Below are 57671 nucleotides of genomic sequence, written 5' to 3' on the forward strand. Positions count from 1 at the left end.
ATCGAAAAGACCACCCTCCATGGAGAACAACCTCTCCCATAGCGCTCCCTCCCAGATCTTGGTTGCTGACCCCTTCGAATCCAGTAGCAATGAAAAATCCCTGGAGGAGCGCAAGGACAATAGTGGCATACCGTGTATATTGATTGATTTTTCGATAGCCTTGTTCTCCTTCTTTACGAAGGTCATCCAAGGGCTTGAACACCATTGTAAAAAGCTGAAAAACAATACTAGCTGTCACATAGGGCATAATTCCAAGAGCAAAGATGGAAAGATTTCCCAATCCACCTCCGCTAAACATATTAAAAAGCCCTAAAAGCCCTCCTCCTTGCTTCGAGATGACGGCTTTCATCACTTCTCGGTCAACACCAGGGATAGTTACAAAAATACCCACCCTATAGACCGCAAGCATCCCAAGGGTAAAGAGAAACCTCTGCCGAAGCTCCGGAATACGACCAATATTTGCAAACCCTGCGAGGGTGATCATAAGAAAACTAGCCGCCCTGGACTGGGGTCGTCCCCTTATCCCTCAGGACGATTTCACCCCCCGCCTCGCGAATCTTTTGAGCAGCACTGGCAGAAAATGCATGAGCAACAACTGTCAACTTCTTGGACAAGTTACCACTGCCAAGAATTTTAATACAATCACAGTTCGATTTAACGAACCGCTTCTTTTTTAAAAGAACTTCATCAACCGTCATGCCTGCTGGAAATTGTTCCAACACACCGAGATTGACAATAGCAACCTTCTCTTTGGATCGCACAAGTGGGCTAAAGCCCCTCTTAGGCAACCTGCGTTGGAGAGGAGTCTGTCCTCCCTCAAAGTGAACTTTAAATCCTCCTGAACGGGCGAATTGACCTTTCTGACCGCGCCCAGCAGTCTTTCCAAGACCTGAACCAATCCCTCGACCCACTCTTTTTTTGACCTCAGACGAACCTACCGGTTTGACAAGGCAACTGAGAACATCAGCCATCGACTTCCTCCACCGTTACGAGATGCAGCACCTTTTTAATAGCACCCCGAAAGGAAGGGGTATTGTCTACTATGACATGACTCCTTAGGCCTTTAAGACCAAGACCTTTGACAATAAGACGAGCATGATGGGGCTGCCCTATCACGCTTCGCTTTTGTTCAACATATAATTTTGGCTTCATAAGGAGGAACCTACCAACAAAGTTTTCTGTTTCTTATAAGTGCCTTCATCTTCGAAAATGATTTCAGAGACTTGTTTTTGCCTCTTATCAGCGATCTCTTGAACGGTCTGCAGATTTTTAAGAGCACCGATCACAGCGCGAACCACATTGTGAGGGTTCTTCGACTTACCAAAACATTTCGTCAAAATGTCATAGATACCCACACTCTCCATGATTGCACGAATCGGACCACTGGCAATAACTCCCGTTCCAGGAGAAGCTGGTTTGAGATATACTCTTGCGGATCCAAAATGCCCTTTGATCTCATGAGGGATGGTCACACCATTCAACGATATCTTGCACATGTTCTTTCGAGCCCGATCGCCGCCTTTCCGGATCGCCTCAGGCACTTCATTAGCCTTACCTAGACCCACTCCAACATGGCCTGCCTCATCTCCAACGACAAGAAGCGCAGAAAAAGAAAACCGGCGGCCACCTTTGACTACCTTAGCAACCCGATTGATGTGGATCACACGCTCTTTGAGCCTCTCTTCTTCGATCTGTTCAAGCGACATCTATCTTTTCTCACTTCCTATGAGTCTAACATGCATTGTGATATTTGTTTCACTAAAAACAGAGCCCTGCTTCTCGAGTAGCATCAGCCACCGTCTTAATGCGACCATGGTAAAGGTATCCATTGCGGTCAAAAACTACATGCTGAATCCCTTTTTCAAGAAGACATTTCGCCATAGCACCACCTACTTTATGGGCAGCTTCCATCTTTTTGACTCCATCTACCTCTTTTCTAATACCTGAGGAGAGAGTTGAAGCGCACCCAACCGTCTTTCCCGTCATATCATCAATAGCTTGAAGATAAATGTGCTTAGCACTTCGAAATACAGTCAAACGCGGCCTTTCTGAAGTTCCAAAAACCTTCTTACGAATTCGCAGCTTACGTTTTTCTCTTCCACTCAACTTTTGCACCATTCTTTTGCACTCCTTCCAATCATACCATAGATACTTTACTCTAAAAGCGAATCCCAATACTCATCACTTCTGAGTAAAGCTTATTTGCCCCCTTTACCTGCCTTCTCTCTCACTTTTTCACCTTGAAAGCGAACTCCTTTTCCTCCATAAGGGCTAGGCTCTCGGAAAGAGCGAACTTGAGCTGCAGCTTGACCCACTTTTTCCTTATCACATCCGCTTAAGATAATCATCGTGCCCTTTGAATCAGCAGGTATCTCTGCTTTAACATCCGCAGGAAGAGAGAAATCAATAGGATGACAATATCCCAAGGAAAGATTTAAGCGGGTGCCTTTTAGCTCTGCACGATAGCCGGTCCCTATAATTTGAAGAACCTTTGTATATCCGGTTGTAACCCCCATAACCATCGTATTGATCAGAGCTCTCGCAAGTCCCTGACAGCGAGCCCCATCACGCCCTTCCGCAGCCGGCTTGACCGAAACAGATCCCTGTCCAACCTCGACGACTACGTGATCAGGGACAGGGCGCTTTAGCTCCCCTTTAGGTCCCTTGACTTCAATTAATCCCCCTTTAACAGCAACAGAAACTCCTTTAGGAAGAAAAACAGGTTTCTTCCCAACTCGAGACTGACGCACATTTTGAGAGCAAGACTGAAGTTCCATGGAATCACCATATCTCACAGAGAAGCTCGCCACCTATATGTAGTCTTCTCGCTTCTTTATCTGACATCACACCACGACTTGTACTCAGCACTGAAATTCCCATTCCTGAACAAACCTTAGGGATCGATTTGCAAGGAAGGTAGACACGCCTTCCCAAAGTAGAAACGCGCCTCGAGCCATCAATCGCACTTCTATTTTTGGCATCATAACGAAGAACAACCACCAACACCTTCCTGGGCTTTGACTTTTTCTGTTCTTGCTCAGACGCATATACATCTTCAATGAAGCCTTCTCCCTTTAACACCTTACATATATTTTCTTTAAGATGGGAATAAGGCAATTTCACCAGTATATGGCGAGCACTGGCGCCATTACGGATTCTTGTCAACATATCAGCAATTGGATCGGTCATCATGGTATCACCAACTTGCCTTTATAATTCCAGGGATTTCCCCTCGGAGAGCAAAAAGACGCAAGCAAATTCTGCACAGTTCAAACTTGCGATAATATCCCCTAGCTCGACCACATACTTTACACCGATTTCGATAGCGCACTGCAAATTTAGGGAGAGTACGAATTTTTGCAAACTGACAGGCACGCGCCATTCCTAACCTCTATTTTCGTTTACCTAATTAAACCTACATTGCATTCACTACTACATTTATCAAACCGTGCCTAGGCAGCTCGAAAAGGCATACCCAAATGCTGAAGGAGAGCTCTGCCCTCTTCATCATTTTTTGCCGTTGTGACAAAAGTAATATTCATACCTTTAATACTTTCAATCCGATCATAATTGATTTCGGGAAAGATAATCTGTTCTTTGATACCTAATGTATAATTCCCTTTTCCATCAAATGCTTTTCTAGAAACACCTCTAAAATCACGGGTTCTCGGAAGAGCAAGAGCAATCAGGCGATCCAAAAATTCCCACATGCGGCTCTGGCGTAGGGTAACCATTACACCAATAGGAACGCCCACCCGAAGCTTGAAATTCGCAATCGCTTTCTTTGCCCGAGCTACCACGGGCCGCTGCCCTGTAATCAATAACATCTCTTCAATAGCAGCTTCAATCACCTTCGGATTGGAAACTGCATTTCCAAGCCCCATATTGATTACAATCTTTTGCAACCGAGGAACTCTCATAACATTCTTATAGCCGAACTCTTTGGTCAAATGAGCAATGATCTCTTCCTTATATTTCAACTTCAGACGAGGAATCATTTCCTCATGTGCACCTGCTGATTTTGAAGAAGCCCGCTGCGCATGCAATTCAATTTTCTGCTTAGATCTTTCTAAGCCTGCAGCCGTGCTAACACTCTTCTTTTGTGGAGCAGAGTGCTCTCTTTTTTTTTCCGTCTTTATCGTAGCCATGGTTACCTCAAATCACCCTGTGCAGGTGTAGCCACCAATGGCTCGCCACTGCGCACCGCAATACGAATCTTTTTCCCATCTTCGTTGGTACTAAAGCGCACGCGGGTTCCTTGTCCTGTCTTAGGATCGATAGGCATCACCTTGCTCACATGAATGGGAGCTTCTTTTCGGAAGATCCCACCTTGAGGATACTGAACAGAAGGACGGATATGGCGTTTAACGAGATTGATACCGCCCACAATCACCTTATCCTCATTAGGGATTACTTTTACGATGAACCCTCTTCTACCTTTATCCTTCCCACTCCTGAGAATTACATGATCCCCCTTTCTAAGACGCGCTGCCATTATAGTACCTCAGGGGCAAGAGAAAGAATTTTCATAAATTTTTTTGAACGGAGCTCACGAGCTACGGAACCAAAAATACGTGTTCCTATAGGCTCACCTTCCTTATTGATCAGTACAGCACTGTTTCGATTGAAGCGAATACAGCTACCATCAGGGCGAGTCACTTGATCCTTCGTACGAACCACTACAGCACGAGCGATATCCCCTTTTTTAATCTTGGTACCAGGTAAAGCCTCTTTAACCGCTACAATAATGGTATCGCCAATTCCAGCATATCGCCTGCGCGATCCACCCAATACTTTAATACACTGGACCTGCTTAGCTCCTGAGTTATCTGCAACTTCAAGCTTGGTTCGCATCTGGATCATTGCTCATTCCTTAACAAATTTTTTGACCAGTCGAGTCACCATAAACCTCTTCGTTTTTGAAAGAGGACGATGCTCTTGGATTTCCACTTCATCCCCTATTTGATATGCATTATGTTCATCATGCGCATGATAACGTTTTCGGGTCTTAATGTATTTTCCATATAAACCATGACTACGATAGCTAACGCATTCAACAACGACAGATTTGTCCATCTTGTTTTTGGTGACCCTACCCACCATCTTTCGACGGAACCCATGAGTCTTTCGTTGTGCTTGGATCTGTTCTTGCTGTTCCATCATCACCATTTAGCTTCACCCTTCAGTTGTTCATTCAGTGGAAGCGAGGACTTCTCTCTTTCCTTCAAAATGGTTTTTACTCGCGCCAAATCTTTTCTCGATTTTCGCAGCTGGCTTGTATCTTCTAATTGTCCCATGCTGTTTTTAAAACGAGCCTGCACCAAACTGCAGATAATCTTCTTCTCAAGCCCAATCAACTCTTCCTGAGAATGCCCCCTCAACTCGTGAGATTTCATCCAATCACTCCACGACGAATAAATTTACATGCAACTGACAGCTTGTGCCCAGCCAGACGAAATGCTTCCCTCGCAAGTTTCTCATCCACTCCAGAAAGCTCATACAGAACTTTTCCAGGAAGGACATCAGCTGCCCAGAACTCCACTCCGCCTTTACCACCTCCCATGCGGACTTCAAGCGGTTTTTTAGTGACAGGACGGTGTGGAAACACACGAATCCACAATTTACCAACCCTCTTTACATGACGAGTGATCGCCATACGAGCAGCCTCAATTTGACGTGCAGTAATTCGACCTGGCTCGATAGCCTGCACTCCAAAATCGCCAAAAGCAACATTTGATCCTCGGTAAGAGATACCTCGGTTATTCCCTTTCTGCATTTTTCGGAATTTAGTCCGCTTTGGAGATAACATTGCCTTAATTCCACCTATCTAGCTTGCGCTCGCGATTTCATTTCTTCGGGTGCGCCTCTGGAGCACTTCCCCTTTAAAAATCCAGACTTTTACCCCGATGATTCCATATTTGGTTCTAGCTTCTGCCGTCCCAAATTCGATATCTGCTCGAAACGTATGAAGAGGGACCCTACCTTCTCGATAAGATTCCACACGACTCATCTCGCTCCCTCCGAGACGACCAGAACATCGAACACGAATCCCTTTTGCACCACATTTGATGGCAGTGCTCACGCTTTTCTTCATCGCGCGACGAAAAGCAACTCGACGCTCAAGCTGGACAGCGAGATTCTCTGCAACCAACTGCGCAGAGGTTTCCGGCCTACGGATCTCCTGCACGTCAATAAAAACTTCGTTTTTGGTAAAGGATTGGATCCCTTCAAAAGGCCTCCCTCCCTTTGGAGTCGACTTAAGATTGCCAACTTTAAGGGTTCCAATTCCCTTGCCCCCTTTTTCAATAACCATACCGGGACGGCCTGTATAAACAATAACCTTACACTTATTCGCAGCACGCTCCACTTCTACGGAAGCGATACTTGCATTCATCAAATAACTCTTAACTGCTCGACGAATACGAATATCCTCATGGAGCCAACGCGCATACATTTTATTCTCAAACCACTTTGAATTCCAGGCCTTAATAAAACCGAGGCGGAACCCGTAAGGGTGAACTTTCTGACCCATCTCTTCTCCCTAAACCTCTTGAGGACCTCAACGTACGCCGAGAGTGACAGTGATATGACTCATTCCTTTTTGAATTCGAGTAGCCCTCCCCATAGCACGGGGACGCCACCGACGCATATGCCGATTAGGAGCTTTATCCACGAAAGCAGTTTGAATAAACAATTTATCTACGTTCAATTCAGCTCTACTTGAACAAGCGTTTGCAACAGCGCTTTCTATCAGTTTCTTAACGACAGGAGCAGCCACCTTCTTCGTAAACCGAAGTAGCTGAAGCGCCTCACTAGCTTGCTTTCCTCGGATTAGATTGACAACTACCCGAGCTTTACGCGGACTTAACCGGGTAAAACGGGCTATTGCTTTGCTGACCATAATGGAAAAAATCCTTTCGACGTCTTGATTTTTCTACAAGAAATCAACTGTACACAAGCGCCTAAAAAACAAAAATCACTATTACTTTCGCTTTTAACTTCTGGTTTGACATTGCATCGGATATCAAATGATAGAAACTATCGGCAGCATTAAGAGGCATAAAATAGCAAATTTAATCTAAAATGCAAACGATTTTTTATCAAATCACCATTTGTTTACTTTTTATGCCCCCCACTTGCCAAAGCACCACTCCCCTTTACCTTTGCTTTTCGATCCCCAGAATGCCCATGAAAAGTACGGGTAGGAGCAAACTCGCCCAACTTATGACCCACCATATTTTCCGAAACAAATACTGGAACAAATTTTCTTCCATTGTGGACTGCAAAAGTCAAACTGACTGCCTCTGGAGTAATTGTACTGCGGCGTGACCACGTTTTAATCACTTTTCTGCTTTGCGCAGCCTGAGCTGCTGCTATTTTTTCTTGAAGATGCCCATCCACAAAAGGCCCTTTTTTAACAGAGCGTGGCATTTTTTTCTCCTGCTTTATTGAACTTATTCCTGTTCTTAATCGCTTTTTATGGTTAGTCCTTACCTCGGCGCTTGATAATCATAGCATCCGTGCGCTTGTTTTTTCTGGTCTTCAATCCCTTAGCCAATTGTCCCCAAGGAGAACAAGGGTGCCTTCCTCCTGAAGTACGACCTTCTCCTCCTCCCATCGGATGATCGACAGGATTCATAGTCACTCCTCGATTATGAGGACGCCGACCTAACCAACGGGATCGACCTGCCTTCCCTATTGAAATATTAGCATGATCCGCGTTAGCAACCTCTCCAACAGTAGCGCGGCACTCAAGATGCACCTTACGAACTTCACCGGAAGGGAGACGAACTTGAGCATACTCCTTCTCTTTGGCCATCAGTACTGCAGAAGTACCTGCAGCACGAACCAATTGAGCACCTTTCCCTTTGCGCAATTCAATATTATGAATCACTGTACCAAGTGGAATAGAGCGCAGCGGCAAGGAGTTTCCCGGTTTAATATCAGCATTTCGGCTCGATATAACCCGGTCTCCTACCTTCACTTTGTCAGGAGCAATCACATAGCGCTTATCTCCATCTTGATAATGCAGCAGCATAATACGCGCCGTACGATTAGGGTCGTATTCAACTGTAACCACCTTGGCTTCAACCCCTATTTTTCTGCGATCCCACTCCAAAACACGGTATCTCTTTTTATGAGCGCCTCCACGAAAACGACTGGTAATTCGACCGGTTGAATTGCGTCCCCCCGTACTCTTCTTAGCTTCGAGAAGACTGCGTAAAGGCTTCACGCCTTTAGTCAATTCCTTAAAGTCAGATCCTGAGTAAAATCGACGAGCAGGAGATGTTGGCCTATAAAACTTAAGACTCATCACTAATCCTAATTTAACATTGCCTTAACATTTGATGATTCGAATCGATACAAATATTATGAAGAAGATCCATCGAATTCATTCCGGAAAAAATCGAGAGAAACACCTGGTCCTAAAGTAACTATGGCTTTTTTCCAATTCTTCATCTTACCATAGCCACGCCCCATCCTACGTTCTTTCCCCCGCATGATAAGCGTATTAACCTGTTCTACTTTTACACTAAAAAGACGCTCAATAGCACGTTTGATTTGCATCTTATTTGCCAGGCGATGCACTTCAAAAACCACCTGGTGCAGCGAACGAAGCTGCATAGCTTTTTCTGTTAATCCAATAGGGCGACAAACAATTTGATCGATTCTCATGCGGTCCGCTCCTTTTTATCCCGAAGACATCGAGCTTCTAACGCCTTAATGGCTGCTCTAGAAAGAATCAGGGTATCATGTCGCAGAAGATCAAACACATTAACTCCTTCTGGAGGAAGAAATTGATGTTCCTTACAGTTTCGAACCGCAAGCTTGAGATGCTGATTCAAAGCATGATCTACTATAAGCGTTCTCTTCCCAGCTTGGAATCGGGAAATGATTTCCAAAAAGGCTTTGGTTTTAATCTCTGGAAGTTGGAAGCAATCCACAACCCTACACTTCCCTTCCTTAACAAACTGAGAAAGTGCACATTTAAGGGCCTGAACTCTCACCTTCCGAGGCGGACGGTAGCTCCAATCACGTGGAACAGGGGGATGGGCACGTCCTCCCCCCACAAAGATAGGGGCACGGATTGAGCCATGACGAGCCCGCCCTGTACCCTTTTGTTTATAAATCTTTTTCGTGCTTCCACTGACAGCGGCACGCTCTTTAGCAGCTGCCGTCCCCTGTCTTCGGCTCGCCAACTGCGCCTTTACAACCTCATAAAACAGGTGAGGCTTCACCTCAGCTGAAAATACTTCATCTGACAGATCAAGCATTTCGACCTGCTTATAAGTTAAATCATATACAGGAACAGTAGCCATAAAATACCTCTACGACTTAATTTCAACATCGATGCCAGGACTTAAGTCTAGTTTCATAAGCGCATCGAGCGTTTGTTGAGTTGGGTCTAAAATATCAAGCAATCTTCTATGTACTCGGCTTTCAAATTGCTCACGAGCTTTTTTATCAGTATGAGGTCCTCGAAGCACGGTATAGCGGCAAATTTTTGTGGGTAGGGGAATAGGACCAGCCACAGAAGCCCCTGTCCGCTTTGCCGTCTCAGCAATATCAGCCACTGATTTATCGAGCAGCTGATGCTCGAAGGCTTGAAGACCTATCCTTATTTTCGTCGTAGTTGACATAAAAAACCCCTTGGTGATTATTGCAAGATTTTGGTGATGATCCCCGCTCCAACTGTCCGTCCACCTTCCCGTACCGCAAACCGCATTTTCTCTTCCAATCCTACAGGCGTTATCAACTCGATCGTCATCGTCACATTGTCCCCAGGCATCACCATCTTCNTTCGTCTCATCCCTTACTGTACCCCCCTTCGCTATATCCTGATAGCTCATCGCCTTCGCCATCCCCACCTTCGACTGCCGCTTCACCAACGCCGCCGTCAACGTCGTCTTCCCATGGTCTATATGTCCTATCGTCCCCACATTCACATGTGGCTTCTTCCTCACATATCGCTCTTTAGACATTCTTTTTATCTCCAGCAGTCAGGTTAGAAATGATTAATCACTCATAAATCAAATTAGGTTATTTGACAATAAGGCTTACTACCTCTAGGTCCCTTTGATACGGGCAACAATCTCTGTTTGCACTGTAGAGGGAACAGGAAGGTAGTGAGCAAATTGAAGGGAAGAGGTTGCTCTTCCCTGAGTCATCGATCGCAGGTCAGTAACGTATCCAAACATCGTCGCAAGTGGAATTTCCGCTTTAATCACTTGGGCATTTCCGCGCTGGGTCATCCCAAGAATACGACCACGTCTTGAGCTCAGATCCCCGATCACATCCCCCATGTACTGTTCGGGGACAACCACTTCATTCTTCATGATGGGCTCGAGCAGAGTAAGACCAGCTCGTTTCGCTCCATCCTGAAAACAAATAGAGGCAGCAATTTCAAACGCCTGGGCACTTGAATCGACCTCATGGTAGGTCCCATCATAGAGGCGGCACTGAACGTCCACGAGAGGAAAACCAACCAGCACCCCCCGTGCCATCGCATCCCGAACCCCTTTTTCAATAGAAGGAATATATTCCTTCGGGATTACTCCCCCCACAATATCATTAACGAACAGAAATCCAGCACCACGCTCAGCAGGCTCAATTTCCATCAGTACATGCCCATACTGACCACGTCCCCCCGATTGTTTGGCATACTTATATTCGCAAGCCACCTTCTTGGTGATCGTCTCTCGGTAGGCCACTTCAGGCTTCCCCACATTTGATTCGACTTTAAATTCCCTCTTAAGTCGGTCGACGATAATGTCGAGATGGAGTTCACCCATTCCGCTAATAATAGTCTGACCGCTCTCTTCATCCGTATGCGTCCTAAAAGAAGGATCTTCTTGTGCAAGCTTCTGCAAAGCAATCGCTAACTTTTCAATATCACCTTTGGTTTTCGGTTCAATAGCAATCGAAATAACAGGCTCAGGGAAAACTATTTTTTCAAGAATAATCGGATGCTTCTCATCGCACAGGGTATCACCCGTTCGAGCATCTTTCAGCCCAACGACCGCATAAATATTCCCTGCATCCGCCTCTACGATATCCTCTCGCTTATTTGCATGAATGCGAAGGATACGACCGATTCGCTCCCGCTTACCGCGGGTTGAGTTGAGCACCATCGTCCCGCTTGCGATCTTGCCGGAATAGACACGGAAAAAAGTTAAGTTACCATGAGGATCATTGACAATTTTGAAAGCGAGTGCAGAAAACGGTTCCTGATCATCCGCTTTTCTGAAAATGGGAGGATCGTTGGGCCGATCTGGATGCTCCCCTTGCACAGGAGGGATATCAAGAGGAGAAGGGAGAAAATTCACAACTGCATCCAAAAGCATTTGGATGCCTTTGTTTTTAAACGCAGAACCACACAAAACAGGAACCATCTTGAAAGACAAAGTCCCTGCTCTCAGAGCGCGATACAGATCTGCTGGCGTGATAACCTCCAGATTGCCATCAAGATATTCCTGCATGATCTGCTCATCGACATCCGCACACGATTCGATCAGCCTATCTCTCCAGTGCTGACAGGTTGCCCGAAGATCCTCTGGAATTGCGATCCACTCGTACTTCTGACCGCGAGACTCCCCATCAAAGACTGCAGCCTTCATCTGTACCAGGTCGATAATACCTTTATGTTGGTCTTCTTCACCCAAAGGCCATTGAATAGGAACCGGATTAGCTCCAAGCCTCTGCTTAATCGAATCAACGCACATCTGAAAATCAGCCCCCACCTTATCCATCTTATTGACGAAGGCAATACGGGGAACCTTATATTTATCCGCTTGACGCCACACTGTCTCTGATTGAGGCTCAACTCCGTTCCCCCCATCAAACACAGCAACAGCACCGTCCAAAACACGCAAGGAACGCTCCACTTCGATCGTAAAATCGACGTGGCCAGGCGTGTCGATCACATTAACGCGATGACGGACTCCCGCATGGGGACCTTGAGCAGGTTGCCAGAAAAGGTTGGTCGCAGCCGATTGGATAGTGATACCGCGCTCCTGCTCTTGGACCATGTAGTCCATGGTAGCAGCGCCCTCGTGCACTTCGCCTATCTTATAGTTAACACCCGCGTAGTACAAAATACGCTCAGTAGCTGTAGTCTTTCCTGCATCAATATGAGCCATGATGCCGATATTGCGCGTTCTATCGAGCGAATATTCACGAGCCACTACTTACTCTCCTTGAACCCACTTATTACTTCACTTCATCAACTTATTGATAAAGCAGGGAATCCCCTAAGAACCATACAAAAGCCAATCCAACTGACCTACTCACAATAAAAAAGCAAGACCTATTCCACACTAGCCAAACCACCCTATTACTGCACTTTACAAAAAACCGTCGTTTTTCCATCACCAAACCTTAGGATTTCACTTTTGACTTCTTCAAAACGACGCAATCACTGCACAAAAAGAATAACCATCAGCAGCGATAGTGAGCATACGGCTTATTAGCTTCTGCCATCTTATGGGTATCTTCTTTCTTCTTCACTGCATTCCCGCGACCGTTCACGGCATCCCTTAACTCACCAGCCAGTCGCTCATACATCGTCTTCTCTCCTCGCTCACGCGAATACTGTACAATCCAACGCATAGCAAGAGCCACGCGCCTCTCAGGACGCACCTCAACTGGAACTTGATAGGTTGCTCCACCAACCCGTTTACCCTTCACTTCCAATTTAGGCTTGGTGTTATCAAGAGCTTTACGAAAAGTCTCCATGGGATCTTCCTCAAATCGCTCCTTGATATAAGTGAAGGCCTTGTACAAAATACATTCAGCGGTTGACTTTTTACCGCTTTTCATCAATATATTGATAAGCTTAGATACAAGCTTATCGTTGTATTTTGGATCCGAGACAATAAGACGCTTTGAAACTTCACGACGACGCGACATTTAAATCAACTCCCAAATCAACAAGGGTTATCCCTTTGGCTTCTTGACGCCATATTTTGATCGTTTGTGTGCGCGATTCGACTTATTAGTAGAGGAGGGACCGATCGCTCCTGAAGCATCGAGCGCGCCGCGAACCACGTGATAACGAACTCCAGGCAAGTCTTTCACACGACCACCGCGGATGAGGACTACGGAGTGTTCCTGTAGGTTATGCCCTTCCCCAGGAATATAGGAGGTCACTTCCATACCATTGGTAAGCCTAACGCGGCATACCTTGCGCAAAGCTGAATTCGGTTTTTTTGGAGTTGTTGTATAAACACGAACGCATACTCCTCGCTTCTGAGGACATAGCTTCAAAGCAGGAGAGGATGTCTTTGTTCGTACAATGGATCTTCCATGGAGGATTAATTGATTAATTGTTGGCATTCAGCTATTTTCCCAAGCATTTCATTCAGAAGCCTCATAGATAACCTCACTTCTCTCACAGCGAATGATCAAAGGGAGAAGCAACGCACTTTAGAGAGGATCTCAAGCTTGTCAAGGCATTTTATCTTTTTCTTTTATTTAATTTTAATTACGCCACCCACCTCCTTTCTTCTTCTATGTTAGTACCTTCATTCATTCATGACTTTGATTCACCCATTGGAGAGAATCAACGGAAACCGTACGCAATCTCCTTGCCTCATTGCGCAACGACCTATCGATCGCACTACTCAATTGTTAGAATCCTTTCCGAGCGGCGGCCATCATTCGAGTCGCTTACAGTTTTTTAGCACGAGAGATCATCTTAGATTGGTCATAAATCTTATTACGCAAAGGCCTCCATAAGAATGCAAAAATACGAAACCATCATTCTCCTACTACGTGAAGAAGATAACTTCTAGACACACTTCCAAGGGCACCCCGTTTGGGTAGTCGAAAAGGATGCTGCCAACTAATCGCTCTCCACGATCGAACAGTATCCAAAGAATGTCGTTTTTCTGTTTGGGAATGAACGAACAAGACTTCCCGCTTCCTGCCTCAAGAAGGCTGACCACACGATTGGAATCCCAATATACAGCGTCAATCACTCGTTTCCTGTAACCGCAACAGTAGGAATCATTCTTTATGATTGGGCACGCCGCCATGATGAAAGCCATCAGGCTATTCTGATACCGCTCTATATGGCTGAGAGGAGCCCCCTATCATCAGGCAGGAGAGGCTACCCCAGAAGTGAGAGCGGATACAGCTTTTCTCTCCTCCTCCCCTTCGAGATGAGAAACCACCTTGAGGCTCTTGTAAGCGGGGATACCTGTTCCACCAGGAATGAGCTTACCCATAATCACATTTTCCTTTAGGCCTCGCAAAAAGTCGATCTTCCCTCCAACCGCCGCCTCAGTCAGGACTTTGGTCGTTTCCTGGAACGAAGAGGCGGAGATAAACGACTCTGTGGAGAGAGAAGCCTTCGTGATCCCTAAGAGAAGAGATTCCGCCGTCGCGGGCTGCATTCCCTTCTTAAGGACACGCTGGTTTTCCTCCGCAAAAACATACTTTTCAACTTGCTCATCCACTAAGAAGCTTGTGTCACCCACATCTTTAATGCGGACGCGTCGAAGCATCTGACGGACAATTACTTCGATGTGCTTATCGTTATTGGGAGCCCCTTGCAAACGATACACTTGCTGGATCTCGTTAACCAAATACGCCGCCAGCGCCTTCTCATCTTTAATTCTCAAGATATCATGAGGATTGACAGGACCATCCATGAGACGCTCTCCTGCCCGAACGCGATCGCCCGGTTGGACCTGAATATGCTTTCCTTTGGCAATCAAGTACTCCCGCGCATAACCCGTTAGCAACTCTCCATCTGGACCGACCGGGGTAATGACAACCTTACGCTTTCCTTTGGTATCTTTGCCAAACGAGACCTCACCATCGATTTCAGCAATAATTGCATAGTCCTTCGGCTTTCGAGCTTCGAAGAGCTCTGCAACTCTCGGCAACCCTCCTGTGATATCCTGGGTTTTGGTAGTCTCTCTTGGGATCTTGGCCAAAACCTCGCCTGCATCCACAAGATCCCCATCCTGCACGACGATATTCGCTCCCACCGGTAATAGATAGCGAGCTTCAAGCGTTGAGTGAGGAAGCTTCAGGACTTCACCTGTATTCGGATCCTTAATGGAAATGCGAGGGCGTAGATCAGCCGCACGAGACTCGATCACAACTTTACGAGAAAGCCCGGTGACTTCATCAAGCTTTTCAATCATCGTGACCCCTTCCACGATATCTCCAAACTCAACTACTCCGGAAGTCTCCGTGAGAATGGGAACAGCGAATGCGTCCCACTCTGCGAGGAGATCACCGGCTTTCACCTTATCCCCTTCGTTCACCTTAAGGATAGCTCCGTACACAAGGCGATGATGCTCACGCTCGCGCCCTGTTTCGTCGACCACAACAATTTCTCCGTGACGATTCATCACACTGACAGAACCATCTCGCTTCTTTGCCAGGTTGGCATTCCGAATGTTGATAAGCCCTTCACTTCGGGCTTCGAGAGAACTCTGTTGGATCTTCCCACGCGCAGCCGCTCCTCCGATGTGGAATGTACGCATGGTCAACTGGGTTCCAGGCTCACCTATCGATTGAGCCGCGATGATACCAACCGCTTCACCGATATTGACTTTATGCCCGCGTGCTAAATCGCGACCATAGCATTCAGCGCAAATGCCACGCTTAGTCTGACAGGTAAGCGGAGAACGGATCACCACTTCCTCAATACCAGCTTCCTCAATGACATGAATCAACTTCTCATCGAGTTCTGTATTCCGCGGGACGAGAACCTCTTCAGTCAGCGGATCGATGATATCCTCTAGCACCACGCGACCGAGAATGCGTTCTCCCAACGGTTGGATAACTTCTCCTGCATCCTCCAATTTAGAGACGGAAATTCCATCCAGCGTTCCACAATCAAATTCAGCAATAATCGCATCTTGTGCGACGTCGACAAGACGTCGTGTGAGATATCCTGAGTTGGCTGTCTTAAGCGCTGTATCTGCAAGCCCCTTACGCGCTCCGTGCGTTGAAATAAAGTATTCAAGCACGGTAAGTCCCTCTCTAAAATTCGCCGTGATCGGAGTTTCGATGATCTCTCCCGAGGGCTTCGCCATCAAACCGCGCATAGCAGCCAACTGACGGATCTGGGGCACAGAACCACGCGCTCCTGAATCCGCCATGATATAAATCGGATTAAAACTCGGTTCAATGGCAGTCTCTCCTGTCTCGGTATCGATCATCTTTTCTTTACCGATAACCTGCATCATCTCCTGGGTCACTTCATCCGCCACTTCTGCCCAGATATCAACGATCTTATTGTATCGCTCTCCATCTGTAATCAGACCTTCCTGATACTGCTCAATCACGCGCTCCACCTCTTGCTGCGCATTCTTGAGGAGGATAGGCTTGGTCGATGGGATAACCATATGATCCATGCAGATGGAAACACCCGCCTTAGTAGCATATCCGAATCCAAGAGAGCGTAGTCGATCTGCGAGAAGCACTGTCTCTTTATTGCGGTGCTTGCGGTAACAGGCATCGATGAGCGCAGAAAGAGCCTTTTTATCAAGAGTTTTATTAATGAGACTGAATGGGAGACCTGGAGGGAGCACTTCTGAAACGAGACAGCGCCCCACGGTAGTGGCCACAATCGTCTTCTTTCCGGTATCTGAATCGGTGACTCGAACCCGAATCCCAGCGTGCAGAGCTACCTCTCCATTATCATAAGCCATATGCACTTCTTCCGGAGACGCGTAAACTCCGCGCAAAAAACCTTCCGGATTCCCTTCTCCATCGAGCTTCAGGCTATCCTTCCGGTAACAACCCTTTTCAAATTTTCTCTCTCTCGTTGCATAGTAAAGGCCCAAGACGATATCTTGCGTCGGATTGATGATAGGTTTCCCATTCGCAGGGGAGAGGATATTGTTGGTGCTCATCATCAAGACGCGCGCTTCCACCTGCGCTTCAACAGAAAGAGGCACGTGTACAGCCATCTGGTCTCCGTCGAAGTCCGCGTTGAAGGCAGCACACACCAAAGGATGGAGTTGGATGGCTTTTCCTTCAATGAGAACAGGTTCAAAAGCCTGAATTCCCAAGCGGTGGAGCGTTGGGGCTCGATTCAAGAGCACAGGATGCTCACTGATCACTTCTTCGAGAATATCCCACACCTCCGGCCGTTCCTTCTCAACCATCTTTTTAGCGGATTTGAGCGTATTCACATAGCCACGCTCTTCTAATTTATTGTAAATAAATGGTTTAAAGAGCTCGAGTGCCATCTGCTTGGGCAACCCGCACTGATGCAGCTTGAGCGTAGGCCCAACCACAATGACGGAACGACCCGAATAATCCACACGTTTACCGAGCAGATTCTGGCGAAAGCGCCCTTGCTTCCCTTTGAGCATATCCGACAATGATTTTAGCGGTCGCTTATTGGGACCCGTAATCGCCTTACCGCGCCGCCCATTATCGAAGAGCGCATCGACAGCTTGCTGCACCATATGCCGCTCATTCAACACGATAATTTCAGGAGCGTTCAACTCCAGCAGACGCTTTAATCGATTGTTGCGATTAATGACCCTCCGATAAAGATCGTTGAGATCACTAGTTGCAAAACGACCTCCATCCAAGGGGACCAAAGGACGGAGATCTGGAGGGAGCACAGGCAACACCGTAAGCATCATCCACTCAGGGCGATTGCCACTCTCTCGGAACGCTTCGACCACTTTCAGCCGTTTGACGGTCTTCTTACGTTTCGCTTCACTGGTAGCTGTCCGCATTTCTTGACGCAACTGCTCGCTCAACGCGTGGATATCAACCCTCTTGAGCATCTCGAGAATCGCTTCCCCACCAACCCCAGCGACAAAACTATCATCTCCTTCTTCATCAATCAGCTGGGCATAGCGATCGGCAGAAAGGAGTTCCCCCTTTTCTAATTTCGTATCCTTAGGATCAATCACAATATAGGATTCACAGTAAAGAACCTTCTCGAGATCCTTGAGTGTGATATCCAAAATACACCCGATGCGACTGGGCAAACTTTTGAGAAACCATATATGAGCCACTGGAGTCGCCAAATTAATGTGACCTAACCGCTCACGCCGCACTTTGCTCTGGATCACTTCAACGCCACACTTTTCACACACAATCCCTCTGTGCTTCATGCGCTTGTACTTGCCGCAATTACACTCGTAGTCTTTAACAGGGCCGAAAATTTTAGGGCAGAAGAGGCCAGTCGGTTCAGGCTTCAACGTACGATAATTAATGGTCTCGGGTTTTTTGACCTCCCCGTGGGACCACTCCCGCATCTTTTCAGAGGACGCGAGGGAAATACGAATTGCACTGAAAGAAAGCGGATCCTTGGGCTTCTCATAGAAGCTAAAGATGTCACGCATCGTAATATTACCTCATTCTGTGAGCAGTGGAGGATGCTTAAACCTCCACTTATCTATCTTGTGTTTAACTAAAAAACGAATACCCAATTAAAAATACAACAGATACTAGAGAAAAAAGTGGACAGGCCTTATTCCTCAGCAGACCGCGCGACTCCGCGAAGTGCAGCTGGTTCAATCAGTTCAACATTGAGACAAAGAGCCTGTAGCTCCTTGATAAGCACATTAAAGCTTTCAGGAAGACCAGGCTCAAGATTGTATTCCCCCTTCACAATCGCCTCATACATGCGCGTTCGCCCTACTGTATCATCACTCTTGACCGTAAGGAATTCCTGAAGAGCATAAGCAGCTCCATACGCTTCGAGAGCCCACACTTCCATTTCTCCAAGGCGCTGACCTCCGAACTGAGCCTTGCCTCCTAGCGGCTGCTGAGTGACCAACGAATAGGGGCCGATCGATCGTGCGTGAATTTTATCATCCGCCAGGTGATGCAGTTTAAGCATATACATCACGCCGACAGTGACTTCCTGAACAAACGCTTCTCCCGTTCGCCCATCAAACAGAATCGTTTGTCCTGTCTCAGAGAGACCAGCAAGATCGAACAGCTTCTTGATAGATAATTCAGAAGCACCATCAAACACAGGGCTCGCTAGATAAATACCCTTTTGCAATCGGCGAGCGACTTGCAAAATCCCTTCATCATCTAGCTGGCTCAGAAATGAGAACAGCTTCTGATCTCCTTCATAAATTGCAAGCAAATGAGAACGAATCTGTTCAACAGGAGCCTTTGACTCTAGCAGCTGCTGGAGCTTCCACCCCACAATGCATCCTCCCCATCCGAGATGGGTCTCGAGAATCTGTCCGACGTTCATACGAGAAGGAACACCCAACGGATTCAACACGACATCGACGGGCCGCCCATCCGCTAGATAAGGCATATCCTCTTCGGGGAGAATACGGCTGATGACACCTTTATTTCCGTGTCGACCGGCCATTTTATCTCCAACTTGGAGCTTGCGCTTAATGGCGACATCCACCTTTACCATTTTGATAACGCCAGGAGGAAGTTCATCACCCTTGGTAAGGCGCTGGATCTTCTCTCGGAAATATTCTTCGCGGGCAGCGATGACCTCTTCAAGCTCTTTGGTCTTTTGAGCGATCTCTTCGACACCCTCGATAGGCAACTCACTCCAATACTTTCTGGGGATGTTTTCCAAAGTGTCTTCATCAAGAATCTGTTTTTTCTGGAGCAAGACTTTCCCTCTGTCATCCACCAGTTTCCCGGTTGTGTGACTTCCAACGAGGATACGCTTGATTTGTCTGAAAAAAGAATCTCGAAGGATCTTGATTTCCTCGTCTCTCATCTTCTCGAGACGGAAGCGTTCCTGATCTTCGATTTCCCGCGCTCGCTCGTCTTTTTCAATCCCTCTGCGACTGAACACTCTCGCATTGATCACAATCCCCGCAACTCCTGGTGGAACGCGAAGCGAGCTATCGCGAACATCCCCTGCTTTCTCACCAAAGATAGCGCGCAATAGTTTCTCTTCGGGAGAAAGTTGGGTTTCCCCTTTGGGGGTAATTTTTCCTACAAGAATATCCCCTTGCTTGACTTCCGCTCCGATCCGGACAACCCCGCTCTCGTCCAAGTCTTTGAGAGCCTCCTCCCCCACATTAGGGATATCTCGAGTCGCCTCCTCCTTGCCGAGCTTCGTATCCCGGACAACACATTCAAATTCTTCGATATGAATCGAAGTAAACACATCATCTTTTGCGACTCGTTCTGACACAAGGATCGAATCTTCGAAATTAAAGCCTTGCCAAGGCATGAATGCAACTACCACGTTTTGTCCCAAAGCAAGTTCGCCTGTATCGCAGGAAGGGCCATCCGCCAAAACATCCCCTTTACGAACAACTTCCCCAGCTCGAACAATCGGTTTTTGATTGAAGCAGGTAGACAAGTTAGAACGCTGGAATTTTGTTAGCGGATAAATATCAGGCAACTCCAGCTTATCTCCCGCACTCCTGACAACAATACGAGTCGCGTCTACTCTCTCAACCAATCCATCCCGATTTGCAGTAACGCATACCCCCGAATCACGAGCAAGCCTCGCTTCCATTCCAGTACCCACATAAGGGGCTTCCGCCTTAACGAGAGGCACAGCCTGGCGCTGCATGTTCGCACCCATAAGAGCCCTGTTCGCGTCATCGTGCTCGAGGAAGGGGACAAGAGCAGCCGCTACGCTCACCATCTGATTAGGCGAGACGTCGATCAACTGCACCATATCTGCAGTCACTAAATGGAATTCTCCATTTAAACGGGCAGATACGAGATTCTCTTTAAACCTTCCGGTTTCATCCAGAGGAGCAGAAGCCTGAGCGATGTATTTTCCCTCTTCTTCTAAGGCAGAATACCAACTAACCTCTTGCGTCACACGTCCATTGATAACCCGACGATAAGGGGTCTCCACGAAGCCATATTCATTGACCCGAGCATACGTAGAAAGGGATGCAATCAATCCAATATTTGGGCCTTCAGGCGTTTCAATAGGACAGATGCGACCATAATGGGTCGGGTGAACGTCGCGGACTTCGAACCCAGCTCGTTCGCGTGTCAATCCTCCTGGTCCCAACGCAGACAACCTCCGCTTGTGCGTTACTTCGGAAAGAGGATTCGTTTGATCCATAAACTGAGAAAGCTGTGAAGAGCCGAAATATTCTTTCACAACTGCCGACACAGGCTTGGCATTAATCAGATCATGAGGCATCAGAGTATCAATCTCTTGAGATATGCTCATCCGCTCTTTGATAGCCCGCTCCATACGAACAAGACCGATGCGGTATTGATTCTCCATCAACTCGCCAACCGCACGCACACGGCGATTGCCTAAGTGATCGATATCATCCACCGAACCACGACCATTCTTGAGCTCAATCAGATGACGAACCGTTTCGAGAATATCCTGTGGAGTTAACACCTGGACATCGAGCGAAGGACGCTGCTCTTCCTCAAGATCCCGATAAAACTTATAATTTAATTTAAGCCGACCAACCTTTGAAAGATCATACCGCTCGGGATTGAAAAACAAATTGTGGAAAAGTGTTTTTGCTGTTTCGAGTGTAGGCGGATCCCCAGGTCGAAGACGGCGATAGATTTCCATAATCGCATCCTCACTGGTTTTCACTTTTTCCGCAAGGAGGGTATCACGTAAATAACTTCCCACATTGAGACCGTCGATAAACAGAACCTTAAATGATTCTATTCCGGCCTTGCGCAACTCCCCTAATTTCGAGTCTGTCACTTCACTATTAACTTCAAGAAGTACTTCACCCGTTTTCTGATCGATTACGTCATGAGCAGCAACTTTGCCATATAACTCCCCAGGATCGATAGAGAGGCGCTCTACTTTCGCTTCTTTGATCTTTTTAATAGCGAGCTTAGTGAACTTCGCATTTTTCTTAACAACGACTTCTTCACCGATTTTGATATCTCTTGTAGCGCGCTGTCCTGACAAAAGATCATACTCCAAGCTTTTCGAAACCTTCCCACCTTTTTCTAGATAAATGGTTTCGGTATTGTAAAAATAATTTAATAGATCCTGTGTCGAGTATCCGAGAGCGCGGAGAAGCACAGTAGCATGAATCTTCCTCCGTCGATCGATACGGACATAAATAATATCCTTCGGATCAAACTCGAAATCGAGCCAAGACCCACGATAGGGAATGATGCGAGCGCTATAGAGCACTTTGCCACTGGAATGCGTTTTACCTCGATCGTGGTCAAAAAACACTCCAGGACTTCTGTGAAGCTGGCTGACAACAACCCGTTCTGTTCCATTGATAACAAATGTGCCTGTCTCAGTCATAAGAGGAAGTTCACCAAAATAAACCTCTTGTTCTTTAATATCTTGTACGACCCGCTCCCCGCTCTCCTGAATGTCATAGATCATCAGTTGAGTCGTAACTTTAACAGGAGCAGCATATGTCATCCCTCGCTGTCGACATTCGTCTACATCATACTTTGGTTTCTCGAGGCTATAACCTACAAACACAAGCTCACTCGTTCCGTTAAAGTCTTTGATAGGAAACACGCTGCGGAATACAGCCTGCAGTCCGACTTCAGCGCGTTGGTGAGATGGCACATCTGCCTGAAGAAATTTTTTATAAGAAGATTTCTGAATATCAATAAGATTTGGAACCTCAATAACTTGAGCAACGCGTCCCAAATTTTTTCGAATTCGAAAATTTGACTGGATGACATCTGCCATCGCCACTCCTAAAGCTTACACAAATGGACGCCTATACTCTCCACAAAGAAAAATACAGAGAGAAGACAACTACTTACCATTTTCATTGAAAAATAAAAAAGCGGTTAAATTTTTATAAGGATTCCTCAAAAATCCTCACCACATGGATTATAGTAATGTACTGGACGAGGAAGCCAGAGATAACTCCATAAAAACAGCCACATAGAAACTCATTTTTTAAGTGAATCATCTCTCTCACAGAAAGAGCGTACACCCTCTAGAGAAGGGCAACATTGGCACCTGCTTCCTCAACCTTTTTCTTGATCTCCTCAGCTTCTGCCTTAGAAACTCCTTCTTTAATTACCTTAGGAGCACTCTCCACCAATTCTTTTGCTTCCTTAAGGCCAAGGTTCGTCAATTCCCGAACCACTTTGATCACGTTAATTTTATTGGGTCCAATAGCTTTGAGCTCAACATTAAATTCTGTTTTCTCTTCTTCTGCAGAAGCCACCTGTGCACCACCTACACCAGCTATCCCTGCCGCTGCAACAGCAATAGGAGGAGCCGCCTTAACACCCCATTTCTCTTCCAATGTTTTTGTCAGTTCAGCAAGCTGCAGAACAGGCATATTTGACAAAAATTCGACTATTTGCTCCTTCGTAATATCAGCCATTTCGATTACTCCCTTTTAATAATGAATAAGAGGATCTTTTAAAAACCAATTGCAACTATAAATCTTATCTACACAACAAAGCTGCACAGCTTGCTCCGCATTAATCCATTCAACACAAATGGTTATCGCTAGAGGAAAGCTGTTCCATCAAACAAACTAGTTTTGCCCCTCTTTCTCTTTGGCAGAGAGAAGGTAAACAAAATTCTGTGAAGGCGCTTGCAGCAAAACGACAAATTGCCGAAGAGAAGCTTGAAGCGTAGCCAGAAGCAAAGCTCGCAACTCATCCTTACCAGGCATTGTCGCGAGCTGCTCTTCCACAGCTTTAGCGTCAAGAGTCGCCTTTTCAACAACTCCCGCTTTAATGCGAAGCTGCTCAACTCCGAATTCTTTTTTAAAAGCTTTAATCACTTTCGCAGAAGCACTCGGATCTTGGTAAGTCCAGGCTACACCTGTCATCCCCATCAACGTATCATTGAGCTCTTGACCATAAGGCTCATCCTGTAAAGCCTTTTTGATCAGCGTATTCTTTACAACTTTATATTCTACACCCGCTTTACGAAACTCTTGCCTGAGTTTTGTAGCATGAGCAACTGTTAACCCTTTATAGTCAACAAATACAGCAGCCACCATTTTATCAAAGCAAGATTTTAATACTTTGATTTCTTCATCCTTCTGCGTACGCTTCATTTCTTCAATTCTCCTCGCTTCTGCTGGCGAACTGTTGCGTATCAATGCGAACGCCAGGACCCATGGTCGATGAAACTGTAATGCTCCGCAGATATACCCCTTTTGCTGTTGAGGGTTTCTGACGGATAAGAGCCTGTACGAGAGCCATCGCATTGTCTTGCAAAGCTTCTTCAGAAAAAGAAACTTTGCCTATGCGCACATGAACAATACCAGCTTTTTCAACACGGTACTCGATCTTGCCGCTCTTGGCTTCTCGGACCGCCGTAGCCAAGTCCATAGTAACTGTACCGACCTTTGGGTTCGGCATCAGCCCACGAGGTCCAAGAACACGACCCAACTTTCCTACAACCCCCATCATATCTGGGGTCGCAATGACGCGCTCGAAATCCAAAAATCCGCCTGATATTTTGGCCACCATTTCATCATCACCCAAAAAGTCAGCACCTGCATCGCGCGCTTCCTTTTCCTTTTCCCCTTTTGCAAACACAAGCACGCGAACGCTCTGTTGCCCTGTACCATGAGGAAGAACAATCGCACCCCTGACCATCTGATCGGCATGCTTCGGATTCACCCCAAGCCGAACTGCAATGTCTACAGTCTCATTAAAGTCAGCATATTTGGATTTTTTGACGAGGCCAAATGCCTCGGCGAGAGGATAAGTCCTACTTTTATCAAACCACTCGTATAACGCAGCTCTTTTTTTCGGAATCTTCCGCATTTTTCTCCTAAGAAACGGCTTGGGACAAATTTTTAATACTTACCAAAAACTCTATTAGCTTTCCTATTCTACCCTTCAATCACATCGATACCCATTGAGCGTGCAGTCCCCTTAATTGTACGTATAGCAATTTCTATGTCGGTACAATTCATATCAACCATTTTTTGCTGCGCCAACTCTCTGACCTGCGCTTCTGTAACACGACCTACCTTGTGTTTGTTGGGCTCTTTCGACCCAGAGCCCGGCTTTTTAGTAGTAGGCAACCCAGCAGCCTTCTTAAGAAGAACGCTGGCAGGTGGAGTCTTTATCGCAAATGCAAACGATCGATCGGAATAAATTGTTAATACGACAGGAAAAATCATATCGCTTCCCTGTGTCTTAGCATTAAATTCCTTACAAAAAGACATAATGTTGATGCCATAAGGACCGAGGGCAGGGCCAACAGGGGGGGCTGGACTTGCTTTTCCAGCAGGCAACTGGAGCTTCACTTCTCCTGCAATTTTTTTCATTTTTTTCTCCTGCTCCTATAATCCTTCAACAACAGAAAAGGAATCTTACATCCAATTTGCTAATTTGATTTTGTCATACAAACAACTGATTATCCGCGTTTCTCAACCTGTCGAAAATCGAGTTCAACAGGGGTAGGTCGACCAAAAATCGACACTTTCACCTTGAGTTTTTGCTTATCCGGTTTCACCTCTTCCACAGTTCCAGAAAAGTTTGCAAATGCTCCTTCAATTACACGGACTTCATCCCCCGCCTCAAAGAAGACTTTCAATTTGGGCTTAACAGAGCCCTCCACAATATTTTTGCGTAACTCGTCAATCTGAGACAACTTTACTTCTCTCGGCTTTTGATTACCGATAAATCCCGTTACCTTGGGAATATTTTTAATCAGGTGCCACACTCCTTCATTCATCTCCATCTCGACAAAGACATAGCTTGGGAAACTTGCCTTTTGCAAAATACGAGATTTACCGCCTGCCCGGGTCTCAGTGGTAGTTTCACTGGGGATCAAGATTTCCCCAAATTCTTGCTCCATCTTCTTTTCTTTAATACGCTGTTGAAGCGATTCTCTCACTTTGCTTTCAAATCCTGAGTAGGTCTGAATAACGTACCATTTCTTAGCCATTTAAGCAGATCTCCACTCTAACCACTATACACCAGATTCGTTGCAAGACCCCAAAAATGATCCATCACAGCAAAAAAGAACGTTGCTAGAGCGGCAGCTGCAACAACAACGATCGTATTCTTAGCAACCTCTTCTTGAGGAGGCCAAGTCACCTGAGATAGTTCATTTGCAACACTGTTCACAAAATCACAGATTGTTGCACGCTTACAGCATTGCCACATGGTGAGGATACCCACGCTTATAGCAAACGCAACAATCCATTCATCAGTAATTTCTCGTACGATTAAACCCCGACGCGACAAGTCGACAGAAAGAAGTTTTCCTATCTTGGCAATTAGGAAAGCGACACCCATACCCCCTGCAAAATAGACGCTGTAAACAAATTTCCTGTATCGAAAACATCTCTGCGTGAACGGATATTCCCGCTCCTCCTCTTCACGTTCAGGCAACGGAACAGGGCTTACTGCTGTCAGACACACCAGGTCCTCTGAACGTAACCTTTCTCTATCCTCACTGCAAGTAGGATCCGCAACGCCTTCTTCTTGCTCTTTAATGAAAGACATTTTTCTCTTGGCCAAGCTTGTAACTGATTTAATCCAGATGGACAATAGCAGGGGCTGAGGGACTCGAACCCCCGACCGGCGGATTTGGAGTCCGCTGCTCTACCAGCTGAGCTAAACCCCTTTAATTTTCAACACAACAAGGAAGAGATTAAAAATCAATCCACCTGCACCCCCATCAACCATTACAACCATTTTACTTCTGATTTCCACTATTTTGTTTCACGGTGAACAGTGTGACTTCTACAATGAGGACAAAATTTCTTGAATTGTAAAATGATCCTTTCGGCTATTTTTCTTGTACTTTTATAATTCCTTTGGCTGCACAGAGTGCAGGCAAAGGCTACCCCGACTCGATTTTTGCTGGAACCCTTTGGGTGATTATTGCAAGATTTTGGTGATGATCCCCGCTCCAACTGTCCGTCCACCTTCCCGTACCGCAAACCGCATTTTCTCTTCCAATCCTACAGGCGTTATCAACTCGATCGTCATCGTCACATTGTCCCCAGGCATCACCATCTTCGTCCCCTCAGGTAACAGCACCGTCCCAGTTACATCTGTCGTCCGCATGTAAAACTGTGGCCGATAATTCGTGAAAAATGGCGTGTGCCTTCCTCCTTCCTCCTTCTTCAATACATACACCTCTGCTTCTACCTTCGTATGCGGCGTCACACTCCCAGGCTTACACAGTATCTGCCCTCGCTCCACATCATCCTTCTCCACTCCCCTCAACAATAACCCTATGTTGTCCCCAGCCTCCCCCTGATCCAACAGCTTCCGGAACATCTCCACTCCCGTTACCACTGTCTCCCGCGTCTCTCGATACCCAATTATCTGTACCGTATCCCCTACCTTCACAACCCCTCGCTCCACTCGTCCAGTCACCACCGTACCTCGCCCCTTAATCGAAAATACATCCTCCACTGCCATCAAAAACGCCTTCTCTCGCTCCCTCACTGGCTCAGGTATCTTCTCATCCAATGCTCCTAATAACTCATCTATCTTCCCTTCCCACTTCGCTTCCCCTTGCAACGACGGCAACGCCGCCCCTCGTATCACCGTCGCCCCCTCCCCATCAAACTGGTACTTGCTCAGTAACTCCCTTACCTCTACCTCCACCAAATCCAACATGTCCTCATCTTCAATCGCATCGCACTTGTTCAAAAATACCACCAAATGCTTCAATCCCACCTGCCGCGCCAACAACACGTGCTCCCGCGTCTGCGGCATCACTGAATCCAACGCGCTCACCACTAATATCGCACCGTCCATCTGCGCTGCTCCCGTAATCATATTCTTTATATAATCCGCGTGTCCAGGACAGTCCACATGCGCATAATGCCGCCTCTCCGTCTCATACTCCACGTGCGATACCGCTATCGTCACCGTCTTCGTCTCATCCCTTACTGTACCCCCCTTCGCTATATCCTGATAGCTCATCGCCTTCGCCATCCCCACCTTCGACTGCCGCTTCACCAACGCCGCCGTCAACGTCGTCTTCCCATGGTCTATATGTCCTATCGTCCCCACATTCACATGTGGCTTCTTCCTCACATATCGCTCTTTAGACATTGGATAAGCTCTCCTGCTATATTATAGTAAAAAAGTAAAAATTTGTAGGAGTACCACGATAAAATCTCAACTGAACCGCACGAGCCCACCACGGGTTTCGAACCCGTGACCTCTTCCTTACCAAGGAAGTGCTCTACCACTGAGCTAGGTGGGCATGGAGCGGGAGACCGGATTCGAACCGGCGACGTTCAGCTTGGAAGGCTGACGCTCTACCAACTGAGCTACTCCCGCACAAAATCACAAAAAAACATCATAACCCATGTGCATCCAACCATTTTTTTCCTTTCCTTGCAACTACCACGCTTGACGATTTTGTGGAGGGTGATGGATTCGAACCATCGTAGGCATCGCCGGCAGATTTACAGTCTGCTCCCATTGACCGCTCGGGCAACCCTCCGAATTATCTATATCCAACCTCTACATTTACTTATTCGCTGAGCTGACGAGGGGACTTGAACCCCTAACTACCTGTTTACAAAACAAGTGCTCTGCCAATTGAGCTACGCCAGCGCTTGAGCAAAGCTGCATGAAATCATCACAGACTCACAACAAAGATAAAACTCCAATGACGATAGCTATCCTTATCACATCTATTTATTTTGAAACATAAACAAGGATATCCAAGCCAGCTTGAAACAATCCTTTTCTCCTATCAAGGCCTTACAAAGTGCCTGAGCTACAGCACAATACACGCAATATTTTGTTGTGTCAAGCTTCTTATTGCTACCGTTTCTTATCTTTTGGAGCAGAATTCCCCGTTTTTCGCTCTTTCATCATTTCAAGAGCACGTTCTACCTCTTGTTCAGTAAAAGGGAATTCAGCCATGATCTTTTTCTCTTCCTCAAGGCCATGCTCCATTTCTTCTTTTGCCACCTTAACGCGCTCCACCCAAAGGGAATCTCCCAACTTTTCTAACAGGGCCAGCGTTCTCCTCATCATTTCAATTCCTTTCTCAAGGAGAACGCGATAACGCATGTGCATCATCGCATAGAATATCTTTTTTTGCTCCTCTGTCTTCGATTGTCCAGTAGGAGGAATCGCCATTAAATCAGCATGGAGAGTGCGATACATTTGACCGATGCGGTACCCACTTAAAGCCGCCCAATAAGGGTCTACACAACGGATCACATCTGAATATGTATTTTGAGCATCCAGAAGACCTTGTGCCCGCATGTCGATCTTAGAGAGAAAATCCGCCCCGATCGGAACAAATTGAATCCGTTCCGATCGGGTCCGTCTCACTTCCGCCATCGCAAAACGGAGCATAGCGAGTGGTACAGGCAATTTCCCATCCATACCGTAACGGGCTTGTTCAGCCATATCGAGTCCTTGCAAGACCAAGCGCATAGCCCCGTTGTCATCACCAAGCTCAACAAGAGATAGGGCGCGACCCGCGAGACCTACTAGTTGTTCTTCTCGCGAACTATCTTTCACCTTTGCAAGAAGCCGATCAGATGTTTTTTGCAACGCTGTCCAATCTTCAAAGAGAGCGTGCAATTCGATCAGTCGAGTCAGCGCAAAGATAAATTGCGGATCATCGGCATAAGAGTTGACAAACTGCTGATAATCATTGCGCGCGCGCTCTTTCAAATCAAGCCCCTCTTCTGATACTGCTAAATTGAATAGGATGAAAGACCTTGGCACCAAGGAAGAATTTGCAACTAAAAGAAGCGAGAAAGCGTCCCTTGCTGTTTTCCAATCCTGTGCCACAAGCGCCGCCCGCCCCTTTTCAAAGAGCTCTTTTTCAGAATAATCTGCATTCGGAGTCACAATTTGCCCCTGCAAGGGTACCGTTATGGAAGAGACGGGCTCAGAGGCTAGATAGGAATGGGCACATCTCAATGTACTAAGTGCAAAAAACAGACCGATCCATCTCAACCAAAGAGAAAAGAAAATGCTTCCCGCTCGAACAATCCATCCTTGATTCGGTTTCATGGTTCCAGTCAAACACACAACATTCAACCACATTAATTTAAAGCTTTATTCCTCTTCCTTAACCATAGCATCATCTATTTTGATTGAATTCTTTCGAAAGTGAAGATGAAAAATAGGCAACCCATTCCTGATGGCGCACTACTCCCTTAAACTTCTGGCCTGATAAGGATTCTCCAAAAAACGACAAGACCCATGAGAATCCCCGGCGGGCTCTAAACAAGGTCACTGGGCAACCATTTGTTCACATTCATTCGCGCGACCTGCTATATCTGTTTGGATAAAAAGCTCCCCCCCTTCCCCTTTCCCTTATCTCAAGAAGACAGACCACTTCACTGAGAACCCCCTCTTAAATCACTAATCCTTAGTGGTGCCGCTTCCACCAGGGATCTGGGAAATGAAAATAGATACACCGCACGGCCTGATGAGGGACAAATGTAGAAAGAACACTTCTCACACCCTCAGCAAAAACACACACACTCTCCTGATAGTCATGTTTAAACAAGCGAGCTTCAGTAATCGCAGTTAAACTTTTTTGAGCTCCAATCCAATCAGACTAACTTCCTGCATTGCAACCGCACGACCTAACAGGAAGGTAGGTTTAGAAACAAGGGTTCGAATGTCGATACGAGCCTCCTTCAGACAATTGCAATCCTCTCTTTCTTCTATCATCGCATGGCTTGAACGCAAAAGGACACTCCTTCCCCTATCCAACTGTTTAGATAGGGAAAAGAGCCTTTCTTTGCTGTTTCAATAAGAAACAGAGCCTTTCTTTGTCACTTGACTTATTTCTTGGTTTCTTTAGCTTTTGGAGTGGCAGCCGGTTTCCGTTTATTGTTATCTGATAGACGAGAAGCATGCTCAGGCTTTAAAAACTCAGGCTTCACAATGAGAGGAAGCACTTCGCTAGTAGTTGGCTTGACGAGCCCAGCCGCTTTATAAAATGGGTATGCATCCATATAAGCCCATCGTCTTATGATTCTTCCATCTTTCATCTGAAAGATATTGATCCCTTCCCACTCGACAAGCGTTGGCTTTTTCGGGACAGGCAAAGAATGAAAAGGTGCTTTCTGAGTTCCTGTCGCATGGTACCGGGTGATCACGAAATCTTGGCTTGCCATGATTCGGTGTTGCTCTACTTTAAAATCAGGAAACACTTGAAAAGATAGTTGGTAGGCGTTCTTATTTTCTGCTCTGCCTTTGATGTTAATGGAGTAGCCATAATTGATATCTTCCACGTCATCGGACATCATATCAAAGAATTGATCTATATGCCTTCCTAGGAGGGCATTGTAAGCATTTTCTATAATTCCGGCATTCTTCTCCTCTTCATTGGGATTCTTGGAAAGGTAGAGCTCTTGAGCGGTAGGCAACGCAGGAACAGCAAGAGGCTCGCGGTTGAGAACACCAACCTGAGACGCTATTGTACTGCGATCGAAATAAACTTGTTCTTCTCGGATTAAACCATCAGGAGCGTAATAGACAACAGACACCCCATGAACACCGATCGGTTTATTCATGCCGAGAAGCCCTTGGAACTCCCCTTTAAACATTCCATTCAAAACCCATTCGATCACGGCCACATCTTCTTTTTGGTAGATGCGCCAATTGGCGACCTGGACGTCATCCACAATGGAGAAAGCATCCTGCAATGCCTCTACCAGCGCATTTCGCCCCCGAATTTCAGGAATACCTGGTGCTTGCACCAACGCATCGCCAGTGAAATAAGAGGCAATTTTTTCAGGCTGATGTTCAATGAACGCTTTTATCTTCCTTTTTTGAGTCTCTAAAGCCATCTGCTCAATGCTAGGCTTAGGAGGAGGTGGCGCTTCTACCACAGGAGGAGTTGATTGCGGAGCTTGACCCAAAGCACTACCAGACTTGTCTGCTAAAGAAGAAGGGACAGATGGAACTTCTGCTGGTTTCTTCACTTGGCTGCCCCCTCCACAGCCAGCAGCAGCAAACCCCAACATGATCACACTAAAAGTAGTTAACCGTCGCATTCGTTTTCCTCCTATGATGACGATCGAATAGACTTTGCACCCACTTTATATATATGGATCGATTAAGTGTGCGCACTCTTTTAATCGCGCTAAGTCTTTTACTCCGTCACCGCTTCACACGGGATGGATTTTGCATTCGATAGTTCTTCTGATCATCATTGTATCTTGGCCAATGTCTTGTCCTTATAATAGATATTCCTCCCTTCTTCTATTTCTTTCTTTTCTTTAATCCAGAAAGACCTGGCTCCGCATCATGAAAACGAGAATTCTCGGAAAAACAGGAAAAAGTGTATCGCAACTCGCTCTTGGCACATGGGCATTCTCAGGAGAGACCTACGGCGCGATGGAGCCAACAGAAGCAAAACGGATTGTCTTGCAAGCCGTAGAACAGGGGATTTCTCTCATTGAAACGTCAGATTCGTACGGAGCAGGTCAGGTCCAAATGAGCCTCGGAGAATGGCTCTCTTCCTATCCTCACGTCCAAATTGCAACCCGTATTGGAATAGATTTAAGTACAGAACCTGCGCGGAAGAATTTCACCCCTGCCTACTTGCGCCTTGCTGTAGCCAGATCGTGCAAAAGGCTCCGCAAGGAACAACTCGACTTCTGCCTACTACACAACCCATCTTGGGATACACTCAAGCAAGGGAAAGCGACGCATGCCCTCACTGCAATGCAGCAAGAAGGTCGGATTGCTCATTGGGGAGTCTCTGTAGACAATGCAAAAATTGGCCAGGCAGCGGTTGCTCAAGGTGCTGAGTTGATAGAGCTACCGTTCAACCTCTTCCACCCGCACGATTTCTATCAGCTTGCTCAAGAAGTGAAAGAGAAACAAATTGGCATTCTAGCGCGCTCAATCCTCAATTTCGGACTTTTAGTTGGTCTTTGGTCGATGGAACATACTTTCCCCCAAGAAGATCATCGTTGCGACCGATGGAATCTCAAAAGTTTTCAGCGGCGTTTGAAACAGATCCATGCTTTTCGATTTCTGATTAAAGACGAAGTGCATTCCTTACGCGCAGCTAGCATTCGATTTGTGTTGTCCCATCCTCTCGTCTCATCAGCAGTGATCGGACCTCGCAATATCCTTCAACTCGAGCAACTTCTTCGAGACATGGGGCAAGGGTCCATTTACCTTCCCGACGAAGATCTGCAAAGGCTCAGACAGCTATTTTTTAGAACCAACAAATAGGGAATCATCGATAGGCGATCCGCTAGAAACAGATGGTATCTCCAAGGAGAACAAGGTCGAGCATACACCTCCTGTAGGCGGACATACGAAAGGGGCCTGGTTCTCTGGATCCACAGCATCAGGGACCAGTTCAAGAAAAGGGATCAGTGCGAATGCGCGCTCGCGCAGTGAAGCATGAGGGATATGGAGTACAGTAGAGTCGAAGGCAATCCCCTCGATCCAAAGGATGTCCATATCGATCGTCCTTGGTCCCCACCGCTCGTGGCGGATCCGTCCCAGCGAGCTTTCGATCGTCTGAAGCCAAGTGAGCAATTCAAATGGGGAACCCTCCCACAAGAAGAGAACAGCAGCATTGAGATAAAGAGGCTGAGGTGGACCGATAGGTTGTGTTTCATACACTTTGGAAACAGCAAGTACAGGAGTACACGCATGAAGCGCAGAAACAGCAGCCTGAAGCATACCCAGACGGTCCCCCAGATTCGAACCAAGTCCAACAACTGTTCTTCTCATTCCCTCCTTTCCCCTCAATTTCAACATCTGAATCAAAAAAAAAACTGTTTTGTGAGGCTGTTTTATGGTTATCGCAGAAAAAATAGCTTTTTTTTCTCTCGCCATCGCGAGGAGAACAAGAAAGCAAACGACATGAAATCTATCAAAAGCTGACTTCTTGAACAAGGTATTAAATGGATGGGCGATCCCCGTGTATCCAAACTGATACAGAACGAACAAATCGGAAAAACTGGGAAAAACACTGATCACCATGATAGAGATAGCGAATAAATTCAGTATTCCACTCAGAACAATCTGGAAAAAGTAGCAAGTGCCCTTGTCGTTCTTTCCACAAAGAAGATTATTCAACGCCTGCAACCTAAAATCAAATGCCTAGAAAGAAATCAAAGCCCTCCAAAAAAAAGAAAAAGAAGAACAAAGAGAACCCATCTCTCCAAGAAGAATAGAAGGCGTGTGGACAAGCGAAATACACAATGTTATAGGGGACTCCGTATTTTCTATAGGGGCACCGATGCTACTTGCTAGTCTTGTTCAGGAGGATCACGTTTTCTCAAGAGGCCTGTATGTCTTTGGCTCGGAAGGAGCTGTCACGATCGATCTCGATCTGACCTTCTTGGGCCAGATGGTTCTCTTTCTTTTGCTGTCGGCCATATTGGATCCTCTCCTTTTTAAACCGATGCTTCGACTCTTTGAAGAGAGAGAGAAACAGACCGAAGGGGCAAAGAAGGAAGCGCGCGACCTAGACGAAAAAGCAGCTGCAAAAATCTGGCATTACGAACAGGCCATGCAAGCTACACGAGCTGCTGCAGAACATGAACAAAATGCATTACGTGCAGAAAGTCTGAAAGAGCGAGATGTGATTCTGATGCAGGCACGCAAGGCTACTGCAAAATTTTTAGAAGAGGGGCGGAGACAAGCGACTCAAGAGATGGAATACGCACAGAAAGAATTAGTCAAAGTATACCCTTCTTTAGCAAATGATATCGTCCAACGGTTTCTCGATCGGAGCGTATCGTGAAATACAAGCACTACAAAGCAATAGCAATCGCTGCAGCATGGTGGTTGACTTATTCTTCGTCCGCTTTCGCAAATACATCTGCTTTCCTTTCACCGGTAGACAAGAGCTACCACAACCACACAATCAATTGGTTCGACTTTAAAAATCAGGAACAACCCCCATACGCAGCCCTCGCTTTCAACGTCCTCGCGCTCTTAGGCATTTACTATTGGTTTGGCAAGCACCCTATCAAAAACGCGCTACGCAAATACCGAGAGGATATCGCTAAGGAAATAGAAGAATCACAGCGGATGAAGCGAGAGGCAGAGGCTCGCGCGCATGAATATGAGGTTAAGCTCGCTAAGCTTGAAGAGGAGCTCTCCTCTCTCCGTCAGTCTCTACTGCAATCAGGGAAGGATGAACGCCGACATACTTTAGAAAAGGCCCATGCAAAAGCTGCACAGATCCAGAAAGAAGGTATGGTGCAATTGGCCCAAGAGTTAGAACAGATCAAAGTCGAATTGATACGCCAAACCATCGAGCAGACAGTGCAGTACACAGCCACTCTGCTTCAAAAGGAGATCCAACACACGGATCAGGAGCGCTTGGCAGATAATTATACCAAAAAGCTAGCAACCCACTTATCCCGAAGGGGCGCTCTCATCTCACTCACTTAAATTATTTAAGGATGGAAGCACGGTGTTACCTTTAGCTATTGCCAGCCGTTATGGAAAAGCCCTATTCGAACTAGGACTGAAGGCGAATGAACTCGCTCGTTTGGTTGAGCAATTAGAAAATATCGATCTCCTTTACAGAAGTTCGCCTAATCTTCAGCGAGTGCTTGCTCATCCTCTGCTTTCTAAGTTTGCCCGCCAAGCTATCTTGGGCAAAATTGCAGAGCTAGTTCAGCTCCATACGCTAACGCGCAATGCGATCTTCTATCTTGCGGATCGAAAGCGTTTACCTATATTGAGCCTGATTGTACGTTCGCTCCGCGATCTGTATCACGAGCATCAGGGAATTCTCCTTGCAGAAGTTACGACAGCGGTTGCGCTTCCTGAAGCATTTTATTACAGCATTCAACAAAAGCTAGAGCTCATTACACAGAAACACGTCCAGCTGAGTCGCATGATCGACGCTAGCCTACTGGGAGGAGTTGTCATACGAATCGGAAATACACTTTATGATGGCTCTCTTAAAACCAAGCTCAAGTGCCTCAAGCAGTCTCTTTTGTCTGCTTCTTCGATCTACCCCTTGAATGAACCTGCTTGATTCATTCTGGAACAACCTGCTACCAGAGAATTAGCATAGCTTCTCATTATTTTGTCAAAGGAATACGCTCGTATGCAGCTAAACCCAGAAGAAATCTCTCATCTCATTAAAAGTCAAATTGCTCAGTATGGGCAAGAGTTATTAACCGTAGAGACAGGCACTGTCCTCTCCATCGGAGATGGAATTGCACAGGTCTATGGTCTTGAAAGAGCCATGACAGGCGAACTCCTCGAGTTCCCTAACCAACTGATGGGTCTTGTGCTCAACCTTGAGAGCACACATGTTGGGGTCGCAATCATGGGAGACGCAACAGGAATCAAAGAAGGATCTCCTGTCCAACGAACTGGCCATATTCTCAACGTGCCAGTAGGTGAAGCTCTGTTGGGACGCATCGTCAATGCACTGGGCCAACCGATCGATGGCAAAGGGCTGATCCACACCGAACACAGGCGGCGGCTTGAACTCAAAGCTCCTGGCATCCTGCAGCGGCAACCGGTTAAAGAACCTCTACAGACAGGAATCAAATCGATCGATGCATTGGTTCCGATCGGGAGAGGACAGCGAGAGCTCATCATCGGAGACCGGCAAACAGGGAAAACAGCTCTAGCGATCGACATAATTATCAACCAAAAGGGGCAGGGGGTTTTCTGCTTCTACGTGGCCATTGGGCAAAAGCAGTCCAATGTAGCTGGGGTCATCGACAAACTGACACAGCACGGTGCCATGGAATACACTACCGTCGTCATTGCAGGTGCCAACGAATCAGCTCCTCTGCAATTTATCGCACCGTATGCAGGGGTTACGATGGGTGAATATTTTCGAGATACAGGTCGCCATGCTCTGTGTATTTTCGACGATCTCTCAAAACAAGCGGTGGCCTACCGCCAGCTCTCCCTTCTCCTACGACGCCCTCCAGGACGAGAGGCGTATCCTGGAGATGTGTTCTACATTCATTCCCGCCTTCTCGAACGAGCAGCTAAAATGGCTGACGAATGGATGGTAACCAATAAAGACATCACCCAGTGGTCAGATCGGGGGAACGCCACAGTTTACAAAGGGGAGCATGGTCACCAAGAAGCCAAAAAAGCACTGCAAGAAAAGGGGGAAGGCTACCATCTGGTCCGCAATCCGATGTCTGGCGGCTCACTAACAGCTTTGCCGATCGTTGAAACACAGGGGGGAGACGTTTCCGCTTACATTCCCACCAATGTTATTTCGATCACAGACGGACAAATCTTCTTAGAAACCGATCTGTTTTATTCAGGAGTCCGCCCCGCCATCAATGTAGGCCTCTCGGTAAGCCGAGTCGGTGGAAACGCTCAGATCAAAGCGATGAAATCAGTCGCAGGAACGCTCAAACTCGATCTCGCTCAGTATCGCGCGATGCAGGCCTTCTCCCAATTCGCATCCGATCTAGATAAGGTCACGCGGCAGCAACTCGATCGAGGGGCTCGGTTGGTAGAAGTTCTTAAGCAGAAGCAGTTTTCACCTCAGCCTGTAGAACAGCAGATCGTTCTAATTTATGCCGGAACGAAGGGATATCTGGACGCTCTCCCCCTGTCTAAACTCGAGTCGTATGAGGCGAATCTAAACTCCTTCATCCATTCCACCCATCCTAGTGTGTATGAAGAAATCAGAGCCCTCGAAGCCATCTCTCCTGCTCTCGAAGAAAAAATCAAAACAGCACTTCGAGAATTCGGACAGGTATAAAGCGAAAGCACCGAGATCTCTTCACCGAAGTAACAACCAGAAAACGTCTACTGAGGAAATTCCTATCTTCCCATGCCTTCTCTAAAAAGCATTCGAACCCGTATTAGCAGTGTTAAATCTACATGCAAAATGACAAGTGCAATGAAAATGGTAGCTGGTGCAAAACTCGTGCGGGCGCAACAACACATGCTTATATTTCGCTCCTACGCAAAAGCAATTTCGGAATTGCTTCGCGCAGTCTCTGTTTCTTCCACTCCTGGCGGATCTGAGATACCTCTGTCTCACGTGCACCCACTCTTCGCCCATAGAGAGGAAAAACGCGTTCTTTTTGTTCTTTTTTCGAGCGATCGCGGTCTCTGTGGTGGATTCAATACCAACCTCAATAAGATCACGGAACGTGAATGGAACACAAAAACGAAAGAAGAGAAAACCGTGGAATTTGCAACCATCGGAAGGAAAGGGAGAGATTTTTTCATCCAGAGGGGCGCCCACCTACAAAGGGATTTCACACAGGTGTACGAAAATATCAATCTGGAGCAAGCCAATCACATCGCGCAGTGGCTTATCCCAGGAGCTATTAATGGGGAATGGGACGCGATCTACCTATTCTACAACCAATTTAAGAACGCACTAGCGCAACAAGTGACCTACCAGAAACTTCTCCCCTTCTCTTTTGAAGATCCGGAGCCCATTTCATCGCAAGCCGCGCAAGAGGGAATCTACGGATCCAAAGAATATCTCTTTGAGCCAAACCCACAGAACTTCGTTCAGATGCTCGTTCCCAAATTTATTCAAATTGGGATCTACACCGCTATGTTGGAAAGCTACGCGAGCGAGCTAGCAGCACGCATGGCCACCATGGATGCTGCTACGCAGAATGCAAAAGAAATGATCAAACGCCTCACCCTGGTTTACAATCGGGCGCGACAAGCTTCCATCACGAAAGAACTGATCGAGATTTTAGGAGGGGCGGAGGCGCTCAAGGCTTAGAGAGAAAGCCGAGCCTCTCGTTCCTTTTTAAAAGCACCTTGCATCCTTATAATACCACACAGACAGTAGAATAAGAAAAAAGAAAAGGTAAGCATCTTAACAAACGTTTGCATGCGGTTCCCTATATTTAAAAACCCCCATAAAAGAGTAAGTGCACATGTGCCTGTCGAAAGAGGTACAAGCCACTGATATACGATCTTTCTCCACTTTGCGATCATAAAAGGGAGAAAGAGTACGCGCATGATCAGAATGATCCCCACTTGAATCTCCACCTTCAAAGCAAAGAAAAGAATCCCTTCGATGTCTGCAAGGGAAATCCCTATCCTGGGAAGGGCCACCGCTTTCTCTGTGTTCCATCCTCCTAGAAAGACCAAGGTCATCAAACAACAGAAATAGATTAAGATCACCCACTCCCCTATTAAGAAAAAGGGAGACTTCAATAAAGGTGAAAAGGGTAAGAGTTCAGAAGTCTCTACAGATGTTTCCGGAAAGACAGGAAGGAATGATGCTTTTTGAAAAATGGCAGAAACGAGAGACAGCAGAAAGAGAAACAAGAGAAAAGGATGATAAAATACATACCAATTCCATGGGTTACCCCTCTGGGCATTCATGATCTCCCCACCCCAAAGCGATCCAGTGATAAACACAACACAAATGATCGCCAATAAAAAAGGGATGATTCGACCTATTGTCCACAAGAAGAAAGAACCAAGAAAAAGGAAGGAACGTCTGGTCGTGATCTGATGTCTCAAAAGAAGCGCCAGTATCATTAAAGAGGTTACGAAACCGATCATGAGAATCAGAAGATTGATGTCTATTCTCAAGAAGCGAGAGACAAGAGGGAGCATAAGAATAAACAGAAACCCATAGATGCCTAAGCCAACTGAAGACGCGCTATTTCTTTTGATCGTTCGAGGCAAAACAGAGAAGAACGAAAGAAAAGGAGTGAGCCAGCAAGAGACTTTTTTCTTGTTCACCCGTCGCTTGGATGTCTTTTGACTCCCACTTTTGCTCTCCTCAAAAAGCGTCAGACAACGGCTAGCTATCCAAACATAGATGGCGTCAAACTCTCTATGGAGTGGGAAAAGAATACCCATCGTCAGGATTAGCCCAATGACGACCACTAAATAACTGATTAACCATCTTCCCAGGAATGGATCGCGCTGCAAGTAAGATTCGATCGGAACATGCTTTTCTTCCTCTTTCATCCCTTCTCTTTTCAAACTAAGGCTGATAGAGGCGATTTCTCTTTTCGGAACAACCACATCCGTCAATGAACGGACGTGAATATGATCCACACGTACCAATACATCTCCTGGGACGATCCCCTGTGCCCATGAAGGTGAATGCGGATCCACTTTCTCCACAATCAAGCCTGCCCGGGTCAATGACTCCGAAGAAGTGTGAAGACCTATCGAGGTCAAAAAGCCTTCGGCCGCTTTCATTCGCTTTCCCATCACAGATCGACTTGGTAGAGGCGGCTCAAAATCGAGGACTACTTGCTGCAAAAAGCCTTCTCGGGTAGAAGCCCCTTTCTCATCAAAAACAAGTGCGATTTTACCGACAAAAGAACTGCGCACCAGTCCATTTGGGGAATGACAAAAAAGATCCTGCAGGAGCTCTGTGATGCGAATACGCACACGATCATGGCTCACCACAAAGCCAATGGTTTCGATTTTAACTCCTTTATCAGGGAGCTCACCAGCATGATAAACTGTACCTAAAAAGCGTACGTTGACGTATTGGGTGGGGGGAAAATTCTCCCCTCGAATTTCGAGGGTATCATCCACTTCAACCTCATGAGGCTCGTAGGCATCCAAGAGAACGTACTGCATAGAGCTCTCTGCCTTACATCTGATCCCACCCCATCCTACTCCAAGTAAGAGAAATCCTAACGCCCTCCACAACAAAGATAGATATATGCTCACAACAAGCTCACAGATCCTTCTATTTTTAAACTACGATCTCTGCTAGGATTAGTGCTGTTACCGTGGAACAATAAGTTAACGCGCTACGCAAATACTTTATTTGCGAGAAACAACTCAAGAAACCAGCTTACACATTAGCAACATGAAATGACAGTCCTTCATCCTGTGTGGATTGCAGGTGCGTTGCTTTTCAATGAAAATGCCTTTTGCTTTAACCCTGAATTATAAGAAAATACCTTTGAAAACGTTCTTAGAGAAATGTACATCTGATAATCAAATATTATCCTTCTTCAAGTACAAAAAAACAGAGCTTACAAGGCTAGAACCAGAAGGAGAAAATCCATCCAAAACAAGTGTTTAGTTCTTGGTGGACAAAAAAGAAGGTTAGAGCCTTGAATCCATCTCCTTCTCTGCACCCAACTGTACGACCAATTTCCTCGAATGGATTCATAAAAAATTGTATAGGCTCGAGGAAACCGAGGTTATCTATACCTCGATAGAGGAAGAATGTCGATCTCGACGCACAGTCTGTAGGAAGGAAATTCCTATACTTAGAAGAGAGGGTCAGACATATCAGGCGAAGCGGCATCTAGGAACATGACACTTTTTCACCTTCACACAGCCTACCAGCCTAGAGGCAATCAACCAAAAGCGATCCAACAGCTCGTTGCAGGGGTGAACCGAGGAGAAAAGCACCAAGTACTGCTGGGTATCACAGGCTCTGGGAAGACGTTTACAATGGCTCACGTGATCCAGCAGACAGGGCGCCCAACGCTTATCCTTGCCCCTAACAAAACGTTGGCTGCCCAGCTTTTTACTGAAATGCGAGAATTATTTCCTGAGCATGCAGTCCAGTACTTCGTCAGTTATTACGATTATTACCAGCCTGAAGCGTATATCCCTACCACAGATACTTATATCGCCAAAGATGCTCTGATCAATGATGCGATCGATCGAATGCGCCATGCTGCCACTCACGCTCTTCTCTCACGGCGCGATGTGATCATTGTTGCCTCCGTTAGCTGCATTTATGGAATTGGAGATGTGGATAGCTATCACAGTTTGGTGCTTCGCTTGAAGAAAGGAGAGATGTTTCGTCGCGATCATCTGTTGCGATTGCTTGTAGATATTCAGTATGAGCGCAATGATATCGATTTTCACCGTTCATCGTTTCGAGTGAGGGGGGATATTGTGGATGTGTTCCCGGCTTACGAGCAGGATCGAGCGATTCGAATAGAATTTTTTGGAGGGCTGATCGACTCTATTAAGGAAATTGATCCGATTCGAGGAAACACCGTTCAATTGCTTGACGAGTATGTCCTCTATCCAGGCTCGCATTATGTAACGCATCAACAACAAATGCAAAAAGCCATTCAACAGATCCGAGAGGAACTGACAGAGCAATTGCAGTTCTTTGAAAAAGATGGTCGTTTGCTCGAGAAAAACAGATTGGATCAGAGGACCCAATACGACTTGGAAATCATGGAACAAATGGGTTTCTGTCATGGGATTGAAAACTATTCGAGACATTTGTCAGGTCGAAAAGCGGGTGAGCCCCCTCCTACCCTCATCGATTACTTCCCGAAGGATTTTTTGCTGATCATCGATGAATCCCATCAAACCATTCCTCAATTGAGTGCGATGTACAAAGGGGATCGATCAAGAAAAGAGACGCTGGTGGAATTTGGATTTCGACTCCCGAGCGCGCTCGACAATCGACCTCTTAAGTTTGAAGAATTTGAATCGATGGTTCATCAAGTGATTTATGTGTCCGCCACACCAGGTGATTATGAAATTAAGCAAACAGGGGGTGTTATTGTTGAACAGATAGTCCGTCCGACTGGCCTTATGGATCCGCCCATCGAAGTGCGTCCTGTTGCTGGGCAAGTGGATCATTTACTTGAAGAAATTCGTGGGTGCATCAAGCGAAATGAACGGGTCTTATGTACAACGCTTACAAAGAGAATGGCAGAGGATTTAACAGATTATTATCGCGATCTGGGGATCGCCATTCAGTACCTCCATTCGGATATCGATACACTCAAGCGAGTAGAGATCTTACGCGATTTGAGATTAGGTGAATATGATGTGCTTGTAGGAATCAACTTACTTCGAGAAGGGCTTGATCTACCTGAAGTTGCTCTCGTCGCGATTTTTGATGCAGACAAAGAGGGTTTTTTAAGGAATTCGCGTTCTTTGATTCAGACGATTGGACGCGCTGCACGAAACGTTCATGGGCGTGTCATTATGTATGCGGATAAGGTAACAGACGCGATGCGGTATGCGCTTGAAGAGACAGCAAGACGGCGACAACTCCAAGCAGAGTACAACGAACGGCATGGCGTGACTCCTACCACGGTAGTCCGAGCGGTCATGGATATTCCCCACACGCTGCCAGGGCACTCCAAGGGGACCTCTTCTCAAGATACCCACGCTCCAAAGGATGCATTATCCAATTCGAACCCGTTGAGTATAGAGCAACTCCGCATTGAAATGATGACCGCTGCTGAACAACTCGAATTTGAGAAGGCTGCGCACTTGCGGGATCAAATCAAGCTTCTCGAAGGTCAAAATCTCATTGCCAAATCAAAACCACAAAGAAAACGAAAAGCAGCCACCTTGAAAAGGGTTACATGACGATGTAACCTGAAGTGTCTATAACCACTCAAATTGCTTACGCTGTTGTAACTGTTCCACCACAGATCGAACTTCTTGAGATCTTTCACGGGGTACAATCAAAAGAGTATCTTCTGTGTCGACAATGACAAAATCATGTACATCCACCAGCGCAACGAGTTTTTTGGATGGATTGGTAGAGGACGCGTAATAAAAATTATTGGAAGCGCAGAGGGCAATCGCATTAGAGGGTAAAACGTTCCCGTGTTCATCTCGCACAGCAAGTTCCCAAGCGCTTGCCCAAGATCCTACATCATTCCATCCAAAGTCAGCTGGCACCACAGCAAGATTGGATGCTTTCTCCATGATTCCGTAATCGATAGATAAAGACGGTAAGCGAGGGAATACCTGATGGATGCTCTCTTCCTCTTCTCCTTGAAGAGCTGCTTGCTCGATTTCGACAAGGCCATCAGCAAGAGAAGGGATACTGTTTGAAATGGCCGCTTTCATCACTTTTGCTTGAAAACAAAAAATTCCTGCATTCCAAAGGTGTTTTTGACTGGCAACATATTTCTGGGCTATGTTGTAAGAGGGCTTTTCCGTAAACTTTTTACACTGAAAAGCATGAGGATCGATAGGATCACCCAACTCAATGTAACCGTATCCCGTCTCAGGGCGCGTGGGTATAATCCCAATAGTAGTTAAGTACCCCTTGCTTGCAACATCGAGAGCACGCTCGATCGTCTGCAAAAATTTTTGTTCGTCTGCAATAAAATGATCACTCGGGAGTACAACAATCCGTGCATTCTCATTCTGTCGTACAATTTTGAAAGTAGCCCACCCGATACAAGGTGCGGTATTCCGCCCAACCGGTTCAGACAAAAACTGAGCATCCACGAAGGTGGTAGGGAGAACTCTTTTCACCTGAGGCAACAAGTGTTGACTCGTTGAAATCAGCATACGATGGGAAGGAATAAGCGGGCTAAGCCGTCGAACTGTTGCAGCGACCATCGACTCATTAGGTAACCCTGCAAGAGGTAATAATTGCTTAGGGATGTGCTTCCGAGAGGCTGGCCAAAAACGGGTTCCAGCACCCCCTGCCAGGATGACAGCATACGTATCTTGTATTCTATTCACTTAATTCTTATCTTAATCAAAAAAGGACGGATCCTGGCTTTTCTTTGCAACCGGTCATGGATAGAGCGATCATTTATAGAATCGACTATTAATTTCCACTCTTCTAAGGCTCCTATTAGCCTGGAGAAATTCTTCTGTTTTTTCTTCTTCCGAGCAAATACCTTTACCCTTAAAAGTGATTCTCTTTAACTTTTTCATCCCTTTTAATGTCTCCAGACAGAATTCCAAATCCATTGACATCCTGATAATCTGAATTTCCTCAAGCTCTGTCAACTCTTTAAGCAATCCGAGAAAACTGATTAAAGTGCGATCCCTGAATGGATAAATGCTGGAGCCTCTTCTTTTCACTTAACAAGAGTTTCACACTCATTTCAGAGAAACTCTTCACTACCAGTGCTAGCTTTATTAAGCTAGGAATTATTGTCTTTCACCAGAGTGGCTAGAGCATCATCTGTTATAGAGGGAAAGCCCCACTTTCGCCTATCCCTAGCGACAGATTGACTAAGGGCAGCCACTGACACGCAGTATTCTTAAAAATTGCCACCCCCAAAATTACCTTCGGGCTTCAAGCTTTCAAGCCGAGTCAAATTTTCAATTCCAGGAAGCGCTTCGACAGGAGCTCCACCCCCTTGCAGTGTATCCCCCATTAATATACTTCCACCTTGGAAAAAGCAGTCAAGAGCATCTTAAATTCCTCTTGAGTGACGCTCTCTCCTCTTTCTTCACCCAAATCCTGTCGATAGGTGATGGACAATGCCATCATGCTCTCTTTCTACGTCTCGAATTGAATAATCGTGGTAATCTTCTCCAGCATCGCGACACCATTAAGATCAACGAATGGGCCTTCAAGCTCTAGGTAACTTGAGCGCAGCAAGGTGAGCGTTGGTAAATCCGGTTAAGCACAAACGAAATGGGGATTGGCCTATTTTTTCATTAAGGTTGGCAAGAGCCCCGCGAAATTAGCTCCTTTTACCTTCTTTGGAGCTCGAAAAACAATAAAGAATCCCCCTCTCGGATAGAACAATTGTTTTCGAAATTCCTCGTACTCCCTAGACACCAAGAGTGCGAAAGTTTCTGCTTATTCATCCATGTCTCCTCTTTCTATTCCCAATGTACAAAATCCAAATTCAATTCAACAGACCAAAGATACTTGGAGAGTACGGACTGAGGGTCCATAAGAATTTTGAGCCCTTCCAACGAGATGCGGGTACCCATGAGCACAAACTCTTGAACGGGCTGTTGTGCAAGCGCTCTAAAGTGCGCCTCTTTTTTCAGGTTATTCCTATTGTTCAGACTTACCAGGGAAATCACCATACGATAAAATAACGGATAGGCAGGCTTTCCAATATGCGGCAATTCAGAATCGTTTCCAAAGTCGGATAACCAAGGATAAACACGAAGCTCCTCATCATTGAGAATCTACCGGGAAGCCACCCATTCATTATTAATGGTGGTATTGGCGCTCGTTGCTTCGATTACAGCACGAAATCTGTGATTGACATGCCTCAATCGATCTAAAACTGCAATAGGTAGGCGTTCAAATATCTTGATCAGCACGTCATCTGACACGTAATCGAAAGGGGAGAGAGCCGGCAATCCATCTGAGCATATGGATAGCTCTTTACACTTGCACGGTATACCCGAGGGGATAGATGGATCTTTACGCTTGCGCAAGCGATTCGAGATGGAAGGTAGGCTCTCTTCTTCCTCTTCAGATTTAGACAAAATCACACTAGAAAAACGAACTGTCGCTTGTTGGTCATCTTCCAATCCCGTACAATCTAGGCCGGAAGAGAACAGGATGACTATCCACATCCATCCTTTTCTTACCAAGTTGGATTACATCACTCGCCCCCCTTTGATATATAAAATTTGAAAACACTTTCGACATACACATAATGCTAGTCACAAAGCAAAGACGTCCTCATCCTAATCTACGAGTGAGGTGAGAGAGACGATGATTCCGAACGAGGGATAGGAAGGAGAAGACGTCCCAACAAGATCCCTGCGCTAGCAGATAAGCTCGACCCTAGAAGCACGCCGCATTTAGCCATTTGAATAAATTCACTGGAAGCTGGAAATGCGAGAGTGGTGATCAGAAGCGACATCGTAAATCCAATCCCCCCTAAACTTCCCCCCACTATCAGCTCTCTGTACTGTTTAGACGAAGTCCCACCCTTTCGCTGATAGCAATGAATAGCTAGAATCCCTGCAGCGATGATCCCTAAGGGTTTCCCAACTAGAAGAGCAATGGTTATTCCTATGCAAATGTTCCAACTATCGGCATGTTGAACGGCTAGGCCTCCCAAGTGAATCCCTGCGTTGGCAAGTGCGAAAAGAGGCATGACCCCAAAGAGGACCCAGGGGTCGATAGTCTGTTGCATCTTTTTGGCAAACGAGACACTTCGAACTTGGATGGGGAGAAGGAGCCCTAGAATTAAACCTGCCAACGTAGGGTGGATCCCCAATTGCCAGACCCCAATCCAAATAAGTACAGCCGGGAACAAGTAGGCTACCATCTGATGGATCTTGCAGGTGACCAGGAGCCATATGGCACAAAGGCCTGGAAGGAACCAAACAAGACCCAATGATGACAAGTGAGAAGAATAAAAAAGTGCAATTGTAACAATAGCACCGATATCATCTAAAACAGCAAACGTAAGCAGAAAAATACGTAATGAAGACGGGATGCGTCTTCCAAGAGCCTGGAGTACTCCTACTGCAAATGCAATATCTGTTGCAGTTGGGATCCCCCATCCTCGCCGCGCATATGGATCCGTGTTGAAATAGCAATAGATGAAGCATGGCACCAGCATTCCTCCAATCGCACTCAAGGTGGGGAGGGCCAGGTTTTTCCAAGAGGCAAGCTTTCCTTTTTTCAATTCGCCTCGAATTTCAAGCCCCACTCTTAGAAAAAACAGCGTCATTAGTCCTTCGCTGACAATAAAATGAAGCGTGAGCGGAGTCGTTTGAGGATTTCCAAGAATAAGCGGCGTATTCCAAAGCGAGGTGTACATCGCAGCAAAAGGGCTGTTGGCGCTAATGAGCGCAATACACGTAGCGATCAGAAGAATCACCCCACTCGCTTCTTCTTTTTTTGAAAAGCGGCGAATGAAGTCGATCAAAGCCATATCAGCCTTCTACACTCCGTGATCATGTTGCTCCAATCTACTGCATTCATTCGAAGCATGGGAAAAAAAGACCTGCAGGACTCCTCCTCTGTAATCATCTGTTCAACCTCAATGAAGAGCGTGGGGCGGAAAGAGTAGCAAAAAGGGTGCAATGAAAGCACATGACTCTAAGCAGCTGCCCCCATTCTTCATTAAGAGAAAGAAGAAGCAACACATTGAGATGCAGGAGAGAGATGCCACGCATAAGTCTATACGTAAACAAGCCTTTTAAAGACTTTAACTTAATATAGTCACAAGGATAAGAAATGTAGGAGAGGAAAGATGTTCTTTGTTCCATGTATAAAATGTTGAAACGCAAGTTCTCATTGAATGAGGTGGGTGGCTTCCTCCTCCGGCAGTAGACCAGCCAATTCTGAATGCCACCCCTTCAGAAAATCACGCGCCACACTGAATTCCACAAGCTCCATTCCAGGCCCTTCCAACACTTCCTTAAACCCTTCTGCAGCTCCCGCTTTATCCCCTGCGATCAGTTTATCCATGGCCATGTAAAAAGAAGCCTCCGCACGCTGAATAGGGGTGACTGCACTCGCTCCAAGCGCCTCAGCCTGAATACGTCCTGCACCGAATGCAGCGAGTCGGCCGATCCAGCTCTGTTGTTCCTCCAACACTAAATCGAACACACGATCTGCCACCCCATCGCTGGAGGTATTGAGACGCCGCTCCAATAGCCTAACCCATAAGGCATAGTAAACTAACATATCCACCTTGAGATCAAAAGAAAGAGCACGCCCCAATCCTTCCCTCCCCTCCGCAAGATTTCCATGGACAAGCGATCGGCTAATCTGAAGCGAAAGGGTTTCGGAAAGCTGATTTTTATCAGTAGGGGTAGCTTCCAAAGCTCGGTCTAATGCCTTCCGAGCGAGCTCCGCTTCTCCAAAGCGATCGAGAATACGACACAGCATTCTCTCCGCATCTGCCCGCACTTCATCTGAATTCCATTCACGCGCCTGCTTGGCCGCTTTCAAAGCTTTCACCAGCGGATCCCGCACCGCAGCAGCATCTCTCCCTTTTTCCACAGCCATATCACTCCTATAGAACAAGACATGGACCTGAAACATCGGGCTCTGAATTGCATCCTGCGCTTGCATCGCCTCATCTAACTTCGCGAGAGCCTGAGAAGAATACCCTTGATGCCACTCAATGCGAGCGAGAGGGAGAAGGGCTTCGGCTAATCTTTCCTTCTCCAAAGCTCGATAGAAACAAAATCGCGCTTCCTCCATTTGACCACTACGCAATTCAATCTTACCCATCATGATATGAATATGTTCAAGGCCCGGCTGAAGCGGGATAGGGGTGCCGAACTGCACCTGAGATTTTTTTTGAATCTCCTCTACAAAATCAAAAAAGGGTTGAGCAGATTGATAAACTGCGCGCGCGGATTGCTCCTCCTCTTCCAACTCCAATGCAAGCCCCATTGCACGCATAATCAAACCTAATGACCCCTCGATGAGATGGGATTCCGGATGGGCTTTGATTGCTTTCAACAAAATGGGGGCGGTGGCTTCACCTAAACCATAAGTCTGCAACGCAAGGGCAACAGCTTCTGCAGCCTCCGGTAAGGTAGGATCCAAACGATAGGCTTCTTTCATCAATTGGAAAAGAACCGCCATCAGCCAATCGCTCCCTATCCACTTATCCCATTGCCCCTCTCTAACCTCTAAAGCAGCTCGCAACAGTCGAGCCATATGGAGATACGCCGTAGCATCCTGTTTTATGGTAAGCGATTGAAGCGCTATCAAGAGCTCTCGGGGTAGGATTTCCGAGATCCTGGAACCCAACAGAGTCGAGATAGCACCGCTCGGGTCCCTATCATACAGGTAGATAGAAGCGAGAAGTGTAGCCCCCATCCTCAAGGCGCGCGTCCCTTCTTCCGCTTCACTGCGCGACAGCTCACCACGTGATAGCATTAGATGCGAATCTCGCAAAGCGAGAGCCTGTTCGACCCATGCTCTGACAGCGCGAACAGCCCCTTCCTTCGAATCAGCAGTCGGCCGCAAAAAATACCGTTGAACATAAAAGCGTGCAAGAACACTCGCTCGGCTGATCGGTCCTCCTGACATTGTTTGATCGAGCCAATCCTTTAAAATGATCAGGTGCTCTCGAGCAGAAGCCCGATCTGCAGAGGACCCCACCTGGGAGAGGAGTTCATAAAATGTCCACGCTCTCCCTTCATCCCCCGCTCGGGCCACCTCTTTGATGGCACTTCGAAGCACTTCGACGCCATAAGGGCCGAGCACATCGTGGGTCAACTCCCTTTGATCACTCATAAGGTTTACTAGATAAAGGACATCATAAAAGGCTCTCAACCCTTGTTCAGGCCGACGTTCTGCGAAGTGAAAGGCTGCACGGCGCATCTGCTCCGGAACAACTTGCACAAGGAGGGAGACATTCTCGTCCGCTCGAGGGTCGTTGAGCAGCAGTATGAAGAGTGCCTGAGATCGAGTACTTAGTCCTGTGCGCATCGATAAGGGGACAGACATCCTCATCGTCCCTGCCTTTTTTGGATCAGAAATCCCACCACCACTAGAAGATGTGTGTGCACATCCCCAGAGGAGCAGCACCACGCTCGCCCACACCCACTTCCTCTGATCACACATCACAACCTCTTTCTTCTTTCATGTTCCTCGACGCTGCTTGGATTTTCTTTTCACTTAACCAACGATAAGACACTCTTTCCAATCGATTACACTTATCAAAATTTAAAATGGCCACTTTTTATTTAATATAAGGAGACCTCCAAAAACCATGTAAAAAGCATAAGGTCCTGTGAATATTTGACACGATCCAACTTCTCTGATGGATCGTACTCGTTGAGGGCCCTTTTTCCATGTTTTTTCCTGCCCAAAGTCAGATCCACACGTTTCATCCCCTTCGATTCATTCTCCCCCTTCTACATCTCTTGCTCTTGGGGGCAATAGTTTCGGTCACGCATACAGTCAAGGCACAAGGAGGGAGGGAACCCCAAAAAACCATCACGCTCTGGCAGACTTTGGTATTCTCGAAAGAAGAGGGGACAGCTCCAGTCATCCCCCCTCCATCTGAACTGTTTCTCCTCCTCAAAGAGCTGGACTCTATTCTGTGCGAAGGGCTCAAGGAGCTTGGATTTACCCCTCTCGCATCCCCCGCTACAGAAGAGGAAATCGAGAACATCGAAGAACTCCAGAAAAGCAACCAACCTTCTGCAGCAACTCTATCCTCATTCGATCTGGCATCAGATGCATGGCTTATCAGCCCACGGGTCCAGATCATGGGGGCTGATCGGGCTCTTTTAACTTTACTTGTAGTCTCTTTCGATCAGAAGACGTGGAGGGCAGTATCCGAAGAAGTCACTTTATCCCACCTTTCAGTTCGAAGCCTTTATCTTCTCCGTCAACTGATCGCATGTACAGAGAACGACACTCCTGCCTACGCTGCAAGTCCACCTCACTTCACAACAAAACTGCCAACCTCCCTTGCACCTGGCCGTACGGCGCTCGCAGTCAATGGAAGTCTATTTGGAGCTTATGTGGCGCGGAGTCTACAAGGGGAAAGCCAGTCAATTGACCACCGGATTACATATCCATTGATGGCATTAGGAGTAGGGCTAGGACTGGGAGGTTCTCTTTTGATCGCAGAGGAATGGGACATTGGCGTTGGAGATGCGTGGTACCTATCTGCAGGAGCATGGTGGGGCGGGATATCAGGACTTCTACTCAGCCCTCACAAGCCAACCCATGCTTGGGGATTAGGGGGGAGCCTGATAGGACTCAGTCTGACAACAGGCGTACTCGCCTACTTCGGAAGAGTAGACGAAGGGGGGGCAACATTAACCCATTCAGGAGCCATGTTAGGCACGTTCTTAGGAGGACTAGGAGAATACCTATACCAAGGGACAACTTACCCATTCCCCCCAACAGGTGCTGGCTACGGCGCAGTGATAGGTCTGATCATAGCGGGGGTGCTTACCCAGTCCATCCAGACTACCCCTTCACAAGTCCTCAGTATGGACATTGGGTCAGGAGTGGGATGGATTGCAGCCGCAGCAGCGATCAGTCCATTTCTTTTCGACATAAGCACCCCAGAAAATACCAGGATCTTCATAGGTACTACTCTTGGTGGTATGATCGCAGGAGGGACCTTAGGCTGGCTCGCTGCGGGCAACGTAGAGAAAAAAGCGGATACGTCTTCCTCTTTCAACGTTCTGCCCATGATAGACAAGACAGAAGGATACACATCCATCTCCCAAGAGAATCCCACTGTCTATGGAGTCTCTGTTGCTGGTGTCTTTTGATCGCGATCCTTTGAAAACGAATTAAAAAAAGAGCGCCCCTCACGAGCGCCCTTTCTTGATTCCACGCTATACGCGGCTCCTATTATGGCAAGACCTCTCTTTCTTTATAGACAGTTTCAATCCTCTGCAGAGCAATGGCATAGGCAGCAGTGCGAAGATCTACCTTCTTATTTCTGGCAAAATCACTGACCTCACGATAAGCACGCTGCATGGCCATTTCCAATTTCTCATCGACTTCTTCAAGGGTCCAATTCTCAGACCGCTTGTTCTGGATCCACTCGTAGTAACTGACCGTCACTCCACCAGAGTTTACTAAGACGTCGGGCAGGAGTTCAATTTGGCGCTCCAGAAGGATCTTCTCCCCTTGAATAGTCGTAGGCCCATTGGCCCCTTCCACCACAATCCTACAGGAAAGAAGATTGGCTTCCGCTTCACCAATCTGATTCTCCAGCGCGCAGGGAGCAAAGATATCCATCTTCGTTGCGAAGAACTCGTCTCTTGTAATGGTCTTCCCTCCTGTATAACCGGAGATTGACCCATTAGCGCGGACATAATCCTGAAGTTTATGGGCATTGAATCCTTCCGGATTATAGAGATATCCGGTGTGATCTCCAACCGCCACAGTAGACACACCAAGCCGAGCGAGAATCACAGCCGCGTTGGAGCCCACATTCCCAAAGCCCTGAACGGCCATCGTCGAGCCTGCAAGGCTGTACCCTTTCTCTTTAGCCCATTCGATAAGGCAGTACACCAACCCCTGGCCTGTAGCCTTCTCACGACCGAGAATGCCACCGCTGGATATAGGTTTCCCTGTGACAACCCCTTTCACTGTCTGCCTAGAGGAATTGCCAACCATATTGGAATAGGTATCCATCATCCAAGCCATCGTGCGGCTATCCGTCCCCACATCAGGAGCAGGGATATCGTATTCAGGCCCGATTTGCTCCCCTAAGGCATAGGTGAATCGACGGGTAATTTTCTGCAATTCATGCCTGGAAACCGCATGGGGATCAAATTTAATCCCTCCTTTCCCTCCACCAAAGGGGAGACCCATCAAAGAGCACTTCCAGGTCATCATCGAGGCAAGCGCTTTGACATCATCCAACGACACATCAGGATGATAACGCATACCGCCTTTGAAAGGACCTAATATATTGTTATGCTGAACGCGGTAGCCTTTAAACAGACGGACTTCGCCGTTGTCCATACGAACGGGGAAATTAACAATGATTTCATTCTTCGGTTGAGAAAGAATGATTTTGACATAAGGCTCTAAATTGATAACCTCACTTGCTCTCTCAAGGTATGTCTGAATTGTTTTGTGAAAATCATACTCTTTGGTTGGCTGGGCCACCATAGCTCGTGCCTCAGGAGTGGAAGGGGATGAGGACAATTTTGAGGATTTGCTGCGCGTCGGAAGAGATGATACCTTAGCAGAAGAAGACTCATGAGAAGGGGAGGTCCACGATTCCTCTTCTTTAGGAGAAAAATTTTGAGATTTCACAGGAAAAAACTCCTCTACTATTGGATCGATGTCCAACAAAAGTATTAAGGTTAGCTTCTATGCTTTTAGTTTAGAACAAGAACAATAAATTTCAAGCTTCACCTTCTCAATTATACATGAGCAAATTGAGGGAGATAAAAGTTCCTGTTCCAGTCAACAGCTAATGTTGATGACAATTTCATTTTAACTGTATCCATGCAACCTCAATGATTTTGCTGTCCAGATATCAGTAAAAGCATCAATTGACAATCATCAGATATGTTTCGTTGATCTATCACCTCCTCTTTTGAACAGTCGCGAATCTTGATTTGTACAGACTCGCAAGCCCTCTCCATCAGTCAAAGTGCACCAGGGTAATCCTGATACCAAAGCGTGTAGAGATAAACCGTAACACCCGTCAAGAGAAGAGCGTCTACACGATCCAAAATACCCCCATGCCCTGGAAATAACCGGCCTGAATCCTTCACTTGAGTGGATCGCTTAATAGCCGACTCAGCCAAATCACCTGCTTGACCGAGAACTCCCGCAACACATGCGAGCAGTACAGCATGGGAGAGATTCATGGAGGGGAGAAACCAAAAGTGAGCAAGTAGCGCACCGCATATACTGCCCACCAAACCACCCAATGCCCCTTCCACGGTCTTTTTAGGGGATACCGCCTCGTACAGTTTGTGTTCGCCTAGAAATCGACCGACGAAATAAGCGGTGCTGTCGCTCAACCACGCAAAGAGCAAAGCGAGAAGAACATACCGAGATCCTGCCACCAGATCGCGACGCATCACAGCCAAAAGAGAGAGAGGAAGTGCTGTCAAGAACGGTGCGATCCCCAACGCGCATGCGCGCAAGGAAACCGTGGCCATGTTTCCAAGGCGAAGCAGGGGGAGCAACCACCCAATCAGCGGCACGCAAAGAAAGACAGAGCAGAGCAGCTTCGGTTCACAGCGGGCCCAATAGACAGCCACACTCACGAGAAAGCCCAAGCTGACTCCAACGCTCTGCGAAAAAGGATCCGAAGGGTGTGTCATCCTGAGAAATTCCCAGCATGCTGCCATCGAAGCGGGCAGGATTATCCCCCCAAAAAACCAAGCGGGTGCAGCATAAAATAGAAAAAAACAGAGAAGGGGGACCCCTACAAGAGCAGTCAAGAGACGTTGCGCAAGGTTGGAAGAATGTTTCATCAAATGTCAGGTCAGCTGGCGATATGTTTTGGAGCTATTGTTCTCTCTTGACCTTCACCCGCTGGGGGCTCCGCGTGGCCTGCTACTCCAAAGCGCCGCTCACGGGATTGGAAACTTCGAATCGCAGCATAGAAATCGTCTTCGGAGAAATCAGGCCAAAGAACATCGGCAAAATAGAGTTCTGCATAGGCGAGTCCATAAAGAAGGAAATTTGAAATTCTGTACTCCCCACTGGTACGAATAATCAAGTCAGGATCACCCATCATTAAACTCGGGACGTGTTTTTGAAAAACCTCCGTATTGATGTCCTCAACACGCATTTTTCCTTCCATCACAGCATGGACAATCGATTTTGCAGCACTGACAATTTCTTCACGCCCCCCATAGCTCAAAGCAAGCGTCAAAAGCATCTCCTGATTCCCTGCGCTTTCACGGCAAAGGGGCTCCAATACGGATCGCACATCCGCGGGGAGACGGGATAGGTTCCCGATCGCATGCAAGCGTATGCCATTTTGTAAGAGTTCTTCACGTTCAGAGATTAGGAAATCGTGGAGAAGACGCATCAAAATTTCGATTTCCCCTAGAGGACGTGCCCAATTTTGCTCGCTGAACGCATACAGCGTAAGGATACGCACACCAATGCGACGCGCAGCACGAACGACTTTTCTAACGGCTTTTGCCCCTTCATGGTGACCACGAATGCGCGGCAGGCCATGTAACTGAGCCCAACGCCCATTTCCATCCATGATAATTCCAACGTGTGAGGGGACTGAATGACCTTCAAACAACATCACAAGTATTTGTTGCGGTACCACGAGGAAGATTTGAGAGCAATGAGAGGATGCATTTAATTGACCTCACCGATCTCTTGACCACAGCCGGTCAACCGCAACACCACTCAGCAGAAAAGCTCATCTGAGCCTTCTTCTGCTACCACAGCATGAGCCCCTCCCAACACAGCTTCCCGCGTCTCTTTGACACTGATCTGAAGAGCAATAATCCCTGGTTCTACCCTCCAACCTTGGGTCACCAGGGTATCACCAGGCCAAACCGGCTTTCGAAACAAACCTTCCACTTTTACAATTTTTGTAGCATCCCCTCTAAACATGCCCTTGGCTATATGGCGTACTATGTAACCAAATGTACATAAACCATGGAGGATGGGGCCCTTTTCAAAACCAGCCGCACCCGCGAATTCAGGATCGATATGGAGCGGATTGAGATCTCCAACCAAGCGATACAAAAGAGCCTGTTCAGGACTCACCGATTCCTCTACATGGAAATCCGGCTGCTTGTTTTTGGGAATGGAAGCTTTTTTCTCTTCCTTAGGAGGGGGCTCTCCTAATCCACCCTCTCCCCGAAGGAGAATGGAAGAGGTTGTAATCGCTAAAGGCTCTCCACGATCATCGGTCGTCAGTGTATCCACAACGAGTTTTGCAAATTTTTTCATATTGTACAAGGCTCGGATGGTCGCTGTTGTCCACAAGATCCCTGCTGCCGCAAAAGGCCTATGAATCCGAACAGCTTCTCCAGCATGAATGATGTTTTCCCAGGTAGCACCTCCTCGCTGTAGAAGATTCATCATCGGCTGGAATTTAGGCACCACCGCAAAACTGGGATATACTTTAGGACCTCGCTTCTCGTATAAATAATCAAGCTCATCCTTTTTGGAGCCGATCCCAAGCGCATACAGGACGGTATCTTTCCAATCGTATTCCATCCTCACGGGATCCATAGGCTTGCCCACTAACCCTAGATCAAAAGGCATCCAATCTTATCCTTTCTCATGAGTCTCTTTATCTATATACGACATCTCCGAGAAGATTCCCACATCTTTCAAAAAGGATCTAAAGAACTGCAACCGACTCTTTTTTATCTCATGCTGGTAAAGAGCTGATAGGATGAACAACGTGTTTTTCTATGATCATCCGTTTGTGATCCCCACGTATATCCAGGAAGTGGTGCTTCAATTAATCCCTGTCGTCCTTTCCCTTACAGTCCATGAATACGCCCATGCGCAGGCTGCTCTTTTGTTGGGAGATCCAACCGCAAAGGAGAAAGGGCACCTCACCCTTAACCCCAAAGCGCATATCGACCCCTTAGGAACCCTTTTCATCCCTGCCCTCTCTGTCCTCAGCGGGGGAGGAGCTTTCCTAGCCTGGGCTCGTCCAGCCCCTTTCCGGGTCGAACGCGTGCGTGCCCCTATCCACCCGCGGCTTGCCTCAGCTGCTGTAGCCCTCGCTGGTCCTCTAGCCAATCTCCTCATGGCATTGATCGCAATAGCCGCGATCCAGTTGGCTGGCCGATTGCACTGGATCGAATATCCCTCCTTATCCGTCCCATTGGCTCCGCGAGGGGAAGGAGTACTGGCCTTCCTCAGCTCTCTGTTCACGCTCAATCTCGCGTTGACTTTCTTTAATCTTCTGCCCATCCCCCCTCTCGATGGAGCGAAACTTCTACCCCCTTTTCTCGATCGATTCCAACGAATGCTCCGCCCCTATGGATTCGGAATTCTGCTCGCTTTTTTCTTCTGTGCGCCTAAATTGGCTACCCTTGTTTTCTATCAACCGATCGAATCAATAGAAGTACATCTTCTGTCCTGGCTTGGCCTCTAATTCCCTATCCAGTCACATTCGTCTCCCCCTCGATCAGTAGAATGAATCACGGAACTGTACAAAAGAGAGCGCAAGTCCAACTAACGGAACCAGATGCAAGGGCATGTGTTCTCTAGGAAGCATTCATGGGCTTGTGATGGTTTCTAGGGGATAAACAAACCCACGCACACATATAGACGGGTATGGGTAGGCAGCTGATCTTTTGGCTTCTGTGGTAGGATGTGCAGAATGGGAGAAGAAGCAGCAAGCAACGTCTATCCTCTCCGAAGATTAAGGTTTCTTATGACTGCAGCTTTGGGGGACAAAGAAAAGAAGAAAACAATTGCGCGAAGCACTTGCCAAATTTAATGAATTTGATGAGTCTGCAAAATCACCACTGTTCCTTTCGTTCTTGAACGGATATTCTGACACTTCCTTATTGCCTCGGTGAAGTCAAACCTCTTTTTTTAGATCCAACTCAAAGGTGCAAGCGTTGGGAGGTAATGGCGTGAGCCCAACTGTTAGGAAGGACTTTCTAAAATTATTCATCCAATCAAAAAATGAACGAGTTCATGAATGATCCATGCGCATCCTCTAAATGCCGATGAACCCCTCACCGACAGCCAATGCATCTTCCGCTCATGAGAGCAAGTGTTTCCTAACCCTCCCCACCTTCGAAGGACCTCTTGACCTTCTGTTGCACCTTTGTCAGAAGCACGAGCTCGATATCTT

At 46.8% G+C, this 57671-nt stretch carries 59 protein-coding genes, 5 tRNA genes and 2 pseudogenes (2 of these 66 only partly in view); 11 read left to right on the forward strand and 55 right to left on the reverse strand.

All coding sequences use genetic code 11. The features are described from left to right. The 26 genes and pseudogenes from secY to rpsL form a co-directional block, all read right to left on the reverse strand. Nucleotides 1–484 carry the 5' portion of a preprotein translocase subunit SecY gene (gene secY, locus BCY86_RS06940; protein WP_075277081.1) on the reverse strand. It extends 854 nt beyond the left edge of the window, so the window shows 484 of its 1338 coding nt (coding positions 1–484); it begins with the start codon at nucleotides 482–484; its stop codon lies off the left edge, out of view. A 7-nt stretch (nucleotides 485–491) separates the two neighbouring features. Further along, nucleotides 492–971, reverse strand: a complete 480-nt coding sequence (rplO, locus tag BCY86_RS06945; protein ID WP_075277082.1) for a 50S ribosomal protein L15 — start codon at nucleotides 969–971, stop codon at nucleotides 492–494. Next, on the reverse strand, nucleotides 964–1152 hold the full coding sequence (rpmD, locus tag BCY86_RS06950; protein WP_075277083.1) for a 50S ribosomal protein L30: 189 nt from the start codon (nucleotides 1150–1152) through the stop codon (nucleotides 964–966). Before rpmD ends, rplO begins: the two co-directional genes overlap by 8 nt. Then, nucleotides 1149–1706: a 30S ribosomal protein S5 gene (rpsE, locus tag BCY86_RS06955; RefSeq protein WP_075277084.1), complete on the reverse strand. Its 558-nt coding sequence runs from the start codon at nucleotides 1704–1706 to the stop codon at nucleotides 1149–1151. Before rpsE ends, rpmD begins: the two co-directional genes overlap by 4 nt. Nucleotides 1707–1758: 52 nt before the next feature. Continuing rightward, nucleotides 1759–2118: a 50S ribosomal protein L18 gene (gene rplR, locus BCY86_RS06960; protein ID WP_075277085.1), complete on the reverse strand. Its 360-nt coding sequence runs from the start codon at nucleotides 2116–2118 to the stop codon at nucleotides 1759–1761. A gap of 80 nt (nucleotides 2119–2198) precedes the next feature. Continuing rightward, nucleotides 2199–2777 (reverse strand): 50S ribosomal protein L6, encoded by a 579-nt coding sequence (gene rplF, locus BCY86_RS06965; protein ID WP_075277642.1) that lies wholly within the window; start codon nucleotides 2775–2777, stop codon nucleotides 2199–2201. A 4-nt stretch (nucleotides 2778–2781) separates the two neighbouring features. After that, nucleotides 2782–3192: a 30S ribosomal protein S8 gene (rpsH, locus tag BCY86_RS06970; protein ID WP_075277086.1), complete on the reverse strand. Its 411-nt coding sequence runs from the start codon at nucleotides 3190–3192 to the stop codon at nucleotides 2782–2784. A gap of 4 nt (nucleotides 3193–3196) precedes the next feature. After that, entirely contained in the window at nucleotides 3197–3382 is a 186-nt protein-coding gene (locus tag BCY86_RS06975; RefSeq protein WP_075277087.1) for a type Z 30S ribosomal protein S14, read from the reverse strand. Nucleotides 3383–3452: 70 nt separating this feature from the next. Further along, nucleotides 3453–3998, reverse strand: a complete 546-nt coding sequence (rplE, locus tag BCY86_RS06980; protein ID WP_075277643.1) for a 50S ribosomal protein L5 — start codon at nucleotides 3996–3998, stop codon at nucleotides 3453–3455. Nucleotides 3999–4150: 152 nt separating this feature from the next. Further along, nucleotides 4151–4495, reverse strand: a complete 345-nt coding sequence (rplX, locus tag BCY86_RS06985; RefSeq protein ID WP_156865146.1) for a 50S ribosomal protein L24 — start codon at nucleotides 4493–4495, stop codon at nucleotides 4151–4153. After that, complete coding sequence (rplN, locus tag BCY86_RS06990; protein WP_075277089.1) at nucleotides 4495–4863, reverse strand: 50S ribosomal protein L14; 369 nt, start codon at nucleotides 4861–4863, stop codon at nucleotides 4495–4497. Before rplN ends, rplX begins: the two co-directional genes overlap by 1 nt. A gap of 3 nt (nucleotides 4864–4866) precedes the next feature. Next, entirely contained in the window at nucleotides 4867–5160 is a 294-nt protein-coding gene (rpsQ, locus tag BCY86_RS06995; protein WP_075277644.1) for a 30S ribosomal protein S17, read from the reverse strand. Nucleotides 5161–5162: 2 nt separating this feature from the next. Continuing rightward, complete coding sequence (gene rpmC / locus BCY86_RS07000; RefSeq protein WP_075277090.1) at nucleotides 5163–5396, reverse strand: 50S ribosomal protein L29; 234 nt, start codon at nucleotides 5394–5396, stop codon at nucleotides 5163–5165. After that, nucleotides 5393–5809, reverse strand: coding sequence for a 50S ribosomal protein L16 (gene rplP / locus BCY86_RS07005; protein ID WP_075277091.1), 417 nt, complete (start codon nucleotides 5807–5809; stop codon nucleotides 5393–5395). Before rplP ends, rpmC begins: the two co-directional genes overlap by 4 nt. Before the next feature lie 18 nt (nucleotides 5810–5827). Beyond that, nucleotides 5828–6532 (reverse strand): 30S ribosomal protein S3, encoded by a 705-nt coding sequence (rpsC, locus tag BCY86_RS07010; protein ID WP_075277092.1) that lies wholly within the window; start codon nucleotides 6530–6532, stop codon nucleotides 5828–5830. Nucleotides 6533–6559: 27 nt separating this feature from the next. Further along, nucleotides 6560–6901 carry a 50S ribosomal protein L22 gene (gene rplV, locus BCY86_RS07015; RefSeq protein WP_075277093.1) on the reverse strand — a complete coding sequence of 114 codons (342 nt, stop codon included), beginning with the start codon at nucleotides 6899–6901 and terminating at the stop codon, nucleotides 6560–6562. Nucleotides 6902–7116: 215 nt separating this feature from the next. After that, nucleotides 7117–7431, reverse strand: a complete 315-nt coding sequence (gene rpsS, locus BCY86_RS07020) for a 30S ribosomal protein S19 (RefSeq protein WP_075277094.1) — start codon at nucleotides 7429–7431, stop codon at nucleotides 7117–7119. A gap of 52 nt (nucleotides 7432–7483) precedes the next feature. Beyond that, entirely contained in the window at nucleotides 7484–8314 is an 831-nt protein-coding gene (gene rplB / locus BCY86_RS07025) for a 50S ribosomal protein L2 (protein WP_075277095.1), read from the reverse strand. A 56-nt stretch (nucleotides 8315–8370) separates the two neighbouring features. Beyond that, nucleotides 8371–8676, reverse strand: a complete 306-nt coding sequence (gene rplW, locus BCY86_RS07030) for a 50S ribosomal protein L23 (protein WP_075277096.1) — start codon at nucleotides 8674–8676, stop codon at nucleotides 8371–8373. Continuing rightward, the gene (gene rplD, locus BCY86_RS07035) at nucleotides 8673–9320 is read right to left on the reverse strand and encodes a 50S ribosomal protein L4 (RefSeq protein ID WP_075277097.1); all 648 of its coding nucleotides are present in this window, start codon (nucleotides 9318–9320) and stop codon (nucleotides 8673–8675) included. The genes rplW and rplD overlap by 4 nt, the downstream gene beginning before the upstream one ends. Nucleotides 9321–9329: 9 nt before the next feature. Then, nucleotides 9330–9641, reverse strand: a complete 312-nt coding sequence (gene rpsJ, locus BCY86_RS07040; protein ID WP_075277645.1) for a 30S ribosomal protein S10 — start codon at nucleotides 9639–9641, stop codon at nucleotides 9330–9332. A gap of 17 nt (nucleotides 9642–9658) precedes the next feature. Then, the coding region (locus tag BCY86_RS10820) for an EF-Tu C-terminal domain-related protein (RefSeq protein ID WP_476703813.1) at nucleotides 9659–9800 on the reverse strand (142 nt) is incomplete at its 5' end. A gap of 1 nt (nucleotide 9801) precedes the next feature. Further along, nucleotides 9802–9983: pseudogene (locus BCY86_RS07050) on the reverse strand (GTP-binding protein); the annotation flags it as partial. A gap of 84 nt (nucleotides 9984–10067) precedes the next feature. Beyond that, nucleotides 10068–12185, reverse strand: coding sequence for an elongation factor G (fusA, locus tag BCY86_RS07055; protein WP_075277098.1), 2118 nt, complete (start codon nucleotides 12183–12185; stop codon nucleotides 10068–10070). Between the two features lie 253 nt (nucleotides 12186–12438). After that, nucleotides 12439–12909 (reverse strand): 30S ribosomal protein S7, encoded by a 471-nt coding sequence (gene rpsG / locus BCY86_RS07060; protein ID WP_075277099.1) that lies wholly within the window; start codon nucleotides 12907–12909, stop codon nucleotides 12439–12441. 27 nt (nucleotides 12910–12936) lie between these two features. After that, complete coding sequence (gene rpsL, locus BCY86_RS07065) at nucleotides 12937–13335, reverse strand: 30S ribosomal protein S12 (RefSeq protein ID WP_075277100.1); 399 nt, start codon at nucleotides 13333–13335, stop codon at nucleotides 12937–12939. A gap of 524 nt (nucleotides 13336–13859) precedes the next feature. Between rpsL and BCY86_RS10825 the strand changes: the two are divergent. Continuing rightward, nucleotides 13860–14006, forward strand: a pseudogene (locus tag BCY86_RS10825) (TrmH family RNA methyltransferase); the annotation flags it as partial. 90 nt (nucleotides 14007–14096) lie between these two features. Here BCY86_RS10825 and rpoC read toward each other — a convergent pair. The 19 genes from rpoC to BCY86_RS07160 all read right to left on the reverse strand — a co-directional run bounded on the left by rpoC (nucleotide 14097) and on the right by BCY86_RS07160 (nucleotide 31850). Continuing rightward, nucleotides 14097–18332 carry a DNA-directed RNA polymerase subunit beta' gene (gene rpoC / locus BCY86_RS07075; RefSeq protein WP_075277101.1) on the reverse strand — a complete coding sequence of 1412 codons (4236 nt, stop codon included), beginning with the start codon at nucleotides 18330–18332 and terminating at the stop codon, nucleotides 14097–14099. Nucleotides 18333–18460: 128 nt separating this feature from the next. Further along, complete coding sequence (rpoB, locus tag BCY86_RS07080; RefSeq protein ID WP_075277102.1) at nucleotides 18461–22594, reverse strand: DNA-directed RNA polymerase subunit beta; 4134 nt, start codon at nucleotides 22592–22594, stop codon at nucleotides 18461–18463. Between the two features lie 256 nt (nucleotides 22595–22850). Then, nucleotides 22851–23246, reverse strand: a complete 396-nt coding sequence (gene rplL / locus BCY86_RS07085) for a 50S ribosomal protein L7/L12 (protein ID WP_075277103.1) — start codon at nucleotides 23244–23246, stop codon at nucleotides 22851–22853. Between the two features lie 156 nt (nucleotides 23247–23402). Next, nucleotides 23403–23933, reverse strand: coding sequence for a 50S ribosomal protein L10 (gene rplJ, locus BCY86_RS07090; protein WP_075277104.1), 531 nt, complete (start codon nucleotides 23931–23933; stop codon nucleotides 23403–23405). A 4-nt stretch (nucleotides 23934–23937) separates the two neighbouring features. Further along, a complete protein-coding gene (gene rplA, locus BCY86_RS07095) occupies nucleotides 23938–24651 on the reverse strand; it encodes a 50S ribosomal protein L1 (RefSeq protein WP_075277105.1) in 714 nt (237 codons plus the stop codon). Nucleotides 24652–24719: 68 nt separating this feature from the next. Further along, a complete protein-coding gene (rplK, locus tag BCY86_RS07100; RefSeq protein WP_075277106.1) occupies nucleotides 24720–25160 on the reverse strand; it encodes a 50S ribosomal protein L11 in 441 nt (146 codons plus the stop codon). A gap of 89 nt (nucleotides 25161–25249) precedes the next feature. Then, nucleotides 25250–25783 carry a transcription termination/antitermination protein NusG gene (gene nusG / locus BCY86_RS07105; RefSeq protein ID WP_075277107.1) on the reverse strand — a complete coding sequence of 178 codons (534 nt, stop codon included), beginning with the start codon at nucleotides 25781–25783 and terminating at the stop codon, nucleotides 25250–25252. A gap of 17 nt (nucleotides 25784–25800) precedes the next feature. Further along, the gene (gene secE, locus BCY86_RS07110) at nucleotides 25801–26346 is read right to left on the reverse strand and encodes a preprotein translocase subunit SecE (RefSeq protein ID WP_075277108.1); all 546 of its coding nucleotides are present in this window, start codon (nucleotides 26344–26346) and stop codon (nucleotides 25801–25803) included. A gap of 48 nt (nucleotides 26347–26394) precedes the next feature. Next, nucleotides 26395–26467, reverse strand: a tRNA-Trp gene (locus BCY86_RS07115). 88 nt (nucleotides 26468–26555) lie between these two features. Beyond that, nucleotides 26556–26771, reverse strand: coding sequence for a 50S ribosomal protein L33 (gene rpmG, locus BCY86_RS10375; RefSeq protein ID WP_420814522.1), 216 nt, complete (start codon nucleotides 26769–26771; stop codon nucleotides 26556–26558). Next, entirely contained in the window at nucleotides 26725–27915 is a 1191-nt protein-coding gene (gene tuf / locus BCY86_RS07125; protein ID WP_075277110.1) for an elongation factor Tu, read from the reverse strand. The genes rpmG and tuf overlap by 47 nt, the downstream gene beginning before the upstream one ends. 82 nt (nucleotides 27916–27997) lie before the next feature. Continuing rightward, nucleotides 27998–28069 (reverse strand) — tRNA-Thr (locus BCY86_RS07130). Nucleotide 28070: 1 nt separating this feature from the next. Then, a tRNA-Gly gene (locus BCY86_RS07135) sits at nucleotides 28071–28146 on the reverse strand. 84 nt (nucleotides 28147–28230) lie between these two features. After that, nucleotides 28231–28312: transfer RNA gene (locus tag BCY86_RS07140), tRNA-Tyr, on the reverse strand. A 40-nt stretch (nucleotides 28313–28352) separates the two neighbouring features. Further along, nucleotides 28353–28425, reverse strand: a tRNA-Thr gene (locus tag BCY86_RS07145). Between the two features lie 213 nt (nucleotides 28426–28638). Further along, complete coding sequence (locus tag BCY86_RS07150; RefSeq protein ID WP_156865147.1) at nucleotides 28639–29850, reverse strand: tetratricopeptide repeat protein; 1212 nt, start codon at nucleotides 29848–29850, stop codon at nucleotides 28639–28641. Between the two features lie 361 nt (nucleotides 29851–30211). After that, on the reverse strand, nucleotides 30212–30352 hold the full coding sequence (locus BCY86_RS10830) for a class I SAM-dependent methyltransferase (RefSeq protein ID WP_172824828.1): 141 nt from the start codon (nucleotides 30350–30352) through the stop codon (nucleotides 30212–30214). 20 nt (nucleotides 30353–30372) lie between these two features. Further along, entirely contained in the window at nucleotides 30373–30537 is a 165-nt protein-coding gene (locus BCY86_RS09880) for a hypothetical protein (RefSeq protein WP_156865148.1), read from the reverse strand. 95 nt (nucleotides 30538–30632) lie between these two features. After that, nucleotides 30633–31850 carry an ester cyclase gene (locus tag BCY86_RS07160; protein WP_083604258.1) on the reverse strand — a complete coding sequence of 406 codons (1218 nt, stop codon included), beginning with the start codon at nucleotides 31848–31850 and terminating at the stop codon, nucleotides 30633–30635. Between the two features lie 253 nt (nucleotides 31851–32103). Between BCY86_RS07160 and BCY86_RS07165 the strand changes: the two genes are divergently transcribed. Further along, nucleotides 32104–33042, forward strand: coding sequence for an aldo/keto reductase (locus BCY86_RS07165; RefSeq protein WP_075277113.1), 939 nt, complete (start codon nucleotides 32104–32106; stop codon nucleotides 33040–33042). Here BCY86_RS07165 and folK read toward each other — a convergent pair. Then, nucleotides 33019–33552, reverse strand: coding sequence for a 2-amino-4-hydroxy-6-hydroxymethyldihydropteridine diphosphokinase (folK, locus tag BCY86_RS07170; RefSeq protein WP_172824829.1), 534 nt, complete (start codon nucleotides 33550–33552; stop codon nucleotides 33019–33021). The genes BCY86_RS07165 and folK overlap by 24 nt on opposite strands. A 511-nt stretch (nucleotides 33553–34063) precedes the next feature. Between folK and BCY86_RS07175 the strand changes: the two genes are divergently transcribed. The 5 genes from BCY86_RS07175 (at nucleotide 34064) to atpG (ending at nucleotide 38521) form a co-directional block, all read left to right on the forward strand. Continuing rightward, a complete protein-coding gene (locus tag BCY86_RS07175) occupies nucleotides 34064–34570 on the forward strand; it encodes an ATP synthase F0 subunit B (protein ID WP_075277646.1) in 507 nt (168 codons plus the stop codon). Next, on the forward strand, nucleotides 34567–35226 hold the full coding sequence (locus BCY86_RS07180; RefSeq protein WP_075277115.1) for a F0F1 ATP synthase subunit B family protein: 660 nt from the start codon (nucleotides 34567–34569) through the stop codon (nucleotides 35224–35226). Before BCY86_RS07175 ends, BCY86_RS07180 begins: the two co-directional genes overlap by 4 nt. 22 nt (nucleotides 35227–35248) lie before the next feature. Then, nucleotides 35249–35821 carry an ATP synthase F1 subunit delta gene (gene atpH, locus BCY86_RS07185; RefSeq protein ID WP_075277116.1) on the forward strand — a complete coding sequence of 191 codons (573 nt, stop codon included), beginning with the start codon at nucleotides 35249–35251 and terminating at the stop codon, nucleotides 35819–35821. Between the two features lie 72 nt (nucleotides 35822–35893). After that, the gene (gene atpA / locus BCY86_RS07190; RefSeq protein WP_075277117.1) at nucleotides 35894–37531 is read left to right on the forward strand and encodes a F0F1 ATP synthase subunit alpha; all 1638 of its coding nucleotides are present in this window, start codon (nucleotides 35894–35896) and stop codon (nucleotides 37529–37531) included. Between the two features lie 72 nt (nucleotides 37532–37603). Further along, entirely contained in the window at nucleotides 37604–38521 is a 918-nt protein-coding gene (gene atpG, locus BCY86_RS07195) for an ATP synthase F1 subunit gamma (RefSeq protein WP_075277118.1), read from the forward strand. Here the strand turns inward: atpG and BCY86_RS07200 are convergent. Next, nucleotides 38518–40356 (reverse strand): PDZ domain-containing protein, encoded by a 1839-nt coding sequence (locus BCY86_RS07200; RefSeq protein WP_156865149.1) that lies wholly within the window; start codon nucleotides 40354–40356, stop codon nucleotides 38518–38520. The genes atpG and BCY86_RS07200 overlap by 4 nt on opposite strands. Before the next feature lie 690 nt (nucleotides 40357–41046). Here BCY86_RS07200 and uvrB point away from each other — a divergent pair. Next, the gene (gene uvrB / locus BCY86_RS07205) at nucleotides 41047–43086 is read left to right on the forward strand and encodes an excinuclease ABC subunit UvrB (protein WP_075277120.1); all 2040 of its coding nucleotides are present in this window, start codon (nucleotides 41047–41049) and stop codon (nucleotides 43084–43086) included. A gap of 18 nt (nucleotides 43087–43104) precedes the next feature. Here the strand turns inward: uvrB and BCY86_RS07210 are convergent, their stop codons facing one another. The 4 genes from BCY86_RS07210 to BCY86_RS07235 form a co-directional block, all read right to left on the reverse strand. Next, complete coding sequence (locus BCY86_RS07210) at nucleotides 43105–44202, reverse strand: mannose-1-phosphate guanylyltransferase (protein ID WP_083604261.1); 1098 nt, start codon at nucleotides 44200–44202, stop codon at nucleotides 43105–43107. Between the two features lie 1419 nt (nucleotides 44203–45621). Next, nucleotides 45622–46017 carry an F-box protein gene (locus BCY86_RS07225; RefSeq protein ID WP_075277123.1) on the reverse strand — a complete coding sequence of 132 codons (396 nt, stop codon included), beginning with the start codon at nucleotides 46015–46017 and terminating at the stop codon, nucleotides 45622–45624. 119 nt (nucleotides 46018–46136) lie between these two features. Beyond that, nucleotides 46137–47333: a Na+/H+ antiporter NhaA gene (nhaA, locus tag BCY86_RS07230; RefSeq protein WP_075277124.1), complete on the reverse strand. Its 1197-nt coding sequence runs from the start codon at nucleotides 47331–47333 to the stop codon at nucleotides 46137–46139. A gap of 362 nt (nucleotides 47334–47695) precedes the next feature. Further along, the gene (locus BCY86_RS07235; RefSeq protein WP_075277125.1) at nucleotides 47696–49990 is read right to left on the reverse strand and encodes a tetratricopeptide repeat protein; all 2295 of its coding nucleotides are present in this window, start codon (nucleotides 49988–49990) and stop codon (nucleotides 47696–47698) included. 230 nt (nucleotides 49991–50220) lie between these two features. Here BCY86_RS07235 and BCY86_RS07240 point away from each other — a divergent pair, with 230 nt between their 5' ends. After that, a complete protein-coding gene (locus BCY86_RS07240) occupies nucleotides 50221–51663 on the forward strand; it encodes a hypothetical protein (RefSeq protein ID WP_075277126.1) in 1443 nt (480 codons plus the stop codon). Nucleotides 51664–51745: 82 nt separating this feature from the next. Here BCY86_RS07240 and BCY86_RS07245 read toward each other — a convergent pair whose 3' ends face one another. The 4 genes from BCY86_RS07245 to BCY86_RS07260 all read right to left on the reverse strand — a co-directional run bounded on the left by BCY86_RS07245 (nucleotide 51746) and on the right by BCY86_RS07260 (nucleotide 56113). Continuing rightward, complete coding sequence (locus tag BCY86_RS07245) at nucleotides 51746–53167, reverse strand: Glu/Leu/Phe/Val family dehydrogenase (protein ID WP_245776217.1); 1422 nt, start codon at nucleotides 53165–53167, stop codon at nucleotides 51746–51748. 338 nt (nucleotides 53168–53505) lie between these two features. After that, complete coding sequence (locus BCY86_RS07250; RefSeq protein WP_075277127.1) at nucleotides 53506–54345, reverse strand: phosphatidate cytidylyltransferase; 840 nt, start codon at nucleotides 54343–54345, stop codon at nucleotides 53506–53508. A gap of 11 nt (nucleotides 54346–54356) precedes the next feature. Beyond that, on the reverse strand, nucleotides 54357–55136 hold the full coding sequence (gene uppS / locus BCY86_RS07255; protein ID WP_075277128.1) for a polyprenyl diphosphate synthase: 780 nt from the start codon (nucleotides 55134–55136) through the stop codon (nucleotides 54357–54359). A 107-nt stretch (nucleotides 55137–55243) separates the two neighbouring features. Next, nucleotides 55244–56113: a MaoC/PaaZ C-terminal domain-containing protein gene (locus BCY86_RS07260; RefSeq protein ID WP_075277129.1), complete on the reverse strand. Its 870-nt coding sequence runs from the start codon at nucleotides 56111–56113 to the stop codon at nucleotides 55244–55246. A 133-nt stretch (nucleotides 56114–56246) separates the two neighbouring features. Between BCY86_RS07260 and BCY86_RS07265 the strand changes: the two genes are divergently transcribed. Together BCY86_RS07265 and BCY86_RS07270 are read left to right on the forward strand one after the other, a co-directional pair. Beyond that, nucleotides 56247–56960 (forward strand): site-2 protease family protein, encoded by a 714-nt coding sequence (locus BCY86_RS07265; protein WP_075277130.1) that lies wholly within the window; start codon nucleotides 56247–56249, stop codon nucleotides 56958–56960. Between the two features lie 583 nt (nucleotides 56961–57543). Next, on the forward strand, nucleotides 57544–57671 hold the 5' end (the start) of the coding sequence (locus BCY86_RS07270) for a segregation and condensation protein A (protein WP_075277649.1). Its footprint extends 685 nt past the window's final position; 128 of the gene's 813 nt are visible here — the first part of the coding sequence; the start codon lies at nucleotides 57544–57546; its stop codon lies beyond the right edge, outside the window.

This window comes from Pajaroellobacter abortibovis, from assembly GCF_001931505.1.
GTDB lineage: Bacteria > Myxococcota_A > Polyangia > Polyangiales > Polyangiaceae > Pajaroellobacter > Pajaroellobacter abortibovis.

Coding starts and splice junctions, on each gene's coding strand:
- BCY86_RS07200 (WP_156865149.1), bottom strand. CDS start 40,356: ATGCAGTACGTTCTCTTGGATGCCTACGAGCCTCATGAGGTTGAAGTG.
- rplA (WP_075277105.1), bottom strand. CDS start 24,651: ATGCGGAAGATTCCGAAAAAAAGAGCTGCGTTATACGAGTGGTTTGAT.
- BCY86_RS06975 (WP_075277087.1), bottom strand. CDS start 3,382: ATGGCGCGTGCCTGTCAGTTTGCAAAAATTCGTACTCTCCCTAAATTT.
- rplN (WP_075277089.1), bottom strand. CDS start 4,863: ATGATCCAGATGCGAACCAAGCTTGAAGTTGCAGATAACTCAGGAGCT.
- rpmD (WP_075277083.1), bottom strand. CDS start 1,152: ATGAAGCCAAAATTATATGTTGAACAAAAGCGAAGCGTGATAGGGCAG.
- rpmC (WP_075277090.1), bottom strand. CDS start 5,396: ATGAAATCTCACGAGTTGAGGGGGCATTCTCAGGAAGAGTTGATTGGG.
- rplD (WP_075277097.1), bottom strand. CDS start 9,320: ATGGCTACTGTTCCTGTATATGATTTAACTTATAAGCAGGTCGAAATG.
- rpsH (WP_075277086.1), bottom strand. CDS start 3,192: ATGATGACCGATCCAATTGCTGATATGTTGACAAGAATCCGTAATGGC.
- rplR (WP_075277085.1), bottom strand. CDS start 2,118: ATGGTGCAAAAGTTGAGTGGAAGAGAAAAACGTAAGCTGCGAATTCGT.
- rpsS (WP_075277094.1), bottom strand. CDS start 7,431: ATGCCACGCTCTGTTAAAAAAGGGCCTTTTGTGGATGGGCATCTTCAA.
- rplL (WP_075277103.1), bottom strand. CDS start 23,246: ATGGCTGATATTACGAAGGAGCAAATAGTCGAATTTTTGTCAAATATG.
- BCY86_RS07160 (WP_083604258.1), bottom strand. CDS start 31,850: ATGCGACGGTTAACTACTTTTAGTGTGATCATGTTGGGGTTTGCTGCT.
- BCY86_RS07165 (WP_075277113.1), top strand. CDS start 32,104: ATGAAAACGAGAATTCTCGGAAAAACAGGAAAAAGTGTATCGCAACTC.
- rplO (WP_075277082.1), bottom strand. CDS start 971: ATGGCTGATGTTCTCAGTTGCCTTGTCAAACCGGTAGGTTCGTCTGAG.
- rpsL (WP_075277100.1), bottom strand. CDS start 13,335: ATGCCAACAATTAATCAATTAATCCTCCATGGAAGATCCATTGTACGA.
- rplE (WP_075277643.1), bottom strand. CDS start 3,998: ATGATTCCTCGTCTGAAGTTGAAATATAAGGAAGAGATCATTGCTCAT.
- uvrB (WP_075277120.1), top strand. CDS start 41,047: ATGACACTTTTTCACCTTCACACAGCCTACCAGCCTAGAGGCAATCAA.
- BCY86_RS07240 (WP_075277126.1), top strand. CDS start 50,221: ATGTTTTTTCCTGCCCAAAGTCAGATCCACACGTTTCATCCCCTTCGA.
- rplP (WP_075277091.1), bottom strand. CDS start 5,809: ATGTTATCTCCAAAGCGGACTAAATTCCGAAAAATGCAGAAAGGGAAT.
- atpG (WP_075277118.1), top strand. CDS start 37,604: ATGCCTTCTCTAAAAAGCATTCGAACCCGTATTAGCAGTGTTAAATCT.
- tuf (WP_075277110.1), bottom strand. CDS start 27,915: ATGTCTAAAGAGCGATATGTGAGGAAGAAGCCACATGTGAATGTGGGG.
- rpoB (WP_075277102.1), bottom strand. CDS start 22,594: ATGGCAGATGTCATCCAGTCAAATTTTCGAATTCGAAAAAATTTGGGA.
- secE (WP_075277108.1), bottom strand. CDS start 26,346: ATGTCTTTCATTAAAGAGCAAGAAGAAGGCGTTGCGGATCCTACTTGC.
- rplX (WP_156865146.1), bottom strand. CDS start 4,495: ATGGCAGCGCGTCTTAGAAAGGGGGATCATGTAATTCTCAGGAGTGGG.
- uppS (WP_075277128.1), bottom strand. CDS start 55,136: ATGTTGTTTGAAGGTCATTCAGTCCCCTCACACGTTGGAATTATCATG.
- rplF (WP_075277642.1), bottom strand. CDS start 2,777: ATGGAACTTCAGTCTTGCTCTCAAAATGTGCGTCAGTCTCGAGTTGGG.
- BCY86_RS07235 (WP_075277125.1), bottom strand. CDS start 49,990: ATGTGTGATCAGAGGAAGTGGGTGTGGGCGAGCGTGGTGCTGCTCCTC.
- folK (WP_172824829.1), bottom strand. CDS start 33,552: ATGAGAAGAACAGTTGTTGGACTTGGTTCGAATCTGGGGGACCGTCTG.
- rpsC (WP_075277092.1), bottom strand. CDS start 6,532: ATGGGTCAGAAAGTTCACCCTTACGGGTTCCGCCTCGGTTTTATTAAG.
- rplK (WP_075277106.1), bottom strand. CDS start 25,160: ATGAAAAAAATTGCAGGAGAAGTGAAGCTCCAGTTGCCTGCTGGAAAA.
- nhaA (WP_075277124.1), bottom strand. CDS start 47,333: ATGGCTTTGATCGACTTCATTCGCCGCTTTTCAAAAAAAGAAGAAGCG.
- BCY86_RS07175 (WP_075277646.1), top strand. CDS start 34,064: ATGCTACTTGCTAGTCTTGTTCAGGAGGATCACGTTTTCTCAAGAGGC.
- rpsQ (WP_075277644.1), bottom strand. CDS start 5,160: ATGGAACAGCAAGAACAGATCCAAGCACAACGAAAGACTCATGGGTTC.
- rpsE (WP_075277084.1), bottom strand. CDS start 1,706: ATGTCGCTTGAACAGATCGAAGAAGAGAGGCTCAAAGAGCGTGTGATC.
- rplB (WP_075277095.1), bottom strand. CDS start 8,314: ATGAGTCTTAAGTTTTATAGGCCAACATCTCCTGCTCGTCGATTTTAC.
- atpA (WP_075277117.1), top strand. CDS start 35,894: ATGCAGCTAAACCCAGAAGAAATCTCTCATCTCATTAAAAGTCAAATT.
- rplJ (WP_075277104.1), bottom strand. CDS start 23,933: ATGAAGCGTACGCAGAAGGATGAAGAAATCAAAGTATTAAAATCTTGC.
- rpsG (WP_075277099.1), bottom strand. CDS start 12,909: ATGTCGCGTCGTCGTGAAGTTTCAAAGCGTCTTATTGTCTCGGATCCA.
- BCY86_RS07150 (WP_156865147.1), bottom strand. CDS start 29,850: ATGAAACCGAATCAAGGATGGATTGTTCGAGCGGGAAGCATTTTCTTT.
- rplW (WP_075277096.1), bottom strand. CDS start 8,676: ATGAGAATCGATCAAATTGTTTGTCGCCCTATTGGATTAACAGAAAAA.
- nusG (WP_075277107.1), bottom strand. CDS start 25,783: ATGGCTAAGAAATGGTACGTTATTCAGACCTACTCAGGATTTGAAAGC.
- BCY86_RS07225 (WP_075277123.1), bottom strand. CDS start 46,017: ATGTGGATAGTCATCCTGTTCTCTTCCGGCCTAGATTGTACGGGATTG.
- rpoC (WP_075277101.1), bottom strand. CDS start 18,332: ATGCGTGACATCTTTAGCTTCTATGAGAAGCCCAAGGATCCGCTTTCT.
- BCY86_RS07265 (WP_075277130.1), top strand. CDS start 56,247: ATGAACAACGTGTTTTTCTATGATCATCCGTTTGTGATCCCCACGTAT.
- rplV (WP_075277093.1), bottom strand. CDS start 6,901: ATGGTCAGCAAAGCAATAGCCCGTTTTACCCGGTTAAGTCCGCGTAAA.
- BCY86_RS07250 (WP_075277127.1), bottom strand. CDS start 54,345: ATGAAACATTCTTCCAACCTTGCGCAACGTCTCTTGACTGCTCTTGTA.
- BCY86_RS07260 (WP_075277129.1), bottom strand. CDS start 56,113: ATGCCTTTTGATCTAGGGTTAGTGGGCAAGCCTATGGATCCCGTGAGG.
- rpsJ (WP_075277645.1), bottom strand. CDS start 9,641: ATGTCAACTACGACGAAAATAAGGATAGGTCTTCAAGCCTTCGAGCAT.